45 protein-coding genes (1 of these 45 cut by a window edge) are annotated in these 57,671 nt (G+C 68.6%); 20 read left to right on the top strand and 25 right to left on the bottom strand.

Going from position 1 to position 57,671, the window contains the following annotated elements; all coding sequences use genetic code 11:
• Both ALI22I_RS08310 and ALI22I_RS08305 read right to left on the bottom strand, forming a co-directional pair.
• On the bottom strand, nucleotides 1–627 hold the 5' portion of the coding sequence (locus tag ALI22I_RS08310) for an aminoglycoside 3'-phosphotransferase (RefSeq protein ID WP_238598207.1). 144 nt of this gene lie to the left of the window's left edge; the window shows 627 of its 771 coding nt (coding positions 1–627); the start codon lies at nucleotides 625–627; its stop codon lies off the left edge, out of view.
• A 621-nt stretch (nucleotides 628–1,248) separates the two neighbouring features.
• Complete coding sequence (locus tag ALI22I_RS08305; protein ID WP_077004888.1) at nucleotides 1,249–1,908, bottom strand: response regulator transcription factor; 660 nt, start codon at nucleotides 1,906–1,908, stop codon at nucleotides 1,249–1,251.
• 191 nt (nucleotides 1,909–2,099) lie between these two features.
• On the opposite strand from ALI22I_RS08305, the gene ALI22I_RS08300 reads away from it, so the two are divergent.
• The gene (locus tag ALI22I_RS08300) at nucleotides 2,100–5,102 is read left to right on the top strand and encodes an AfsR/SARP family transcriptional regulator (RefSeq protein ID WP_077004887.1); all 3,003 of its coding nucleotides are present in this window, start codon (nucleotides 2,100–2,102) and stop codon (nucleotides 5,100–5,102) included.
• A gap of 370 nt (nucleotides 5,103–5,472) precedes the next feature.
• Here ALI22I_RS08300 and ALI22I_RS08295 read toward each other — a convergent pair whose 3' ends face one another.
• The 11 genes from ALI22I_RS08295 to ALI22I_RS08245 all read right to left on the bottom strand — a co-directional run bounded on the left by ALI22I_RS08295 (nucleotide 5,473) and on the right by ALI22I_RS08245 (nucleotide 27,261).
• A complete protein-coding gene (locus ALI22I_RS08295; RefSeq protein WP_238598206.1) occupies nucleotides 5,473–5,751 on the bottom strand; it encodes a hypothetical protein in 279 nt (92 codons plus the stop codon).
• 221 nt (nucleotides 5,752–5,972) lie between these two features.
• Complete coding sequence (locus tag ALI22I_RS08290) at nucleotides 5,973–7,400, bottom strand: ATP-grasp domain-containing protein (RefSeq protein ID WP_143532062.1); 1,428 nt, start codon at nucleotides 7,398–7,400, stop codon at nucleotides 5,973–5,975.
• Entirely contained in the window at nucleotides 7,358–9,301 is a 1,944-nt protein-coding gene (locus ALI22I_RS08285) for an alpha-ketoacid dehydrogenase subunit alpha/beta (RefSeq protein WP_077004885.1), read from the bottom strand. The genes ALI22I_RS08290 and ALI22I_RS08285 overlap by 43 nt, the downstream gene beginning before the upstream one ends.
• 7 nt (nucleotides 9,302–9,308) lie before the next feature.
• Nucleotides 9,309–11,492 carry a lantibiotic dehydratase gene (locus ALI22I_RS08280; RefSeq protein ID WP_077004884.1) on the bottom strand — a complete coding sequence of 728 codons (2,184 nt, stop codon included), beginning with the start codon at nucleotides 11,490–11,492 and terminating at the stop codon, nucleotides 9,309–9,311.
• An 83-nt stretch (nucleotides 11,493–11,575) separates the two neighbouring features.
• On the bottom strand, nucleotides 11,576–16,972 hold the full coding sequence (locus ALI22I_RS08275; RefSeq protein ID WP_143532061.1) for a type I polyketide synthase: 5,397 nt from the start codon (nucleotides 16,970–16,972) through the stop codon (nucleotides 11,576–11,578).
• Nucleotides 16,969–21,885 carry a non-ribosomal peptide synthetase gene (locus ALI22I_RS08270; protein WP_077004882.1) on the bottom strand — a complete coding sequence of 1,639 codons (4,917 nt, stop codon included), beginning with the start codon at nucleotides 21,883–21,885 and terminating at the stop codon, nucleotides 16,969–16,971. The genes ALI22I_RS08275 and ALI22I_RS08270 overlap by 4 nt, the downstream gene beginning before the upstream one ends.
• Before the next feature lie 5 nt (nucleotides 21,886–21,890).
• Entirely contained in the window at nucleotides 21,891–23,468 is a 1,578-nt protein-coding gene (locus ALI22I_RS08265) for a condensation domain-containing protein (protein WP_179118151.1), read from the bottom strand.
• A gap of 19 nt (nucleotides 23,469–23,487) precedes the next feature.
• Complete coding sequence (locus ALI22I_RS08260; protein ID WP_083751548.1) at nucleotides 23,488–24,627, bottom strand: 2-oxo acid dehydrogenase subunit E2; 1,140 nt, start codon at nucleotides 24,625–24,627, stop codon at nucleotides 23,488–23,490.
• Nucleotides 24,628–24,669: 42 nt separating this feature from the next.
• Nucleotides 24,670–25,584, bottom strand: coding sequence for a hypothetical protein (locus ALI22I_RS08255; protein WP_077004880.1), 915 nt, complete (start codon nucleotides 25,582–25,584; stop codon nucleotides 24,670–24,672).
• Nucleotides 25,565–25,897 carry a hypothetical protein gene (locus ALI22I_RS08250; RefSeq protein ID WP_143532060.1) on the bottom strand — a complete coding sequence of 111 codons (333 nt, stop codon included), beginning with the start codon at nucleotides 25,895–25,897 and terminating at the stop codon, nucleotides 25,565–25,567. Before ALI22I_RS08250 ends, ALI22I_RS08255 begins: the two co-directional genes overlap by 20 nt.
• 2 nt (nucleotides 25,898–25,899) lie before the next feature.
• Nucleotides 25,900–27,261 (bottom strand): hypothetical protein, encoded by a 1,362-nt coding sequence (locus tag ALI22I_RS08245; RefSeq protein ID WP_077004878.1) that lies wholly within the window; start codon nucleotides 27,259–27,261, stop codon nucleotides 25,900–25,902.
• 407 nt (nucleotides 27,262–27,668) lie between these two features.
• Here ALI22I_RS08245 and ALI22I_RS08240 point away from each other — a divergent pair, with 407 nt between their 5' ends.
• Nucleotides 27,669–27,932 (top strand): acyl carrier protein, encoded by a 264-nt coding sequence (locus tag ALI22I_RS08240; RefSeq protein ID WP_077004877.1) that lies wholly within the window; start codon nucleotides 27,669–27,671, stop codon nucleotides 27,930–27,932.
• A gap of 55 nt (nucleotides 27,933–27,987) precedes the next feature.
• Here the strand turns inward: ALI22I_RS08240 and ALI22I_RS08235 are convergent, their stop codons facing one another.
• The gene (locus ALI22I_RS08235) at nucleotides 27,988–28,803 is read right to left on the bottom strand and encodes a hypothetical protein (protein WP_143532059.1); all 816 of its coding nucleotides are present in this window, start codon (nucleotides 28,801–28,803) and stop codon (nucleotides 27,988–27,990) included.
• 57 nt (nucleotides 28,804–28,860) lie between these two features.
• Nucleotides 28,861–30,105, bottom strand: coding sequence for an MFS transporter (locus ALI22I_RS08230; RefSeq protein WP_143532058.1), 1,245 nt, complete (start codon nucleotides 30,103–30,105; stop codon nucleotides 28,861–28,863).
• A gap of 291 nt (nucleotides 30,106–30,396) precedes the next feature.
• Here ALI22I_RS08230 and ALI22I_RS50570 point away from each other — a divergent pair, with 291 nt between their 5' ends.
• From ALI22I_RS50570 to ALI22I_RS08175, 12 genes are all read left to right on the top strand, one after another.
• Nucleotides 30,397–30,546, top strand: coding sequence for a hypothetical protein (locus ALI22I_RS50570; protein ID WP_179118150.1), 150 nt, complete (start codon nucleotides 30,397–30,399; stop codon nucleotides 30,544–30,546).
• An 86-nt stretch (nucleotides 30,547–30,632) separates the two neighbouring features.
• The gene (locus ALI22I_RS08225) at nucleotides 30,633–32,201 is read left to right on the top strand and encodes a condensation domain-containing protein (protein ID WP_077004874.1); all 1,569 of its coding nucleotides are present in this window, start codon (nucleotides 30,633–30,635) and stop codon (nucleotides 32,199–32,201) included.
• A gap of 114 nt (nucleotides 32,202–32,315) precedes the next feature.
• Nucleotides 32,316–33,740 (top strand): NDP-hexose 2,3-dehydratase family protein, encoded by a 1,425-nt coding sequence (locus ALI22I_RS08220; protein ID WP_083751556.1) that lies wholly within the window; start codon nucleotides 32,316–32,318, stop codon nucleotides 33,738–33,740.
• 11 nt (nucleotides 33,741–33,751) lie between these two features.
• On the top strand, nucleotides 33,752–34,723 hold the full coding sequence (locus ALI22I_RS08215; RefSeq protein ID WP_143532056.1) for a Gfo/Idh/MocA family protein: 972 nt from the start codon (nucleotides 33,752–33,754) through the stop codon (nucleotides 34,721–34,723).
• On the top strand, nucleotides 34,714–36,219 hold the full coding sequence (locus ALI22I_RS08210; protein WP_077004872.1) for a condensation domain-containing protein: 1,506 nt from the start codon (nucleotides 34,714–34,716) through the stop codon (nucleotides 36,217–36,219). The genes ALI22I_RS08215 and ALI22I_RS08210 overlap by 10 nt, the downstream gene beginning before the upstream one ends.
• The gene (locus ALI22I_RS08205) at nucleotides 36,216–37,094 is read left to right on the top strand and encodes a formylglycine-generating enzyme family protein (RefSeq protein ID WP_077004871.1); all 879 of its coding nucleotides are present in this window, start codon (nucleotides 36,216–36,218) and stop codon (nucleotides 37,092–37,094) included. The genes ALI22I_RS08210 and ALI22I_RS08205 overlap by 4 nt, the downstream gene beginning before the upstream one ends.
• Nucleotides 37,078–38,607: an amino acid adenylation domain-containing protein gene (locus ALI22I_RS08200; protein WP_077004870.1), complete on the top strand. Its 1,530-nt coding sequence runs from the start codon at nucleotides 37,078–37,080 to the stop codon at nucleotides 38,605–38,607. The genes ALI22I_RS08205 and ALI22I_RS08200 overlap by 17 nt, the downstream gene beginning before the upstream one ends.
• A 23-nt stretch (nucleotides 38,608–38,630) precedes the next feature.
• A complete protein-coding gene (locus ALI22I_RS08195) occupies nucleotides 38,631–38,903 on the top strand; it encodes a MoaD/ThiS family protein (RefSeq protein WP_077004907.1) in 273 nt (90 codons plus the stop codon).
• 6 nt (nucleotides 38,904–38,909) lie between these two features.
• Entirely contained in the window at nucleotides 38,910–40,313 is a 1,404-nt protein-coding gene (locus tag ALI22I_RS08190) for an FAD-dependent oxidoreductase (RefSeq protein WP_077004869.1), read from the top strand.
• Entirely contained in the window at nucleotides 40,310–41,152 is an 843-nt protein-coding gene (gene rfbD / locus ALI22I_RS08185) for a dTDP-4-dehydrorhamnose reductase (protein ID WP_077004868.1), read from the top strand. Before ALI22I_RS08190 ends, rfbD begins: the two co-directional genes overlap by 4 nt.
• Before the next feature lie 33 nt (nucleotides 41,153–41,185).
• Entirely contained in the window at nucleotides 41,186–41,944 is a 759-nt protein-coding gene (locus ALI22I_RS08180; protein WP_077004867.1) for a glycosyltransferase family 2 protein, read from the top strand.
• A 9-nt stretch (nucleotides 41,945–41,953) separates the two neighbouring features.
• Nucleotides 41,954–42,550, top strand: coding sequence for a dTDP-4-dehydrorhamnose 3,5-epimerase family protein (locus ALI22I_RS08175; RefSeq protein ID WP_077004866.1), 597 nt, complete (start codon nucleotides 41,954–41,956; stop codon nucleotides 42,548–42,550).
• 273 nt (nucleotides 42,551–42,823) lie between these two features.
• On the opposite strand, the gene ALI22I_RS53270 is transcribed toward ALI22I_RS08175, so the two are convergent.
• The gene (locus ALI22I_RS53270) at nucleotides 42,824–43,456 is read right to left on the bottom strand and encodes a transposase (protein WP_238598205.1); all 633 of its coding nucleotides are present in this window, start codon (nucleotides 43,454–43,456) and stop codon (nucleotides 42,824–42,826) included.
• 566 nt (nucleotides 43,457–44,022) lie between these two features.
• Nucleotides 44,023–46,476: an SdrD B-like domain-containing protein gene (locus ALI22I_RS08165; protein WP_238598204.1), complete on the bottom strand. Its 2,454-nt coding sequence runs from the start codon at nucleotides 46,474–46,476 to the stop codon at nucleotides 44,023–44,025.
• A gap of 344 nt (nucleotides 46,477–46,820) precedes the next feature.
• On the opposite strand from ALI22I_RS08165, the gene ALI22I_RS08160 reads away from it, so the two are divergent.
• On the top strand, nucleotides 46,821–47,423 hold the full coding sequence (locus tag ALI22I_RS08160; RefSeq protein WP_238598203.1) for a hypothetical protein: 603 nt from the start codon (nucleotides 46,821–46,823) through the stop codon (nucleotides 47,421–47,423).
• 7 nt (nucleotides 47,424–47,430) lie between these two features.
• On the opposite strand, the gene ALI22I_RS08155 is transcribed toward ALI22I_RS08160, so the two are convergent.
• Entirely contained in the window at nucleotides 47,431–48,747 is a 1,317-nt protein-coding gene (locus tag ALI22I_RS08155; RefSeq protein ID WP_202970859.1) for a right-handed parallel beta-helix repeat-containing protein, read from the bottom strand.
• Here ALI22I_RS08155 and ALI22I_RS08150 point away from each other — a divergent pair.
• Nucleotides 48,698–49,987, top strand: a complete 1,290-nt coding sequence (locus tag ALI22I_RS08150; RefSeq protein ID WP_238598202.1) for a Dyp-type peroxidase — start codon at nucleotides 48,698–48,700, stop codon at nucleotides 49,985–49,987. The two genes, ALI22I_RS08155 and ALI22I_RS08150, sit on opposite strands and share 50 nt — an antisense overlap.
• 210 nt (nucleotides 49,988–50,197) lie before the next feature.
• On the opposite strand, the gene ALI22I_RS50565 is transcribed toward ALI22I_RS08150, so the two are convergent.
• Nucleotides 50,198–50,341, bottom strand: coding sequence for a hypothetical protein (locus tag ALI22I_RS50565; RefSeq protein ID WP_179118148.1), 144 nt, complete (start codon nucleotides 50,339–50,341; stop codon nucleotides 50,198–50,200).
• 209 nt (nucleotides 50,342–50,550) lie between these two features.
• Here ALI22I_RS50565 and ALI22I_RS08140 point away from each other — a divergent pair, with 209 nt between their 5' ends.
• A complete protein-coding gene (locus tag ALI22I_RS08140; RefSeq protein WP_077004863.1) occupies nucleotides 50,551–50,976 on the top strand; it encodes a tetratricopeptide repeat protein in 426 nt (141 codons plus the stop codon).
• Between the two features lie 144 nt (nucleotides 50,977–51,120).
• Here the strand turns inward: ALI22I_RS08140 and ALI22I_RS08135 are convergent, their stop codons facing one another.
• From ALI22I_RS08135 to ALI22I_RS08115, 4 genes are all read right to left on the bottom strand, one after another.
• The gene (locus tag ALI22I_RS08135) at nucleotides 51,121–51,654 is read right to left on the bottom strand and encodes a hypothetical protein (RefSeq protein ID WP_077004862.1); all 534 of its coding nucleotides are present in this window, start codon (nucleotides 51,652–51,654) and stop codon (nucleotides 51,121–51,123) included.
• A 328-nt stretch (nucleotides 51,655–51,982) separates the two neighbouring features.
• A complete protein-coding gene (locus tag ALI22I_RS08130; protein WP_077004861.1) occupies nucleotides 51,983–52,501 on the bottom strand; it encodes an SPFH domain-containing protein in 519 nt (172 codons plus the stop codon).
• A gap of 239 nt (nucleotides 52,502–52,740) precedes the next feature.
• Complete coding sequence (locus ALI22I_RS08125; protein WP_143532054.1) at nucleotides 52,741–53,073, bottom strand: hypothetical protein; 333 nt, start codon at nucleotides 53,071–53,073, stop codon at nucleotides 52,741–52,743.
• A 247-nt stretch (nucleotides 53,074–53,320) separates the two neighbouring features.
• Nucleotides 53,321–53,887, bottom strand: a complete 567-nt coding sequence (locus tag ALI22I_RS08115) for a hypothetical protein (protein ID WP_077004859.1) — start codon at nucleotides 53,885–53,887, stop codon at nucleotides 53,321–53,323.
• An 87-nt stretch (nucleotides 53,888–53,974) separates the two neighbouring features.
• Between ALI22I_RS08115 and ALI22I_RS08110 the strand changes: the two genes are divergently transcribed.
• Nucleotides 53,975–54,988: an AraC family transcriptional regulator gene (locus ALI22I_RS08110; RefSeq protein WP_077004858.1), complete on the top strand. Its 1,014-nt coding sequence runs from the start codon at nucleotides 53,975–53,977 to the stop codon at nucleotides 54,986–54,988.
• A gap of 122 nt (nucleotides 54,989–55,110) precedes the next feature.
• Here ALI22I_RS08110 and ALI22I_RS08105 read toward each other — a convergent pair whose 3' ends face one another.
• Both ALI22I_RS08105 and ALI22I_RS08100 read right to left on the bottom strand, forming a co-directional pair.
• Nucleotides 55,111–55,569 carry a transposase gene (locus ALI22I_RS08105; protein ID WP_077004857.1) on the bottom strand — a complete coding sequence of 153 codons (459 nt, stop codon included), beginning with the start codon at nucleotides 55,567–55,569 and terminating at the stop codon, nucleotides 55,111–55,113.
• 40 nt (nucleotides 55,570–55,609) lie between these two features.
• Nucleotides 55,610–55,993, bottom strand: coding sequence for an Ig-like domain-containing protein (locus tag ALI22I_RS08100; RefSeq protein ID WP_179118147.1), 384 nt, complete (start codon nucleotides 55,991–55,993; stop codon nucleotides 55,610–55,612).
• Between the two features lie 352 nt (nucleotides 55,994–56,345).
• Here ALI22I_RS08100 and ALI22I_RS08095 point away from each other — a divergent pair, with 352 nt between their 5' ends.
• Nucleotides 56,346–56,714: a hypothetical protein gene (locus ALI22I_RS08095; RefSeq protein WP_077004856.1), complete on the top strand. Its 369-nt coding sequence runs from the start codon at nucleotides 56,346–56,348 to the stop codon at nucleotides 56,712–56,714.
• Between the two features lie 509 nt (nucleotides 56,715–57,223).
• Nucleotides 57,224–57,388, top strand: coding sequence for a hypothetical protein (locus ALI22I_RS50560; RefSeq protein WP_179118146.1), 165 nt, complete (start codon nucleotides 57,224–57,226; stop codon nucleotides 57,386–57,388).
• Nucleotides 57,389–57,671: the final 283 nt, after the last annotated feature.

Genomic DNA, 57,671 nt, shown 5'->3' with positions numbered 1-57,671 from the left:
GTCAGCCACCCCGAGCGAACCCAAGTCGACGTGCGCGGCGAAGGTGCCGTCGTCGTGCAGCAGGGTATTCGGGGTGCAGGCGTCTCCATGGCAGACCACGAGACCGTCGATCGCGGGCGGTTCACCGAGCCGAGCCCTGGCCTCGGTCAACCCGAGATGCCGGTGCTCGGGGGACCAGTCGGCCACGCCCTCGCCGTCGGCGATGCGCTCGTCGGCGCGTACGAGCCGCCGCTCGACGCTCCAGTCGAACGGGCACCGGTCCGCCGGCAGGGTGTCGTGGAGCAGGCGCAGTCCGCGGCCGATCGCGGCCGCCGCAATACCAGGCTCGGCCTTCCACCGGGGCTCCACCGCCGACCGGCCGGGGACGGCCGCCGTGATCAGCCACGCGCCCTCGGCATCGATGCCGTGGTCGAGGACCGGTGGGACACGCGCCCAGCGCTGCGCCCAGGCCAGGCGCTCGGCTTCGCCGCGCAGGTCGATCTCAGGGGTCCCGGCGGCGACCCACTTGACATACCTGGCGCCATCGCCCACGTCCAAGCGGAAGGTCAGGCCGCCGAGCTCGTTGCGCCACACGGGGGTGATGGCGGCGTCACCGGCGAGCGCTGTGACGATGTCGGGGACCGGCACCGGTCCAGTCGGAACCTCGGAAATGACGGGGCGACTGCTCACAAAATCATGATCCTGACAGGGGTCGGGCCCCACCGGCCAATCGATTTCCAGAGCGCTGATCGTAGGTGTCGGCGGCGGACGAGCCAGTGCTGACGGCATGACGGTTGAGCAGCCGGGCGACAGTGGCAGATCAAACGCAGACGGACCACTACAGCGCGGTATGCAGGCGACGCTCGGTGACCATGCGCGGCCAGATACCTCCCCGCTAACTGGCCGCCACTGGGGAATCCCAACTGGCCATTGACACGGCCCGGCGCGCGGCTGGCGAGAGGTTTGGTTGTGCCGGCCGCCCTGGGATCGGCCCGAGCAGCCACTCACCGCTGCCGATGGAGATGCCGAGCGCGATGGGGCTCGGTCCGATCACGAACTGGATGATCTGTCGGCGAACCTTGCGGACTTGTTCTGGTTCCGGCAGGTCAGCGATCCCAAGGGGCGGCTGGCTGACGCCGAGTGGGTATTCGGTGGACTGAGGAGCGCGTGCATCGACTCATCGGTCATGACGGACCTCTTCGATCTGATCTGGTGCATGCGCTTTGATCCCGTCGACCGCTCGGTTCAGTACTCCGTTTCGAACCAGCCTCACAGCGCGGCCTGGTTGAGCTCAGTCAGTGTGATGACGCCGTCGTCGAGCGCCCGGGTGACGAGGTCGCTCTTGGTGCGGGCGGCACGGCCGACGTTGGCGTACTTCACCCGTGCCCTGGTGATGTACGTGTCGACGGTCTTCACGGTGATGTGGAGCTTCGCGGCGACGAGTTCCTTGGACATCGAGGCGAACCAGGCACGCAGCACCTCCACCTCGCGCGGGGACAGGCGCGGCTTGCCGGGCGCGTCGTCCGTGCCGGGCAGTGGCGGGGTGGGGTAGGGCATGTCCCGCGCGGCCGCGCGGATGGCCGGTATCAGGTGCTCCGGGCCTTCGCGCTTGGTGAGGTACGCGAGCGCCCCGAGGTCGAGGCACTTGATCGCGGTGGCGTAGTCGGCGTGGTGCGAGTACACGACCACCCGGCGTCCGCTGTCCACCAGCCCGCGGAGTTCGCCGAAGTCCGGCTTCCCGGGCACCAGCTCCAGGTCGAAGATGACCACGTCGGCGGCGGCGCCCGGCCCCGTCCAGATGTCGGCGAGCCGTGCCCCGGCGTCGACGAGCGCGATCGGCGGGTCGGCCTGCTCGCACCAGTACCGCACGCCTGCCGCGATCGCCGCGTGATCGTCCACGATCACCGCCGTGATCAACTCGGCTGCCATTGGGTCTCCTTCCGGGGAGATACGTGCGACGGTGAGCCGTGTCATGTGTTGGTCCTCCGAGCCAACCGACCACTGGCAACTGGTCGCCGGCCGACGGGACCAGGATCGTGGCGGTGCTTTCGTCGCACTTTCACGCCGGGGAAAGCCCGGGTGCGCGAGACTGGGTGGCTGGTCGGAGGGGGCGGGGGCTCATGGAGTTTCGGGTGTTGGGGCCGGTGGAGGTCCGGCACGGCGAGCGGGTGGGGGTGCTGTCCGGGCGGCTGCGGCGGACTCTGCTCGGTGTGCTGTTGGCTCGGGCCAACCAGCCGGTGTCGGTGGACGTGCTGACAGACGCGCTGTGGGGTGACCGGCCGGACTCGCGGGCCGGGCAGAAGCTGCAGCTGCACGTGCACCGGCTGCGTGGTGTGCTCGACGATCCGGCTCGGCTGTCGTTCGGCGCGGCGGGCTATCGGCTGCGGGCTCGGGCTGAGGAGGTCGACGCGGAGCGGTTCGAGGCGCTGGTCGGGGCGGGGGTGGCGGCCGCGGAGCGGGAGCCGCAGCGGGCGATCGAGTCGCTGCGGGCGGGGCTGGCGCTGTGGCGTGGCACTCCGTTCGCGGACGTGGAGGTGCCGGTGCTCGCCGACTGGGCACGGCGGCTGACCGAACGCCGCCTCACCGCCGTCGAATCGCTCTACCGGGCCCAGCTGGCCTGTGGCCTGCACGAGGCGGTCATCGGTGAGCTCTCCGAGCTGGTGGCCGAGCACCCGTTGCGGGAGCGGCTGCACGGGCTGCTGATGACCGCGTTGTACCGGGCCGGGCGCCGGTCGGAGGCGTTGGAGGTCTATTGCCGGGCACGGGAGGCGTTGGTGTCCGAGCTGGGGCTGGAGCCGGGGCCGGAGCTGCGTGAGCTGCAGTGCCACGTCCTCGCCGACGATTCGGCCGAGCCGGCGCCGGACGACCGGGCGGCCCGCCGCGAGGTGCCCGCCCAGCTTCCGGTGGACGTGCGGGGGTTCGTCGGTCGGGAGGCCGAACTCGTGGAGCTGGACGGGTTGCTGTCCGCCGAGGCGCCGGTGGTGATCTCGGCGGTGGCCGGCACCGCGGGGGTGGGCAAGACCGCTCTCGCCGTGCGTTGGGCACACCGGGTGCGCGACAGGTTCCCGGACGGGCAGCTCTACGTGGACCTGCGCGGCTACGGCCCGGACGAGCCGGTCCCGGCCGCCGACGCGCTGGCCGGCTTCCTGCGCGCGCTCGGTCTGGACGGCGCGGCGATCCCCGAGGACCTCGCCGAGCGTGCCGCGCGCTTCCGCACGCTGGTCGATCAGCGCAGGATGCTGGTCCTGCTGGACAACGCCCGCACCGTCGAGCAGGTGCGCCCGCTGTTGCCGGCCAGCCCGTCCTGCTTCACGCTGGTGACCAGCCGCGACTCGCTGGCCGGGCTCGTCGTCCGGCACGGCGCGCACCGGCTCGTGCTGGACCGGCTGTCCCCGACCGACGCGGTCGGCCTGTTGCGTGAACTGCTCGGCGCGCGTGCCGACGCCGAGCCCGCAGCGGTCGGGAGTCTGGTCGAACGATGCGTGCGGTTGCCGCTGGCGCTGCGGATCACCGCGGAGCTGGTCCGGTCACGGCCGGGACGCGCCGTCGGCGAGCTGGCCGGTGAGCTCGCCGAGGCGCAGGACGCGCTGGACCTGCTGGACGTCGACGGCGACCCGCACACCGCAGTGCGCGCGGTGTTCTCCTGGTCGTACCGGCACCTCGACCCCGCCGTGGCCAGGGTCTTCCGGCTGCTCGGCCTGCACCCCGGGCACGACATCGACGCCCACGCGGTGGCCGCCGCGGCCGGGACCGGGCTGCGGGAAACCCGCCGGGCACTCGACGTGCTGGTACGCGCCCACCTCGTCGACCAGACCCTCGGCGGGCGCTACCAACCGCACGACCTGCTGCGCGCCTACGCCGCCGAACTGGCCGAGACCACCGACTCCGCGGCCGACCGCGATGCGGCGCTCACCCGGCTGTTCGGCTACTACCTCGCCACGGCCTCTGCCGCGATGAACGTCATCGCCCCGCACGAGGCCGAGCGCAGGCCGAAGGTCGCCGCGCCGGACGCCGAGTCACCGGTGTTCGACAGCTACGACTCGGCGTTCGGTTGGCTGGACCGCGAGCGGGCCAACCTGCTCGCCACCACCCAACACGGCGAGCCCGACAACGTCGTCAACATGTCGAACACGGTGTGGCGCTACCTCAGCATCGGCAGATACCACGACGACGCCATCACGCTGCACACCAGTGCGCTGCACGCCGCCCAGGCACTCGGCGATACCGCCGCGGAGGCCGACGCGGAGCGGGTGCTCGGCGCCTCGAAGCTCCGGATCGGGCTCCTCCCGCAGGCCGCCCAACACCTGGAGCAGGCGCTGGCCCTGTACCGGCAGGTCGGCGACCGGTTCCTGCAAGGCTCATCGCTGAACAACCTCGGCATCGTGCACTGGCGACGAGGGGACCTCGCCGCAGCGGCGGACTGCTTCCGCCAGGCTCTGGCGCTCTTCAACGACGCCGGCGTCGAACACCTGGGAAGTCCGGCGATGAACAACCTCGCGCGAGTCCTGTGCATCGTGGGCCAGTACGACGAGGCGTTGGACCTGCACGAGCGTGGGCTGGTCATCGCGCGGGACGCCGGGAACCCGAGCCATGAGGCCAACGCGTTGTGCGGCAAGGCGGAGGTCAACACCGCGATCGGTCGCTACCAGCAGGCGCTGGACGACGCGCGGCAGGCCGTGACCGTCGCGCAGAACGCCGGTCACCGCGTCCTTGCAAGCGCCGCCCTGTGCGCACTCGGTACCGCACACCGACAGCTGGGAGACCATGGGCTGGCGGTGCACCACCTCGAGTCGGCGTTGCGGATCGCCCGTGCCGTGGGCGACCTCTATGACCTCATCGCCGCGCTGAGCGGACTGGCTGCGGCGCACGCGTCCGCCGGGAACCCGACCGAGGCGCTCCAGCTCTACCGGGAGGTCCTGACCACCGAGAACGGGCAGGCGCACCCGGACGAGTTCGCGCACGCCCTCGCGGGCATCGGTGACGTCCACGCCGGACTCGGTGAGCACGACCAAGCCCGCGAGTACTGGCAGCGGGCGCTGGCGGTCTACCGCGAGCTGGGCATGCCGCAGGCCGAGGCCGTCGCGGCCAGGCTCGACAGGCTCGGCACGCCGGTCGAGCCGTGACGGCCCGCGCACGACATGCCGGTCGCGCCCAGTTCCGCCCGCCGATGGACTCGACGATGGTCCCCACCAGTTCGACGTCCGTCGGCTGTGGCTCGGTGAGCGTTCCGACGCCGGCTCCGTAGACAGCCGATACCGAGACGACACGCCCACCGAGGTTGACTCTGGCGTCTAGGGAGCGGGCGTCCGTGACGAGTAGCCAGCGTCGGTGGCTGCGGTGAGGTCGAGCTCCGCGCACGGCCCTCCGGCGTCCCGTCCGGGATCGTCACCTCGTCGGGCAGTCGTTCCACTGCCTTCACCGTGATCCGTGCGGCCACCTGTCCCTCGAACTCGTGCGGGGTGCCGAAAGTCGGCGCTGTGGTTCTGACCTGCGTCAAGCCGCTGTAGGTTTGTATTCGTTGATCAAGCCGCCGAGAACGGATCCGCCGACGAACCTTTCGGCGTGGCAGTGGCCCGGGGCAGCGTGGTGGGATTTCACGACCTCGATGCCGGCGTCGGCGAGGACCGTGTCGAACGAGGTGGTGAACTGGTCAGCCCGGTCGTGGATCGGAAACCGGAAGTCGCCGGCCCGGTCGCCCAGGTCCATGAGCAGGTTGCGCGCTTGTTGGGTGGTCCACGCTCCGTCGGGGTTGGTGGTGCCGAGGATGCGCAAGGCATTCGAGCCCGCCCACCCTCTTGCCCGCTATCTCGCAGCACACGACATCCTCGTGCAGGTGTTCGGGCTGCACGAGCTGTTCGCACCAACCGGCAGGGCACCGACGGCGACCTCCCCGCCTCGACGGATCCGCAGCGTGCTGAAAAACGGTCCGGTAGCGGGAGGAGTTGACACAGCTCCAACCCGTGTCACGACTCGGCTCCCCGGCAGAGCCGGACTCAGCGGCATTCGGGGTCGACCACCACTTCGACGATCTCCGTGAACTCCTGCTGGAGCACCACAAGATCTTCAAGAGTGCCGAAACCACTTACGACGGCGTTGACGGCGTACGTGGCGTGATAGGGCGCGACCACATCACCAGGCGTCACGTGCGGTGCCACGTCAACGACCTTCGGATGAGCGCGGAGTGCGTCGAGCCCGCGGATCTCCACGACCGTTCCCGCCGTCTCGGCCAACACCGTCACCGCGGCGACAGGGCCGTCTTCCGGATCGGCCTGATCGCCGAGTCTCGGTGTCAGTCCCAGTGCGACCTCGAGGTTCTGCAGACGCAGGTCGACCCCCGCGAGTGTCCAGACCAGCGTGGGGATCATCGACCCGCCGAACCTGCCGGCGTTCATCTCCACCAACGTCGGGCCGAGCTCGACGTCGTCGATGACCGTCACGTTCGCAGTGGTGTTGTCCAGGCCCAACACGTCCACCGCTCGCTGCACCTCCGAAAGGATCAGGCATCGCCGATCAGCGAGCAGGTCCAGCGGTGGACTCGCCATGCCGATGATGTAGTGGGTGACCGGATCGACGATGATCTGCATCAGCAGCGTCGGGTGAACCACGCCGTCGACGACAACGATCTCGGCGTCGTACTCGGGCCCGCGCAGGACCGCTTCGACCAGGAACTGCGTGGTCGGGTCGAGCGAGCTTCCATCGGGATCGTGAAGCGGCGGAAGGAGAATACCGTTCGCTGCCGCCGGTGCCGCGTCCACCGCCCGTTCGTACGCCTCGCGAAGCTCGCTGACCGACTCCACCCGGCTGATCAACGCACTGGCGGTGCCGTTGAGCGGCTTCAGGATCGCGGGCAACCCCACGGCCGCCGCGACTTCCTCCGCCTGCGCAGCGTCACTCATGAGCGAGTACGCGAGCGAAGGGCGCCCGGTGGACGCCAGGGCTCGTCGCATCGACAGCTTGTTCCGCGCCCTGGCGATGCCCGCCGCCGGCGTCCTCGTGTGGCCGAGGATCTCCGCCGCTCGAGCAGCCACGACGGTCTTGCTGTCGAACCAGGACACCAGCACCACCGAGCTCACGTCCTCGGTGGCGTTGCGAACGGACGCGGCGATTTCCTGCGCCGACTGGATGTCCTCGACGAGGACGACGCTGTCGAACAGCTCCTCCAAGTCGTCCGTCAGCGACGCGGCCTCCGCGTACGAGATGACCAGGCCAGTTTGGGCGTCGAGTTGCCAGACCGCGCTCGCGAAAGCCTCAAGCACCTGCGGCAGCGCCGACGCGCAAACCATGTAGACAGTTGGGTTCACCGGTAGTTCCATCGGCACCTCCTGGGCGCGGCGAACCAGGAGGTCGCCGGATCGGGCATGGTCATGGGCGGCACCGGTCAGGCCCGCCGCCCGGCGGCTACGAGCTCGGCCGCCACGCACACGACGTCGTCCACCGAGGGAAGGACCTGTCGCTCGGCGGCACGGCTCGCGGGCAAGGAGGACACCGCGGGCGACAACCTGCGCGCCCGCACACCGTCCAGGCCCAGCTCGGCGAGCTGAGCCAGCACCTCGGCACCGAAGCCCCCGAAGCCCTGTCCTTCTTCGACGACGACCAGACAGGGGGCCGCCGCAACGACTTCGGCGTGGTCGGCAAGCCGGAAAGGCTGGATCTCGGTCGGGCACAACACCTGCGCGAACAGGTCGTGGTCGAAGAACAAGCGGTGACAGGCTGACGCCAGGTCGTCGCAAAGTCCTCCGTAGCCGAGCAGCGTGACGTCGGGTGCTCTGCGCGGCCGCACGAGTGCGCTGGGAAACCGCTCGTCGGAGATCAGCAGCTCGAAACCTCGGGGCAGGGAGTCGCCCACCCGCCGGCCGTAGAGGAGCTTGTTCTCCACCAGCAGGGTCGGGCCCGCGCCGCCGTTGCCGAGCTCTTCCACGACGGCTCGCGGACCGACGAAGCCGTTGAACGCCAGGATGCGCAGACCTGGCACCCCGAAGAACATCTTCTCGAGAGTCTGGCTGTGCGTAGGTCCGTACCCTCGGCCACCCCCCATCGGTGTACGCACGACGACATCGACCGGAGGTGCCTCATCTCCGGCGAGGAAGGAGAGCTTGGCCGCGTGGTTAACGATCTGATCCGCCGCGAGGGTGACGAAGTCACCGAACATGATCTCGGCGAACGTCGGGAACCCGTTCAGCGCCAGCCCCGTGGCCACGCCGACCAGCGCTGCTTCCGAGATCGGCGTGTTGCGCACCCGGCCGGGGTGGTCGAACGACAGCCCCCTGGTCACCTTGAACGCGCCGCCGTAGGGCGACTCGACGTCCTCACCCAACAGGTGAACATCGGCCCGCCGGTTCAACAACGATCCGAGTGACGTGCGCAGCTCGTCCACGAAACGAACGCCGGACGCGCTCGTCTCGGTCCAGCGGGGCGTGCTGCTCCCTTCCGCCGCCTCGTCGGCTGGCACAGCGTCCGGGCTGGACTCCAACGCCTCCGCGACGGCTTCGTCCACCAACGAGCGGATCTCTTCATCAAGGCGACGCAAGTCCTCTGCGCCTTCGCGCAACATGGTGTTCAGCGGATCAATGGCTGCACGATCAGCCAGTTCCTCCGGGGAGCGGTCATCGTCCCCTTTGGAATGTGCGCTCAGTCGGTACGTCTGCACCTCCAGGAGGAACGGCCCGTCCCCCGACCTGACGTGGTCGAAGGCCTTGCCCGAGGTAGCCCACAGCTCCTCCCAGTTCCAGGTGTCACAACGAGCGGCCTCCACCCCGAACGCGCTCGCCCTGGCCGCGATCGTGCCCGCGACGCCGGTGTTCTTCGGGGTGGACTGGGCGTAGCTGTTGTCCTCGACCACCAGCACGAGGGGGAGGCGCCACAGGGACGCCAGGTTCAGCACCTCGTAGACGATGCCTTCCCCCAGGGTCCCGTCCCCGATGAAGCAAACGGCGACGCCACCGTCCTGCCTGGTCTTCCTCGCCAGCGCGGCACCCGCGGCGATCGGTACGCACCCACCCTGCACGCCGGTGGACAGGAAGTTCTCGCGGTGGAGGTGTTGGCTGCCACCACGGCCGCCGCACACACCTGCTCGTCTGCCCATCACCTCGGCCACCAGCCCCACCACGTCACCGGTGGCAGCGAGGTAGTGACCGTGGCAGCGGTGGTTCGAGAAGACGGCGTCCTCGTCTCGCAGGTGGTCGCTGATCACCGCGGCGGAGAACTCCTGTCCGATGCAGGTGTGCACCGTGCCCGCGAGCTCCCCTGAGGTGAACAGCTCCAGCAGGCGCTCCTCGACCCTCCTGGTGAGCAGAGCCTTGCGCACGATTTCCTGGCGGTCCATGTCGTGCCTACTCCTGTCCTCGGGTGGGGTCGACCGCCACCGCTCCCGGCGCCGACAGGTCGTGCACCGCGATCACGCGGAACTCGCTGGTGTACCGCTGTGCTGCGTCGTCGGTGAGCCAGAGCTCGTCCGGAGCCGGCGACATCTCCACGATGTCGACGTGGCCCCGCTCGGGTGGGAGTTCTCGCGCCAGGCGCAGCACCCGTGAGAGGTTCCGCAACAACAGCGGAGCGTCCAGGTCCACGTAGAAAGGCTTGTTCTCAACGGCCGTGCGCACGAACGCGTGCCGAGGTACCCCCAGCGCGCGCAGCACGTCTGCCAGCACGGCGACCTTGGTCGCGTCGCACGGCAGGTCCCCGGCCGGCACCCGCCAACTTCGCCGCGACACCACGACGTCGTCTATGACCACCCGGGGTCGGCGCGGCGCCGGCGGCAGCAGCTGGAACCTGTCGACGACAAGAGCCGAGAGGAACTCCCCCAGCACCTCCAGCACCGGCGCGGTCCACGTTCCGCAAGGCGGCCCGACCACGAGCCCGCCCGCGCGCTGCGAGACGAGAAGTCCCGCCGCGGGCCAGGTCCTCGACTGCTCCGGGGCGCCGCTGTCCTCACCGAACGACCAGTACAGGTACTGATCCGAGACGTGCACGGCGAGCGGCGGATAGGTCCTGGGACTGACCTCGGGCGAGTCGTTGGGCTGCAAAGCGATCACCCGCACCGCCATCGACATGTCCGCCGCGACCGCGGCGTTCAGCTCTGTCCGGTCGTCCGCCTGCGTGTGGAACAGGCGGCTCTCCAACGTGTTCATCGCTACGTGCAGCTCTCCAAGGACCCATCTGTACCCGTCTCCGGTACGTGCGAGCATCAGGTCAGGGCTGTGGTACCTGGCGGCCGTCCATGCGGGTTCACCCGCGGGGAACAACGCGGGCGCCAGCCGTGCCACGTCCTCCGTGGAGAGTCTGATCTCGTCGAGATCGCCGTCCCGCCTGCCGTGCCGCAGGAGCTCGGCCCACCTGGCCCGGAAGTCGTCGACGACCTCGTGCACCACCGTGCCCTCGGCTCCCGCCAACACGTCGGCCGCGCTGAAGTACAGCTCGCTCAGCCGAACCTCTCGCGACCCGCGCGACAGCGAGCGGTAACACCCGGCCAGCACTTCGCCGACCGCTGAGCCTGTCTCACTTGCGAGCCAGGAGGCGGAGTCGAGCAGGAGCCCCAGCGGTGCCCGCAGGCCGTCGAGCAGATCCGGCCCCACCATGACGTCGAGATCGCGACGGGAGTCCTGGTACACCACGGTCCGGCCACGCGGACTCTCCTGCTTGGTCCGACCCGCCGCGACGGCGGCCGCGGCGGTGAACGTGCCACCAAGCCGCTCCAGCGCCGCGTGCACGGCGAGCGGATCACCGGCCGCTTCCGCCACGTCGCCGCGCAGCGAGTCGAGGTCGTCCAGCACGCCGAGCAGCCGTGAGCGCACAGCGTCGTCCGCGATCCGCGAGACCTGGTGGCGCAATGCGATCTCCGGCTGTTCGTCCAGCGGGACGACGAACCCCGCGAGCACGAGCCCGGCCTCGACAAGTGCTCCCAACTCGCGCTCGGCCTCCGCCTCGGTGCATCCCGTCCTGGCCGCGGCGACCTTCGACGTCTCACCCAACCCGAACTGCGCGCGGGCCGCGTCGATCAACGCCCGTTGCCGGGTGGTCAGTTCCACATCCCCGCGCCACGGCCGGCGCGCCCGCCTCTCCTCGAAGGACACCGCCGGGTTGAGCCTGATCGGCACGTGCGCGGCCACCTCCGGATCTGCCTGCCAGGCAGCCGCAAGAGCCTCCACCGCCCACGTCTCGAAGTGGACGCTGCGGCGTCGGATACGACCGCTCCCGCTGGCGCGCAGTCCGTTCACCGACTCGTCGAACCTCGCCCAGGCCACCGGGCCGAAGAATCCAATCGTGTCGTTCTTCGCACAGTAACGCTGGGCGTAGCGTCCGATCACCGCCTGCCGGTAGCCGCTGCGCCGCAGGGGACTTCCGCTTTCGGCGGCCTTGACGTGCTTGGCGAGCCAGCTCCGCACCACGGCAGGGTTCTGCCACGCCAGCGCCTCGACGAACCGGGGTTCGGACATGACCCGGCCCGCCGCGACACTCTGTCCCTCGGCGTCGACATCCGTGTCGCTGGAGAGTCCCGCCAGCCAGTCGAACGGCATGCCGGCACTTCTCAGGACGCTGAGCCGCCAGAGCGACCAGCCGGAAGCCAGACCTGTGAGGTGGTCGCTCGAACCAGCGCCTTTCACGGCTTGGCACCCAACGCACTCAGCTCACCCGCGAGGCCTGCGAGCGTGGGATGCTCGAAGAGCGAGGCGATGCTCAGATCGATCGCGAACCGCCTGCGCACCGACGTCATCACCTCCACCGCCGTGAGCGAGTTCCCGCCGAGGTCGAAGAAGTCGTCGCCTGGGTCGATCTGCGGCATGCCCAGCGCCTCGGTCCACATCTCCCGCAGTGCGTCCAGGACGGAAACCGGTGCCGCGGCGATGATCACAGGCTGGCCGGACGGCGCGACGGCCTCGCGAGCAGCGGGCGCTGGCGCAACGCGGTGTTCGCCGGGCTCCGTGCGCACCGCGGCGGCAGCAACGGTCACGACCGTTCGGGTCGCGGCTCGGGGCAACGGCTTGCCGTCGCGGAACGGTGCGACGACGACCTGGCGTGGCGTGCGCGCCTCCAGCAGCCGGATGAGCAATCCGGCCCCCACCTCCGGATCGATCCCGGTCTGCGGTGCCGGGGCCTCTCGGTCGTCCGCCGCGGCCGCGTCCTGGGAGATGCCCCACTCTGCCGTGACGTCGAAACCTTCTTCGACACGACGCATCGCGAAGCCGGTCACCTCGACGACGACCATGCCGTCCTCGTTGATGAGGTCGACGTCCGCCGTGATCAGCCGCTCAGCACTGGGACGCCTGCGGATGTGGCTGTAGAGCTTCGTGGGGATGTTCTGGTGCACCACCAAGGTCCGGTAGGTGAACGGGATGTGGAAGTCGTCGCGTTCCGGATCACGCACGAACGACGTGGCGGTGTCGAGCAGGGTCGGATGCAACTCGTGCTCGACGGCCTCTGCCGCGTAGACGTCCGGCAGGTCGAGCCACAACAGCTTCTCGTCCGCGACCTCAGGGGCGAACCCGATGGTTGTGATGTTGTTCCACCTCGGCCCCAGCGCGAACAACCGGCGTGCGGTCCGCGGCGCCGGAGGGCGTCGCCGGTCGGACATCCGGGTCAGCAGCGCCTCCACGTCGACCTCGCGGCACGGCCGGTCAACCGCGGCAGCCGTGCCGACGACGTGCACCCGCACGTCGTCGGCGCGCTTATCGTCCCGGGAGCCCGCCACGAATCGCCAGCGGTCACCGTCGCGCTCGAACGCGATCTCCAGAGTGCGCGGCTCGGTCACCACGAGCGGCCGCTGGAAGACGACGTTGCCGAGCTCCACCGAACCCGCGGCACCCGAGAGCACCTCCGAGCGGAAAGCGCGGACCACGAAGTCGAGATACGCCGTTCCCGGCAGCACCGCCCGGCCGTTGATCCGGTGCTCGTCGAGGATCGGGAAGTCCCGCGGGCTGAGCCGCACGGACCACACGTGTTCAGCCGCACCGGCGGCCTTGCGCAGTCCGGGCACCGCCATGCCCACGGTGTTCCACGCGGGCCAGTTGATGCTCAGCACCCGGCCTCGCGGCGCCCCCGGGGACTCCGCGTACGCGTCCAGGAACGCGTTGCCCGCAGCGTAGTCACCGCTGCCCAACAGCCCGTCGACAGCGGCGGTGCTCGAGAACGACACGAAGAAGTCGAGATCCGCCCTGCCCTGCAGCGCCTCACCGAGTGCCAGCGTGCCGAGGACCTTCGGTGCCAGTACGGCCTCGGCGTCGTCGTGGTTCCTCAGGTGCAGCATGCCGCCACCAGGGACACCCGCGAGGTGCAGAACTCCGTGCAGGGCGCCGAACTCGGCGATCACGATGTCCACCGCCCGGCGTACCGCACGCGCGCTGGTCACGTCAGCGGCCACCACACGGCACCGTGCGCCGAGCTCCTCAAGCTCCTGAACAGCGCCGTGCACTCGCACAGTGTCCTCGTCATCAACGCGCAACAGCCCTTCGAGCTCTTCGCCCTCGGCTAGTCCACGACGGCTCAACAGCACCAGGTCAGGCCGCAGACCGGTACGAGCCAGCCCCTTCGCCACCTCGAGCCCGAGCCCGCCGGTACCCCCTGTGATGAGGTAGACACCGTTGCGCCGCAAGGTTGTCCGCCCATCGGGCACCGGGCGGTACTCGTCGAACGCTCTCGTCCACCGGCGTCGTCCGCGCAGCGCGACGATCTCCGTGCGGTTCCATTCGCCGAGTTCCGCGACGAGGTCGTCCTCGTCGACACCGGTTCCAACGTCGACCACCTTGCAGGTGATGCGCGACTCTTCGAGCGGAAGCGTGCGAGCCAGACCATGCAACACGGCCTTGACCGGATCCACCGGCTCGCCGCCCGACACGTCAACCGAACGATCGGTCAGCACGAGGACGTGCGGCAGGCCGGCCGAACCGGCCTTGCGGGCGCCTTGCTGCACGAGCCGCAGCAAGGTGTGGAAGGAGTCTTCGAGTTGCCCGGACACCGTTGCCACGGCTGGCAGCTCCCACTCCCCCAGGGTGAGGGCGTGCACCACCACGCCGGGGTACGAGCCGCGTTCTGCCAGCGTGGCGAACATCCGCTCGTGGTCGTGCGCGACGTGCGGCCGGATGTGGAAGCCACCACCGGCCGTCTCGCGGTAGTTCTCCGCTCGATGGACCGCGATGACCCTCATCCCCGCCTGCTGCAACGCGGCGACCACGTCCAGCGCCCTGGAACGCTCGTCCGGCAGCAACGCGAGCGCGGTCACCTCGCCAACCGCACCTGCGCTCTCGGCCAGCGGCGTCTGCTGCCACATCACGGTGGAGAACGGCGAGGGATCAGCCGCCCACTCGTCTTCGGCGTCCGGTGCGGTGGCCGGTGCCGAGGGCACCGGTTCCGCCGCGGCGACGGTTTCCTCGGACTCGATCCAGCACCGCTGACGTTCGTAGGGGTAGCCGGGCAGCTCGACCCGTCGCACCGGTTCCGGGTCGACCGCCGACCAGTCGATCGCATGACCTTCGACCCACAGCTGCCCGACCGCGGTGAGCACCGACTTCCGCTCGCTCACACCGGCTCCCCGGCGTGGCAAGGTCATCGCCACCGCACTCTCGCCCGCGAGCACGCGGGGATGCTGCTTGGCCACTCCGGACAGGCTGTGTCCCGGGCCGACCTCGACCAGGATCTGCGGGGCGTCGTCCAGCAGCGCCGACAGCGCATCGCCGAACAGCACGGGCGCGTTGAGCTGGCCTGCCCAGAACGCCGGATCGGTCGCCTGGTCGGTGGTGAGCCGCGCGCCAGTCGCCGCCGAGAACACGTCGATCTTCGGTGCGTGCAGCCCGACGCCCGCGAACGCCGCTTCAAACTCGGCGGCGGCTTCCGCCATGAAAGGACTGTGGAACGCGTGGGACGTGCGCACGCGCTGACCGGACAACCCGTTCTCCGCCAGCAACCGCGCGAACCGGTCGATCTCGTCCCCTGCCCCTGCCACCACAATCTGCCGGGGTGCGTTCACCGCGGCGACGGTCAGCTCGGCGGGCAACAACGCGCGTACCTGGTCCTCAGGCGCTGAGACCGCCAGCATCGCGCCCGCCGGCGTGGCCGCCATCGCACGCGCCCTCGCCGCCACGAGACGCGCCGCGTCGTGCAGCGAGAACACCTCGGCCACAGCGGCGGCAGTCAGTTCGCCGATGCTGTGGCCGAGCAGGCGGGCAGGTTCGACGCCCCACGAGCGCCACATCCGGCTGAGCGCGTACTCGACGGCGAAGAGCAGAGGCTGCGCGAACGACGTGTGCTGGATCTCGTCGTCGGAGACCGCCGAACGCCACCGTTCGCGCGCCGGAACACCCTCCTGCTCCAGCAGGTCCAGGCATTCGTCGAACGCCGCGGCGAACACCGGTTCGGTCGCGTGCAGATCAGCCGCCATCGCGGCGTGCTGTGCACCCTGGCCGGGGAACAGAAAGGTCACCGGACGACGCTTGCCGTCGGTGCCGGACACCACGGCGGACGATGCCGAATCGGTCAACACGGCACCGACGTCCACGGCGCTCGTGACGACGGCCGCGGCCCTGATCGGATGTGCCGTGCGGCCGTGTTGCAGCGTGGCGACGGCGTCGGCGAGGAACAGGTCATCCCGTGACCCGACGGCCGCGGCGAGCTCCTCGCGCAGAGCATCGCGTGCCTGCTCGGACCGCGCGGACCACACGATGAGCCGAGGCCGTTCGACCGGTGTGGCAGGCGGCCGGACCGGTGCTTCCTCGATGATCGCGTGGACGTTCGTGCCACCGATGCCGAGCGAGTTGATCGCGGCGACGCGCGGCACGCCATCGGTCCGGGGCCAGGCCCGGGTCGTGTCGTTGACGTAGAACGGTGACTCCTCGAGCCCGAGCTTCGGGTTGGGGTCGGTGAAGTTGATGCTCGCCGGGAGGATCTCGCTCTCCAGCGCCAACACGGTCTTGATCAGCGACGCGGCACCCGCCGCGTGGCCAAGATGACCGATGTTGCCCTTGACCGAACCGAGTGCGACGCTCCCGGTCTCGATGTCGGGAGCGAGCCTGCGGTACGCGCTCGTCAGCGCGGCCACCTCGATCGGGTCACCGAGCGGGGTACCGGTGGCGTGGGCCTCCACATAGGACACCTGGTCAGGGCTCACCCCGGCCATGACCATCGCCTCGACCACCGCGGCGGACTGGCCCGACAAGCTCGGTGCGCTGAACCCGACCTTGTCCGATCCGTCGTTGTTGATCGCGGTACCGCGGATCACCGCGCGAATGTTGTCGCCGTCGGCGATCGCGTCGCACAACCGCTTGAGCACGACCACGCCTACACCGCTGCCGAAAATGGTGCCGTTGGCGTCGCGGTCGAACGGACGGCAGTGACCGTCCCGGCTCAGCGGGCTGCCCGGCGCCCACCAGTGTCCGTGGCCCACGGGGAACTCGACGTCGGCACCACCGGCGACCGCCGTGGAGCACTCGCCGTTGCGCAGCGCCTGGATCGCCAGGTGGATGGCGACCAAAGAGCTCGAGCACGCGGTTTGCACAGTCATGCTCGGCCCTCGGAAGTCGTACTTGTACGACACGAGAGTCGCGATGTAGTCCGAGTTGTTCAGCACTCCGAGCGACATGCCGGAGGCACTGCGGACGGCACCGCCCGCAGAACCGTGGAGCTCCGCGTACCGGTTGACGCCGGCCGAGCCGAACACGCCGACGTCGGTGATCCGGTGCGGGTCGTAGCCTGCGTTCTCGACAGCGGCGTGCGCGGTCTCGAGATATAGCCGGAGCTGTGGATCGGCGAGGTTGGCCTCCTTCGGGGTGAACCCGAAGAAGCCAGGGTCGAACTCGTCGATGCCGGGGGCGAGCGCGACGGCCTTGACGTAGTCCGGGTCGGTCAGCGCCGCACGGGGCACTCCGATCGCGGCGAGCTCGTCGTCGCCGGGAAAAGCAATGCTCTCGTCACCGCGCTCGAGGTTCCGCCAGTACCGCGCGACATTACTCGCGCCGGGAAAGCGACCTGCCAGGCCGATGATCGCCATTGGCTCTGCGACGTCGTTCACTTCTTCCCCCAGACTTCTTGGTACAGCTCTTCACGGACTTGCCTGCGGCGCCGCGCCGCCTCCAACAAGTGTGGTGCCGCCGATCTCCTGGTCGGCATCGCCCAGTCGCCGTCCTTACCGTCGCCCAGGTGGGCGGCCAGCGACCGGACGGTGGTGTGGGTGAACAACGCGAGCGCCGGTAACTCCCGCTCCAGCGCCTCCTGCAGTCGCGTGTGCACGCGCAGCAGGGCGATGGAGTTGATTCCCGCTTCGAAGAAGTTCTCGTCCGGGCCGACCGCCCTGCCCGCGATGTCGTGCAGCACCTCGCTGATCACAGCCTCGGACGGCCGCAGACCTGGCTCGGGTAGGCCGGTGAGCACAGGTTCGGCAACGATCACCTTGTGGTTGACCGTGGTGGCCAGCTCCGCCACGACGTGCACGACAGAGGGCACCGCCGCGGCCGCCAACCTGCTGCGGAGATACCCGCGCAGCTCGTCGACCCGTACCGGGTTCCCATCCTCCGGCACGACCTGGAGTGTGAGCAGATCATCTCGCAGCGCCGCGACCGCCTGCCGGACACCGGGGTGGCTCAACGCGACGTGCTCGACCTCGGCCGGCTCGACCCTCGTGCCGTTCACGAGGACCTGCCGGTCTGAGCGACCTGCGACGTGCACGAGCCCGGAAGGGTCGACGCGGCCGAGATCACCTGTGTGGAACAGGCGCACACCGGTAACACCGAGAGGATCCGGACGGAATCGCTCCCGCGGTCCGGTACCGGTGAGATATCGGCGCGCGAGGTTGTGGCCGCGGACGACGATCTCACCACGCTGACCGATGCCCGCAGGCCTGCCCGAAGCATCGAGCACGACCACGTCGGTCCTCGGTGCGGGCACGCCGATCGGTGCCGTGCCCGTCACTTCCGCCGTAACCGCATGAGCCGCAGCGATCTGCGGTGTCTCGGTGGTGCCGTAGGCGTTGACGAGCAGTGCACTGGTGCACTCGCGCAACCGACGCACCAGACCTCCGGCGAGCGGCGCTCCACCGGAGACAACGAGGCGCATCGACGGCAGGCGCACATTGGCGTGTGCCGCGCCCGCCAGCAGCAGCTCCAGTAGTGCGGGCGTCGCATGCAGAATCGTGATGCCGTCGTCGCGGACGAACTCGACCAGCTTCAAGGGCGTGGCGAAGACGTCCTGCGGCGGTATGACGAGCACACCACCGCTCAGCAGCGGCACGAGGACGTCGCGGAGCACGGGGTCGTGCCCGAGTCCGCTCAGCAACGCGACACGATCACCCGGTCCGGGCCGATGGGTGTCCACGTACCAGGTGAGGCCGGCGGCCAGAGGGCCGCTCTCAACCACGACCGCGGCAGGGCGTCCCGCGGTTCCGGAGGTGAACAGCACATGGCTCGCACCCGGGAGCACTCGCGGTTCAGCGGCGCCTGGCCGGTGGTCGGTACCGTTCGCCAGATCGACGACGCATGTGGGGCGCAGGACCTCATGGCACTCCTGCTGACGCGACTCGGGCAGAGTCGAGTCGACCAGCGCGGCAACGGCACCGGCCGACCAGGCGCCGAGCAACGCGACCGGAAGTCGTGCGTTGCGAGCGCTTCTGAGCTCGACCACCGTGCCCGACGACAACCCGGCGGCGAAGTCGGCGATCTGGTCGCGCAAGGACCGGTAGGTGATCACGTCGCCGCCCGGAACGACAATCGCCGGCGACTCGGCGTTCGCGGCGGCGACCGCGTGGAAACGCTCCACGACGTCGAACGCGGCCGGCCCGTCGATGAGGTCGGCGGTACTGCGCCAGTCCGGTGCGCGAGAGGTGCGCAGGCTCAGCTCCGCGACCGGCACGTCCGGTCGCTCGAGCGCCTGGTCGAACACGAGGAGGCATTGGTCGGCGAGTTCCTCCGCGACATCGCCCGCTATGCGGTCGATGTTGTGCACGAGGTCGAACACCAGACCGTCGTCACCGCGACGGAGGTACACATTCAGGTCGAACAAGGCGGGAACCGCGACCTGCTCCACCTGTTCCAAGGTCAAACCGGGCAGGGACGGCGGCTCCGCCGCCTGGCTCAGGTCGTTCACCCAGACCTGGAACACCGGTGACAACACTGGCGTCGAAGGCAGGCGCAGCGCCTCCACCAGCGCGTCGAAGGTCGGTGTGTGGTGCTCCATGGCCTCGATCTGCCTCTGTCGCACCTGCTTCATGAGTTCGGCGAACGGAGCCGTGGCCGGGAGGTCCACCCGCATCGGCAACGTGTCGACCATGAAACCGACGAGTTCCTGGTCTCGCACCGTACGGCGTCGAGATGCCGGCGTCCCGAGGATGATCGTTTCCTGGCCGGTCCAGGACGACAACACGACCGACACGCACGAGAGGATCATCGTCGCGACGGTGACGCCCTGGCGTTGAGCGAGTTCCCGGATCCGTGCGGTGCGTTCAGGACCGAACCTGCGACGTTGCCGCTGCCCTCGGAAGGACGGGGTTCGCGGGGCGGGCAGCCGGAAAGGCAGGCCGAGCTCGGCGGGACAGCCCTCGAGCACCCCCGTCCAGTGAGCCAGATCCGCCTGCCAGCGCGCGTCGCCGACACGCGCTACCGCAGCGGCCACGTGGTCGCGCAGGTCTGGTGCGCGACTGAGCTCGCGGGCGTGCCCGGTCACCCGAGCGCGGTACGCGTCAGCGAGATCGCGGAGCACGAGCTCAAGGGCCTGCTGGTCGGAAATGATGTGGTGCAGCGAGAGCACGAGCACCGCGTCCTGAGCCGATTCGCACCGGAGCAGGCCCGCGTGCATCAACGGCGCCCGGCCGAGCCCGATGACCAGACCGGCGACCTCGTCGGCGAATGCGGACGCCGTGTCCTCGTCCACCGCTGTCGCCGCCTCCCGCACCAGCAGTTCCAACCGCACGTCCTGGGCGTAGCGGAGCACCGGCGCGGCACCGGAGTCGTCGACACGGACCCGCAACGCGCTGTGCCGGTGCACCACGTCCGTGAGAGCAGCCGAAAGGGCGGCCACGTCCAGCGCACCTGTCAGCCTCAGCGCGGTCACCACGTTGTAAGCGGCGGAACCGGGGTACAGGCGGCTCCAGGTCCACATCCGGAGCTGCTCCGGGGCGAGTGGCGAGCTGTCCTTGTCGGTGGGCCCGGCCTGGTCAGGTGGCCGGACCGCGGGCGTGGCGGTGCCGACCAGCCGTTGCAGTCCTTCCAGCGAAAGATCCGTGTCCAGCAACGCGGACAGCGGCACCTCGACGCCGAGGTGCTCGCGGCACCACGCGATCAACCGGATTGCCGTCAGCGAGTGTCCGCCGAGCCTCAGGAAACCGACGGTCTCCGGCCGCTCACAGCCGGGCGTGCCCAGGGCGGACCACCACGCACCCGCCAGCTCGTCGCCGATGACATCACCGGGACGGCCCTCGAACAGTTCGGCGAGCGCCTTCCGGTCCGCCTTGCCGCTGCGGGTGAGCGGCAAGCGGTCGACCCAGCGCAGCACCGTCGGCACGTACGCCCACGGCAGCCGTTCCGCGAGGTGGCTCCGGACCGTCTCGTCGTCAGGCCGCTCCTCACCGGCGCGCACCAGCACCGCGACGAGTTCCGCGCTTCCCTCCAGGGGCGTGACCGTCAGCGCGACCGCGCGGCTGACCGACGGGAGCGATCCGAGCGCCTCCTCGACCTCCCCCAGCTCGATGCGCACACCGCGGATCTTGACCTGGTCGTCCACGCGGCCCGCGAACTCCAGCACGTCACCCACGACGCGGACAAGGTCACCGGTCCGGTAGCAGCGGTCGCCACCGAGCACACGGAAGGCCGCCGCGGTCAGCTCAGGCTGGTCGACGTACCCCGCCGCGACGGCGACGCCGCCGATCCACAACTCTCCCAGCTCACCCGGCGCCACCTCGCGCTGCGCGCCGTCGAGGACGTACAACCGGACGTTGTCGATGGGAGCCCCGATGGGCACCGCGTCGTCAGGCCTCAGGGAAGCGGGCACCCGCCAGCTCGTCACGTCGATCGCGGCCTCGGTCGGCCCGTAGAGATTGTGCAGCTCCGCACCGAGCACCTGGTGGAAACGCACCGCGAGTCCTGCTCCCAACGCCTCACCGCTGCAGAACACAGCACGCAGGCTCACGCACTCCTCGGCCTGCGAGGTGCCCAGGAACTCCGCGAGCATCGACGGCACGAAGTGGCACATCGTCACGCCGTGCTGGACGATCAGTTCCGCCACACGAGCGGAATCTCGGTGGTCGCCCTCCGCGGGATAGACGCAACTCGCTCCGGCGACCAGCGGGAGGAAGAACTCCCACCCGGCCACGTCGAACGTGCTCGCCGTCTTCTGCAGGAAAACGTCGTCGGCGCTCACACCGTACTCACGACACATCCACAGGATCCGGTTGCACAGTGCCGCGTTGCCCAGCAGGACGCCCTTGGGCGAGCCCGTCGACCCCGACGTGAACAAGACGTACACGGGGTCGTCCGGCGCGGCCGGTCGCAGCGGGCTCAGCTCCGCGGTTCCGTTCCACGCGGAGGCCACCGCGATCCGCGGCAGGTCCGCGAAGGGCTCGACACCGATCACGGCCACCGCCTGTGCGGCACGAACCATCGCGGTGGCACGCCGCAGCGGTTCGTCCAGCGCTATCGGCAGATACCAGCAGCCGGCCTTGAGGACACCCAGGATCGCCACGATGAGGTCTACGCCGCGCGGCATCCGCAGCACGACCGCGCCGCGGACACTCCCGGTCAGCTCCAGCAGACGCCGGGCGACGTCGTCGCTCGCGGTCTCCAGCTCCAGATAGCTCAGCCGGCGATCACCATCCGCGCAAGCGACGGCGTGAGGGGTCTCCATCGTCCGCGCACGGATGAGGCCAGGTATCCCGTACTCGCACCCGATCGCCACCTCGGAGCCGGCGAGCGCAGGAGCGGGGTGAGTCGCCTCGACCATCTCGGCTACCCCGCCGACTCGGTGCGGGCGACGATGATGTGTGCGGCGAGCCCGCGCGGAGTCGGCGCCGCGAACAGGCGGTTCAGCTTCACCTTCACACCGGCGATGCGGCCGGCCTCCTGAACCAGTCGCGCGGCCAGCAGCGATCTGCCACCTTCGGTGAAGAAGTGGGAGTCGGGTGTGAGGTCGGACCGCTTGAGCAGGCGCTCCCACAGCGCGACCAGTTGGGACACCAGCTCCTCGTCCACCTCACCGGCGTGCGGCGAAGCGCCGGCCGGTGCGTCCGCCACGACCGCACTGGCCGGAGTCCGGTTCGGCGACGGTGGCAGCACCTCGTCCAGTGACCGGTCCGGATCGGCGGCGACGGCCGTCAGCAACGCGTCGTACTCCGCGGCCAGCTTCTCCAGCTCGGCCCGGTCGTGCACCTCCTTGCTGTAGGTGATGCGCAGACCGGTCCCGTCGGCTCCCGGCATGACCAGGAACTCGAAGTCGAACCGACTGGAGCCGTTGTGCAGACGGAAGGTGCGCACCCGCCCCTCATCGAGCGTCAGATCGTCGGTCATCGCGACGGGCAGGTAGTTGAACATGTGCCGGAACGGCGTCGTGCGCCATTCGGCGGGATCTCCCCGGAGGTGCTCGAGGAAATCGTCCGCCGGCATGGCGCGATTCCTCATCACATCCACGAGCAGGTCGCGGGTTCGGCGAGCGAGCTCCGCGAAGCTCCAGTCACGGCTCACCAGCAACCGCAAAGCGAACGTGTTGGCATGATTGCCGATCGAGTCGGTGCGGCGGGCACCGTGCACGTCGATGGGCACACCGACCACCAGATCCTCCGCCGCGCCGTTACGGAGCAACAACAGGTAGAACGCAGCGAGGTACACGGCGTTCTCCGTCGTCTTCGCCCGCTTGCTGAGCGAGCGCGTTGTCAAGACCGTCGCGGCCGGAAGGTCGAGCCGCAGCACCTCTCCCGCCAACGTGGGACTGGCCGGTTCCGACCGTCCGATGCGGAGCTTCATACCGCCCGGTCGCGCACCGGCCAGCAGCTCCGACCAGAACGACCTGGTCTCCGGAGACGACGAGAGCTCACCGGGGCCGGGTACCTCGTCGGTCCAACCGGGCGGAAGCGGGACGTCGTTCGAGAAGTGCGCATACGCGGTGAGCAGATCGTGGATCAGCACACGGACCGACGCGGCGTCGAAGACCAGGTGGTGTGCGACCACGCAGAAGACGTCACCTTTTGAGGAAGGGAACAGCCCTGCCCGAACCAGTGGGACCCCGTCGAGAACGAAGGGACGCGCCGCGAACTCCGCTAGGACGTCGTCAAGCCCGATCTCGGAAACGGGAACCGTCTCGATCCCGACCTCCACATCGGACACGTGCTTGTGCAGCACGTCGCCGTCCGCGCGGTAGACCGTGCGCAACGCCGGATGCCGGGCGACCACGAGGTTCATCGCCTGCTGCATCGGCCACCACCTCACGTGCCCCTCGATGCGCAAGCCGACCGGGATGTTGCTGACCCCGCTCGCCGGCACCAACTGCTGCAGCAGCCAGAGCGACCGCTCCTTCTCGGTTACCTGGTCCACCGCGACCTCACCTGTCACATCAAGCACCACAGACCCCCAGCGCTCGCCTACACGCGGTCAGAAACTGGCTGACCTCGCGTCCACTCGTCACCCGGTGGTCGAAGGTAGCCGTGATGGTGAACGGCTGGCCGGGCAGCGACGGGTCGCCACCCGTTCCGATCGCGAGCGCTTGCCGGTGGTTCAACAGTGGCTGGAACGACAGCACACCCTCCACCGACAGATCGCTCACCGTGACAGTCGCGCCGGTGACGTCAGCCAGTGCGAGGTCCGCGTCGACATAGCGCGCCATCAGTTCCCCGACCCGCTCCTCGACCTCGTCAGCGGCCATCTGGTCCGCACCGTGCACGACGCCGACCTGCAGCCCGTCGCCGAGGTCGATCGCGACCCCAACGTTGATCGAGTCGTAGTGACGGACCCCGTTGTCGAAGAAAGCGTTGAGAGCGGGGAAATCGCGCAGGGCGACAGCCACCGCTCGCACGAAAAGGGCAAGCTGCCGCAACGACGGCAGATCCGCATCCGCGCACGAAGCACGCAGCGCGGTTCCGTCGAACTGGACCGACAACGCCGCGTTGAGGACGTTGGCCCCCAACAGCCGTTCGACCTCCACGGTCTTGGCCCGGCTGAGCGGCACCACACCGGCGGGGCGGTCGGCATCGGCCGAGACGGACTGGTGAACCCGTTCCACGTCCTGCAACGTCACGAGGTCGAACCCGTCGAAAGCGGACAAGTCGATCCCGTGCTCCTGCACGTACCTCAGCGCCGACTTCGAGAAGCGGTCGGTCGAGGTGCTCCCTTCATCGGCGATGATCCGCTTCTCGCTCCGCAACGACTCCGCCTCTGCGGCGGAGGAACAGATTCGCGCGAGCACACCGCCAACCGCGACGACATCCCCCACCGCGGCGACCCGTACCAGGTACCCGTCGCGGGGACTCACCACCTCAACGGCGACCTTCGAGGTCTCCACCTCGACGAGTGGTGCACCGGCACGCACCTCACCGCCGTCGCCGGCCAGCCAGCTCACCACCTGAACGGCGTCGTCGCTCACGCCTTCCTGCGCGACGAGCACTTCCGTCGTCATCACCCGCTCACCGGGCGTGTCGATGACCGAGCCATCACCAGCCACGGAAGCGGAGTCGAGATCACGGGCGAGGTCGGACATCGTCTGAACTTTCTGCTGTGGCGGGAATGTGCGGGAACGAGCTCACTGAGCCGTCAACGGTGATGCGAACAACAGGTAGGTGCCGACCGAGGCGAGCCCGAACGACGTCAGGCGTGCCGGTAGCAGGAAGCCGAAGCCCAGGTGCATGGCCAGGCCGGCCACCGCCGCGTACGGCCAGGTGCTCGGGAAGTACAACCCCGGGGGGACGAGGATCTCAAGGGAGATCGTGGCGATCGCCGCGCGCCGCCAGCGCGCGCTGAGCCGGTCGTGGTCGCCGAGCGCGAAGCGTCGAACGAACCACTGCGGGAACCAGCTCTGACGCTGGGGCAGTTCGTCTGAGACCAGAGTGAGGTGCTCTGCGACGCGGTGCAGCAGCCGGCCACTGCGGAAGTCCACCGAGCGGATCTTCCGCAGCGCGGTTGCCAGATACATCTGCGTCACCAGGATCATGATCAGAAGCTGAGCGAACGGGTCCGTCACCGATACCTGCTCCCTCTCGATCACGACCGCGAAACCCTCGCGCATCCCGTCGAGCACCGTCCGCCAGGTGAGGCAGTCGTCGACACCGGGGCTGAACGAGAGGAGCAACGCGCAGGTCGCCAGCAGAGAGGTGTGGTTCTCGGGGTCGAACGTCAGCTCGAAGAACAACCACAGGGCAACCGCCGCCCCAGCGATCTGCGGCACGACGCCGAGCAGGAGGCAGCCCGCCGCGACGAACTTCCCGACGTAGAGCACGCGGTACACGGCCGTGGACGGCGTCAGCTTGGGATGAACGCGCCGGTGCCGATGGCCGACGAAACCATCTACCCGCAGGAAGGTCCACGCCCCGTTGCGGTGGTCAGCGGTGAATTTGGCCAGCACGGCGACGGCCAGCACCACGCGGAACGCGGACACGGCCATGGACGGAACGGTGCTGCTCAGCCCGCCGAACAGGTAGTCAGAGATCCAGCTCGCCATCGCACACCTCCAGTGCATGCACGCCATCGGTGTCCACATAGGTCACGATGCCTTCGGCGTAGATCCCGTGGACGTCCCTGAGGTAACCGAGAAACTCATCGACGGTGCCGATGTCGTGGTAGGAGTCGAACGTGACGAGGTGCCGCCAGTGGTCGATCGGTTCGCCGTCGGCTCCGTTGGAGAGCTGGAAACGCGTGAACGTGATCCTGGTGAACATGGGCCACGACAGGAACCGCGGCCGCGCACAGACAGCCGCGTACCCGAGATAGCCGATGAACGCTGCCAGCAACGCGGCTTTCGCGACGAACGCCAACGTCATGACGCCACTGCCTCGGGTGCGGCTCCAGTCCTCCGCTCCTCGAAAGAACATCCGAGCAGAGCACCGCTCTCATAACTGATGATTCCAGCGCGGCCGGCGAGCGCTCCACGAGCCATGACGCCGGCATAGCGCCCACCGATGACGTACACGCCCCAGTTGACCGTGCGCTCGGCGACCGTCCGCGGCCAGCCCTCGACAAAGGGCTCAGGCGGCGCCTCCACGAGTTGCTGCACCACCGATCGCCGGCGAAGACCGTCGGAGACCGCGGCTCGCCACTGCGCATCGGTCAGGTCGCGGCCCATCACGATGTCGTGCCCGGCCTGCGACATTCCGCCCTTGAGCACGAGGCGGGGGCGTTCGGCCACGCAGTGCTCCAGCGCGTCGACCAGCACTCCATCCGCAGTGGAGATACGGTCTCGCAGCACGTGCGACCAGGGCGTGAGCCGGGCGACGAGCTCACGCTCCTCAGCGGTGAAGTCGCCGGCGAACTCACTGTGCCAAGGAAGTGCGAAAGCGCGCTTGCCTCCGACGAGATCGGCGGAGAAAGGTGCTAGCAGCACGACCTGCTCCCGCCTGCAGGCGTCGAGCAGCGGGGCGATGAGGCTGTCCTCGCCCTGGCCGCCGACGCGGTCGAGGAAGAAGAACCGCAGCACGAGGTCGACCCGTGCGCCGTTGGCACGTACCTCCGCACCCTGGTACGACAGCTCGTCGAGGCTGCAGGCGACCGCAGTGTAGCCGTCTTCTTCCAGCAGCAACGCGAGCAGTTCGAACACAGCACGTGTGCGCGGTGGATCCTCGGGAGCGCACACGACCGCGATCCCCGCCTCGGTTCCTCGACCGATGCGATCTGCCTCCGCCCGCAACACCTCGCGGAAGGCGATGCCGGGATCGGTGAAGGTCAGATCGCGGGCGGCGACGAACTCCCCGATCTCGGGGATCGCCGTCATCGCCCGGCACAGCTCACCCGTCTCAGTACCACCCACGGCCGCCAGGTTCGTCTCGATCGCGACGAACCTGTCATCCGTGTGCAACAGGTCGGCACGCGCGAGCGGCCACCCCGTCGGATGAGAGGTCGCCAGCACCGCGTCGACCTGCGCGGGGGTAGCGCCGCACAACCGCGCGAACGACGCGAGGTCGCCGTCGCACAACCGGGCGGGAAGGTCGTTCAGCAGGCGGTGCAACGCGGGCAGGTCCCGGTCGAGCTCCGCGATCTGCTCCCGGTCCAGGTAGACCGGCCGGGCGAGGTGTTCGACACCGAAAAGCGCACGCAGGCGCTGCGCGGCTCGCCACGACGCTTCCGCGCGTTCCGGCCCGCCGTTCGACTGGAACGCAAGGTAGTCCTCGGTCAACTGGTTCATCGCACTGTTCCGGTTCGATCAGCCACTGCCCGCCGCCTCACCTGAGGTCGAAGGAGCGTGCAGGCGGCGACCGCCGCCGCGCACCGGAATTGTCGCCTCAAATTCGGCGCACGGTTGGTTCGCGCGCGAGAAAACCCCACTCAATCCCCCCGGGAAATGCCGACGACCACCAGGCCGGCCGGACACGATCAAGACACTCTCTCCTGCACCCACAGGACCCTCAGGGCTATTGCAGCACACTAGCACGACAACACGGCACGAGGAAGAACTTCCAACTCGACTCAATCCTCGGCCAAGAGACGAAGAACTCCCCCGAAGCTTGAGGCAGCACTAGCCGTGCAGTACCGTGAGATTACCCGGAAACAACGCGCCCTGGGGGCTATCGAATGACAGGATCAACTCAGAAGATGTCTCCGACAACCGACCTCGCAGAAACCACGAAGATCATCGTCGAAATATTTCGCGAACTACTGAAGAGGGAGGACATCGATCACAACAGCAGCCTTGCGGATCTCGGCGCGACGTCACTGACGGCAGTCCGGATCCGCTCTCGGATCCGATCGCGCCTCGGCAAGTCGATCGAACTGATGGACATCATGGACAATTTGCGTCCGCGCGAACTGGCAGTCGTGACCGCCGGAGCACCCGAATGGCAGGGCAAGCGCCGCTGAGCGACAGGCGTCCGGGCCCGCGGAGATCGCGGGCCCGGACCCGCGATCAACGAGCCTACGTCGACACCGAGCTCCTGGCCTGCCCGAACAAGGCAGAGCAAACGTCTGCCACACCTGCGCTGTCGAGCAGATGACCGTCGCCGACATCGACGCGAACACACCTCTCCGCGAACTCGGGCGCCACCTCGTAGGCCGTGTCGTACATGACCACGGGCCGAGTGCGGCGGCCCACCAGCGGAACAGTGCTCGCGGCCATCAGGTAGTCCAGGTACGACGCGAAGCGCGACGAAAGCTCGTCGGCCACGTCGTCCTCCAGCTCCAGCCGATCGACCACGACGTCAACGGAAGACCGGTACCGGTTCAACAGCTTCTTCCCCAGGGCGACAACGTCGGCGTCATCACCTGAAGACAGGTCGCGCACCCACCGGCGCTCATCCTCGATCTCCGGCTCCGACAACCCTTCGCCCAGTCCGCGGACAGCATCCACGAACTCGCCGCGCATGATTCTCGGAGTCGCGGCCATTGGATTGAGAAGAATCAGCTTGGACTCGACCGAGAAATTCTCAGCCAGCCGATCGGCCAGCGCAGAGGCGAACGCGGCGCCAGCGCAATAGCCTATTACTCCGACAACTGACTCCGCGTGCGCCGACACACCGTTCAGCCAGGTCTCGACATATCGTTCAGGGTCGACCGGCAGCCCAGCCCAACGGGCCGAACCGACCACCTGGGTCTCCAGGAAGGCCGCATCCACCTCGAGCCGGTCGGAAAGGTCGGCGAATGACCCACCTGGCCGTCCCTGGGTGAAATCGACTGCCAACACGATGCCACCACCGTCGTACGGCGCCAAAGATTTCCAGCCGTCGAAGTTCACGAATCCCCCAATACGCGAAGAGTTCTCAGGGCGCGACCGCCCGGAAACCGGAAGTGTTCAGGAACCAGCGGACGACGCCGGCTCAGCCTCGCGGCCCGCCCCCGCCGCCGTGCGATCGCGCAACCAGATGATCGCCGCAACGCCGGACAGCACGATCAGCACCGCCTGGAAGTTGAGAAGGAGAACCGGGGACAGGACGTCAATCAACAGACCACCGAGCAACAGCCCGACGCCCTGCGCACCGCTGTTCGCCGAAACCAGCAGTCCGAAGACCTTGCCTCGATCTTCTTTGGCCATGCCGGCCTGCAGCACCGAGATCACGCCCACGAACGCCCCGACCCCCGGAAGCCCGGACAGACCGAGCACGACCGCGTAGACGGGCACAGCAGTGGTGAAGGCCGGCCCGTTCCACGCGACAAGGTTCAGCACGCCAACCGCGACGAGGCTCAAGCCCGCCAACCGGTGCGGGGCGAGCCATCCACCGACCGCCGACAGCAGAAACCCGCCGATGAGCGTCCCGATGCCCACGACTCCACGCAACACACCGACGTCCGCCGCGTCGCCGTGCAACAGGTCCAGCACGAACACGATCAGCAGCAACTGCGAAATGCCTTGCGCGAAAGTCACGATCGACGTCACGACCACCGCGCCCCACAGCCGGCGGTCCTCGCGAACCTGGAGCACACCCTCACGCCAAGCTCGTACCGACAGCCCTTCTCGCACCCTAGTCGACCTGTCCTCACCGGACGGCACCGCCCGCACGACGAAGATCAACCATGCCAAGGCGAACGACACCGCGTCCGCCACGACGACGCCGGAGATCCCTCCCCAGGACAGGGCCAGTCCGCCCGCCATCGCACCGGCGAGCCGCGCCACGTCGCCCGCCACGCCGAACATCCCGTTGGCCGCGACGAGATCGTCCTCGTCGACCACGTCCGGCAGCATCGCGCCGAGCGTTACGGACATGAGGACACCGAGCGCCGCCTCGACCGCGGCGACGACCATCACGACCCAGATCTGGTCGACCGAGTGCACGGCGAGCAGAGGCAGCAGGAACAACCCCTGAAGAACGGGTCCCACCCGCAGAACGAGCCACCGGTCGACCGCGTCCGCCAAGAGCCCGGCGAACTGACCGAAGAAGAAGCGGACCAGGAGCTCGATTACCAGAACGGTGGCCGTAGCCACTCCAGAACCGGTCAGATGCAGCAAGAAGATCGGCATGGCGATCAGCAGCAGCCAGTCGCCGGTTTTGGAGACAAGGCCCGCGAACCACAGCCGCGCGAAGTCCGGGGAGCGCAGCATCAAACGAACACCGTTCACGAACACCCCCCGCCTACGCGTCCCAACGTTGTCGACGAATCTGCATCTGCCCTGCTCGGCGACCTTTCCGACGGCCTGAAACGCGCCGAAAGGCCGTCCGCACCTACGGGGCGGTTCGCCTCCTCGTCCAGGGATCTCGTCGCCGTGAAACTCACGTCACCGTGACAACCGTCCACACGTACATCGCACGAACGTGGACGAGACACGGCAACACCGGGCGGTCGCCGCACCAAGTGCGGGCTCGTCACCCAGGCGCTCGACGACGACGTCATCATGCTCGACGAACTGAACCATATCCAGTCGGTGTCCGCCTGGCTGTCGGGTGTTCGCCTGACACCGGCAGCGTCATCGTTCTCGTACCTTGATGATCGGCTGCGGCACCGCGGCACGGGTATTCACCGGCACCCGCAGTCGCTCCAGTGAGGCCGACCGGAGGGCGGAGACGTCATCTGGCGCGGGGCCGCCGAGAAAGCGCTGCGATCCAGGTTGATCGTTGGAGGGACAGACCAATGGCCGGAGGGATCGAACACGCCGCCGCACGGGCCGCGGTGCTCCAGGTGTGGAGCGATGTCCTGGGCACGGCGGTAGTACCAGACGACAACTTCTTCCGGCTGGGCGGCACATCGCTGCAAGCCGCTCGGGTGACGGCGGCGCTTCGAGCCGCGACCGGCCATCGCGTCGACATGAGCGCGATGTTCTCGAACCCCGTGGCAGCCGACCTGGCAGAGCTCATCCCTCATCTACCACGCCTCAAACGTGATGGTCGGCGTGCGCGGACCACCAGGTCCTCGGTGTCCTACCAGATGGATCAACGGCTGCGCCGCGACGCCATCGAGGCCACGAGGCGAACCAGACGGGTGGTGCTCGCTTGGGACCTCACGGGTCCCCTCGACACCGACAGGCTGCGTGCGGCGATCACCCTGGTGCTCAAGCGCCACGAGGTGCTCCGCACCAAGTTCACCGTGGACGAGGGCGGAGTACCCCGACAGGATGTGGCTGCCACGGCGGACCTCGACTTCCGGGTGCTCGACTTGCGGTCCGCGGAGGCCGATCTCGATGCCGTGCTCGCCGACTTCGTGGCAGAGCCTTTCAACCGGGTCGAGGCAAGACTGTTCCGCGCCTCGCTCATCCGGAAGAACGACGAGGAGTGGACCTTCGCCCTGGCGTTCGACCACATCGTCTTCGACGCGTGGTCTCATCGCGTGCTCGTCGAAGAGCTCTCAGCCCACTACGAGAGTGTGACCCTGCCCCTTCCCGCTCAATGGCGGGACTTCGTCGCGGCGCAACGGCAGGTGGTCGAAGGAGAAGAGGGGCAGTCGCTGCGGGCGTACTGGCGGGACACCTTCGCGAACTCCTCACCGATCAGCGACTACCCGTTGCGGCACAGCGGTTCTGACGAACCGACCGCGATCATGCGGTCCCACGAGCTGACCGGAGCGGAGTCGGACCGGGCCTGGGAGCTGATCCGGCGCTCGAGTACGACGAGCTTCGTGCTCGCGGCCACCGCGCTCAACCTCCTGCTGGACGCGGCGACCGGCGGCGGTGACCACGTGATCGGCACCTCCGTCGCGAACCGCGAATCCCCCGCGTTCCACGGAACGATCGGGTGGTTCGCGCACGGCATGCCGGTGCGGACGCGTTGGACGGACGGCGCAACGGTGGACCAGGTGCTCGACACAACCCACAAGGCCGTCGCCGACGCGCTGAGCCACTCCGCGCTCCCGTGGACGGAGATCATCCGCGACTGCGACCCGTCCGAATACCTGCAGCCGCCGCGCAAGTTGACGCCGTATCTCAACGTGCAGGACGACGGCGCAGCGCCTTTGGTGCCACGATTCTCCGGCGTCGCGGTCAGTCCTCGCGCCGTCGTTCCGACAACATCCGACCCGACGTTCTCGGTCTGGGTCAGGACCGGTCCCCGGTGGACCGTCACCGTCCTCGCCGATGGCGCCGTGTTCCACGAGCACGCCGTGTCCGGTCTGCTCACCGCCTACTTGGCCTGTCTCGGCGAAGTCATCGACCCCCGCGCTCGGTCGGCCGACATCCGCGCGCTGCTCGTCCTTCATGAGCTGATCTAGCCGAGGTGCTGCCGTGAGCGGACAGCAACACGAAGACTGACCGAACTATCTGGGGGGATAGCAATGGTGAGCGCGATTCCAGTGCCGCCGGCGAACACGTTGTGGCACGCCAAGATGCGCAGCTACGATCAACTCGACCACGCCGCGTTCGCCTCGGCCGCTGACGACAGCACCGGGCTGGATGACGTTCTCGCGTGGCTGGAAGCCGAACGGGCCGAGGTCTCGTGCGAACTGGAACCGGTCCCGCTCGACGAGATCGCGCGGTGGCGAACCGACACGGCCACCGGCGACCTCGTGCACGACAGCGGGCGGTTCTTCGCCATCCGCGGCCTCGACGTCACCACGAACTACGGTCCTGTCGAGCGGTGGTCGCAGCCGATCATCGACCAGCCGGAGGTCGGTGTGCTAGGGCTCCTGGTGCGCGAGGTGCGCGGCGTGACGCAAGTGTTGATCCAGGCCAAGATGGAACCAGGCAACATCAACCTCGTCCAGCTGTCTCCGACCGTGCAGGCGACGCACAGCAACTACGACCGCGTCCACGGCGGCGCCGCTCCCCGGTACCTGGAGCACTTCCTGGCCGGCACCCGTGATCGGGTGAGAGTCGATGTCCTGCAAAGCGAGCAGGGCGCGCGGTTCCTGCGCAAGCGCAACCGCAACATGATCGTCGAGGTGATCGGCGACGTGCCGGTGCACGAGGGATTTCGCTGGCTGACCCTTCGACAGCTGCACCGTCTGCTCCGCCTGGACAACGTCGTCAACATGGACTTGCGGTCCGTGCTCTCCTGTCTGCAGTTCTCACGCTGGAGCGCGGGGATGCCCACCCGGTCCGACTTGCTGGCAGGACAGCACTCGCCGCTCGCACACTCCGTGCTCGCACCGGACGACGCGCTGCACACGTCCGGCGAACTGCTCGCGTGGAGCACCGATGCGCGCATGCGCTATCGGTTGAACACCCGGATCGTGCCCCTGTCAGAGGTGAGTCGCTGGCAGCGGGACAAGTGGCACATCGCGCACGAGGACGGGTTGTACTTCACCGTCGGCGGGGTGGCCGTGCGAATGGCGTCACGTGAAGTATCCGGGTGGATGCAGCCGGTGATCGCGCCGACCCACGAGGGCTTGGCCGCCATGGTGCTTACCAGCATCAACGGAGTACCTCACGCCCTGATGCAGGCGAAGCTCGAAGCGGGCAACCGCGACGTCGTCGAGATCGCGCCAACGGTTCAGTGCATCACGCGCAACTACCAGCACCTGCTGCCGGAGGAGCGCCCCGAACACCTGTCACTGGTCACGGACGTCGCACCGGAGCACGTCCTGTTCGACGCGTACCAGTCGGAGGAAGGCGGCCGGTTCTTCAGGCAGCAGAACAAGTACGTCATCGTCGAGTACCACGGCGACCTGCACGCGGTGGAGTCACCGAACCACCGGTGGATGAGCATCGGACAGCTGAAGAACCTCGTCCTCTACAGCAACTACGTCAACGTCGAGGCGCGCAGCCTTCTCGCCTGCGCGTGCGCGGTGATCGAGGGCGGCAACGCGTGACGGGGACACGGTTGAGGGTCGGTGTTCTCGGCACCGCCGACATCGCACGCAGGAAGATGGCGACAGCCCTCCGCGACACCGAAGGCATCGAGCTCACCGCCGTGGCGAGCCGGCGCCAGCACGACGCTGAACGGTTCGCGGCCGAGTTCCGTTGTGCCGCCGTCGAGGGTTACGAAGCGCTTCTGCACCGGGATGACATCGACGCAGTCTACATCCCGCTGCCGGTGGCCATGATCGCGCGGTGGGTCGATCTGGCGCTCCGCCGCGGTAAGCACGTGCTCGCCGAAAAGACCGTGACCGCGTCGTCACGGGTCGCCCGCGGGCTGTCCCGCGTCGCCGACGAACACGGCCGCACCCTGGTGGCCAACTTCGCGTTCCTGCACCACCGAAGGCAGCGGGTGGTCGAGGAACTGCTGGCGTCCGGCGCACTCGGCGAGATCCGGTTGTTCCGGGCGGATTTCGCGTTCCCGCCGAGGGACCAGGAGGACATCCGGTACCGCCCCGACCTGGGTGGTGGCGCCTTGCTCGACGCCGGGACCTACGTGCTGAGGGCGGCCCGATGGGCGCTCGGCCCCGTGCCTGAGGTCGAAGCCGCGTCGCTCGCGACGAGTGGTCCGCTCGGCGTCGACGTCGCGGGCGCCGTTCAGCTGCGTTCGGTGACAGGTGTCCCGGCTCAGCTCTCCTTCGGTTTCGACCACGACTACCGGTGTGAGTACGAGATCTGGGGTTCGCGGGGACGACTACGTGTCGAGCGCGCGTTCACGATGCCGGCCGGACAGGAGTCGACGGTGTGGTTCACCGGGGCCGGGCAGGTGGAGGAGCTGCCTGCGGCGGCCGACGACCAGTACGCGCGAATGACGGAGCGATTCCTCGCGGCAGTGGAGTGCGCGGAGATCCGAGGTGCGGAGCTCAGAACCGTGGAGGAGCACGCCCAGCTCCTGGAAGCGGTGACCGCGGCAGCGGGGCGGCAGCCGTGCCGGTAGCCGGGATCGAAGCGGCCGTGAAGGTGCTCGCCGCGGTGTGGCGGGAAGTGCTGGACCGGGAGGTCGACGTCGCGGGCCGGGGTTTTGTGTCCTCCGGGGGCACATCACTGCTGGCCGCGCGGTCAGTGCTGGAAGCGCGGCGCAACGGCGTGCACATCTCGGTGCACGAGATGCTCAGCGACCACTCGATCGTCGAGCTGGCGCGGCGAGCGCAGGGGCGGTCCGAGGACGACCAGCCGATCACGAGCCCTGGTGACGGTGCGCTGCTGTCGGTCGGGCAGGAGGCGATGCTCTCCCGGCGCAGGCGCAGCTTCGTGGCGTTCACCGCGCGCGTGGACGGCGAGATCGACGTGGACGCGCTGAGACGGGCTGTGCGGAACACGGCTCTGGTCCACGACGTGCTGAGGATGCGGGTTTCGAGCACGGGCAGAGCGCGCATCGACGGAACCACACGCGCGTTTCCCCACCTGCACGTCACGTCGTGTCCCGCGACGCGGGCCGACGCCGACAGCGTGGTGTCGGCCTGGCTGTCGGAGTTCACCGGATCCGACGAGAACTCCAGTGCGTTGTACTGCCGGGCAGGCGGGTTCTCGACATTCGCCTTCGTCGCGGACCACCTGGTCTTCGACGGCGAGTCGGTGCGCCCGTTCCTCGCCGACCTAGCTGAGCGGTACGGGAACCCAAGTGCGGCGGGGGTGCCGAACGGCGTGTTCGCCGCGTACGCCCGCGCCCAGCGATCGGCGTTCGCCGATCTGCCCGAGACCGCTGCCCACTGGCGGCGTGTGTTCGCGGAACTGGGGCCCTTCCCCGCGGCGGCGCTCCCGGGGCTCTCGCCCCGTGCTGCCGCAGAGGCACCCCAGGCGCTCCACGTCGCCAAGACTGTCGACCGCGAGGTGGTCGAACGGTTCGAGCAGTCAGCGGCGATGCGTGGATGCACGCCGTTCGTCGCCCACACCGCGGCGTTCTCGTGCGCGACACACCGGCTCGTGGGCGAGCCGACCCGCATCGGGGTGAACACCGCGACCGCTGGACGCAGCCGGCCGGGCACCGAACAGGCGATCGGCCCGTTCGCCGACGTGATCACAGTCGACCTGGGCACGTCCACCTCTGACTTCGAGGTCGCGCTGACCGCCGTCCGCCGCGGAGTCTTCGACGCCTTGGCGCACGACCGCGTCGCGCGCGCGGAGCTGCTGCGGAGACTGTGGCCGGAGGGCAGCCGGGCTCGTGAGCCGTTCGTCTGGATCACCCCTCCGCTGGACATCGCCAAGACAGCGGTGCGACTGGGCGAACGGGTCGTGCTCCTCGACGTCCGGCTGCACCTGGGCGTCAAGCCCACGCGACGCCACTACCCAGGGCTGAGCCTGGAGATCGAGTACGGCGACGAGACGCGACTTGTGTGTGAGTACGGCGAAAGCGAGTACACGGCGACAGACGCCGGACGGTTGCTGGACGAGTGGACCGCTGTGATCGTCGACAACGGGGGGACGGGCAAATGACGATCACCGACGAAGAGGTGCGGGAGATTCCCGGCGGGACGTTCCTGATGGGGTCCCCTCAGTGGGTGCTGGACTGGCTTCAGGAGGAGGGGCAGGCGTTCGACACGGAGTGGTTCGCCGACGAGGGACCGCAGGTGCGGGTGGAGGTGAAGCCGTTCGCCATCGACCGGTACCCGGTGACGGTGCGCAGGTTCCAGCGGTTCACCGACGAGACGGGTTACCGGACGGACGCCGAGACGCGCGGCTGGGGCGTCCTCTACACGAACCGCTACTGGGAACAGGTGGGGGGCGCGTACTGGCGGCAGCCGGGAGGTGCCGGCACCACCGTCGACGGCAGGCTGGACCACCCGGTCGTGCACATCTCGTGGAACGACGCGACCGCGTACGCGAGGTGGGCGGGCCTGCGACTGCCGACCGAGGCCGAGTGGGAGCTCGCCGCGCGTGGCGTCGAGTACCGGTTGTGGCCGTGGGGCGACGAGTGGGAGCCGGACCGGGCCAACTGCGCCGACTACCACGTCGGTGCGCACCTGCTGAAGCTGTCGTCGTGGCGTGACTGGTGGCTCCAGGTGTGCGCAAAGGAAGGACCGATGCCGCAGACCACACCGGTCGGTGCCTTTCCCGGTGGTGACAGTACCTTCGGTGTTTCGGACCTGACGGGCAATGTCTACGAGTGGACGAGTTCGCTGTGCGCGTTGTTCGGCGACCCCGCGGACTACGATCCGATGTACCGGATGGCGAACGGCCGGTTCCGCGCGGTACGCGGTGGCTCCTGGATGAACTTCCGCTATCAGCTCCGCTGCAGCGAACGGATCTACGCAGACCCGGACGGCTGGTCGAACTTCGCGATGGGCTTCCGCTGTGCGCGCGACCTCTGAGGCGACGACCGCGGTCCGAGTGGTGGCCGCGAGAGTGCGGGCACATCCGTTCCGGATCGCGGTCGAGGACCAGAACGAACTCGTGACATACGCCGAACTGTGGCACCGGGCTCTCGCCGTCTCGACCGCGTTGGCCGATGCCGGGGTACCAGCCGGCTCGGTGGTGGCGCTGCCCGCCACGCGATCGGTCGACGTGGTGGCGGCACTGCTCGGCACGCTGGCCGCGGGCCTCGCCTACCTTCCGGTGGATCCTCGATCCCCGGACACGCGCACACGGCTCGTGCTGGACCTCGCCGACGCACGCGCCGTGGCCGGCACCGGTGAGTGGGCGCGAGAAGCCGCTCGGGCACGCGGAATCCACTGGGTCGACACCTCGGCGTTGCCCGTCCCGACGGCGCAGCAGGACAGGTCGAGCGCGGACAGCCCGTGCTACGTGCTGTTCACGTCCGGATCGACGGGCGAACCGAAAGGCGTCGTCCACCACCACCGCTCGCTGGCCAACCTGATCCGCTGGCAGGTGGCCGATTCCCGCTGCGGCGAGCGTGCGCGGACCCTTCAGTTCGCGCCGCTGACGTTCGACGTGTCCTTCCAGGAGATCTTCGCCACCCTGTGCTCCGGCGGAACCCTGGTCTTGCCACCGGAGGGTGTTCGCGAGGACCCGGAACGCCTGTGGAACATGCTGGTTGGGTCGGAGATCGAGCGGCTGTTCCTGCCTTCGGTCGCCCTGCAGACGCTGGCCGCGTTCACGAACAACGACGACCTGCGCGAAGCCCGTCTGCGCGAGGTCGTCTCCGCGGGCGAACAACTGCGATGCGGTCACGCCGTGCGGCAGCTGTTCGACGGACTGGCGGACTGCGACCTGGTCAACCAGTACGGGCCGACCGAGACGCATGTCGTCACCAGTCATCGGCTCGACCGGCGGCCGTGGGAGTGGCCCGCGTTGCCACCGATCGGACTCGCCATCGACAACGTCCGGTTGCGCGTGCTGGACGCCGACGGCCGCGAAGTGCCGCACGGCAGCCGCGGAGACCTGCACGTGTCGGGGGCAGCGGTCGCGGTCGGCTACGCCAACCGTCCCGAACTGACGGCGGAGCGGTTCACCGCACCCGGTACCGACGACGCCGAGTACCGCACCGGTGACCTCGTCCACGCCGACGAGGACGGCGTGCTGTGGTTCTCCGGACGCGCGGACGACCAGATGAAGATCGCGGGCTTCCGGGTCGAGCCAGCCGAGGTGGAGGCAGCGGTTCTCGACCTGCCTGGGGTCGTGACGTGTGTCGTGACCGGCCTGAACGGACACGCCGTCTCCGCGGCGGTCGAGGCTCAGGTAGTGGTGAGCACCGAGAACCCGACGACGGAAGCAGCCGTGGTCGACGCGTTGCGCCTCGTGCTCCCCGCGCACCTGGTTCCCGCAAGGGTGCGCTTCGCCGACGCCCTTCCGCTCACCGCGAGCGGGAAGGTCGACCGCGCCGCCGCAGCCGAGCGCCTGAGGTCTTCGGCTTCACGTATCTGACCGATCGACGATGGGGAGTGGGCATGGTTGTGTTGAGGGTGTCGCCCGCCTGGAAGCGCCAGACCGGCGGAAGCGCGCGATTCGACGTCGAAGAGGGAACACTGCTGCGGATCATCACCGACTTCGCGCATCGTTATCCGGACAACAAGTTCCGCGTGCTTGATGCCAACGGCGCGATCTACAGCTATTTCAAGGTGTTCATCGACGACGAGATGGTCCCGTTCGCCAGCTTCGCCGACACCCACGTGTCGCCGGGCAGCACGGTCGACATCGTTCCTCCGATGGCCGGCGGCTGACGACCCGTGTTGCGCGTCGTGGTGTGTGGTTCCGGGATCGTGGGGCTGGCATCCGCCTACGCGGCCGCTGCCGCCGGGCACCGGGTCGTGCTCGTCGAACGGGACGGCGCGGAGCTGCCCGCGGACGTCACGGCAGCGTGGCGAACCTGGCACCGTCCCGGCGTCCCCCACGCCCGTCAAGTCCACTCCTACGCCGTCGGAGTGGTCGACCTGTTGATGCGGCTGGTGCCCGGCACGGCACCAGAACTCCGCGGTGCCGGTGCGGAGTGGCTGCCGTGGACGGGGCCGGTAACGTTTCCTTTGGCACGACACGAGGTTCTGCGAGCCCGGCGGACGACACTGGAGCTGTGCCTCGCCCGCGTAGTGCGGCGGTCCACCGTCGAGTGGCACAGAGGCGTGCGGGTGACGTCCCTGCGGGTGGCCCGCGGACCGGGCGGGACGGACAGAGTGGCCGGGGTCGCCACGCCGGCGGGCGACCTCGACGCCGACCTGGTGGTGGACTGCACCGGGCACGCGTCACGGCTGCAGGACCACCCCGCGATTGGCGCGGACAAGTTGTTCCGCCCGAGCGGAATCCAGTACGTGACGACCTGGTTCACGACCGGCAGCACCGGTGATCCCGTGCTGCGCGGCGTGCGCTCGGACGAGGGCCATGTCTATTGCGCCGCGACCGGCGCGGACCACGGAATGGTCTCCGCGACTGCGGTGCTGGCGGAGAACGATCCGCTGTTCCGCACGGTGATGACTCGGCCGGGCATGATCGCTCTGCTAAGCTCTTTGCCCGCGGTCGACGACTACCTCCGTGCCGCCAGGGCTGTTCCGACCGGGAGGCCGTCCGCCAGTCGACGGGTCGGCAATTCCCGCGGTGCCCTCCTAGCGGAGAACGCCGGACGGATCGACGGGTTGGTGGCTGTCGGAGATGCGGCTGTCTCGACCAATCCCGTTCTCGCTCGTGGGATCGTGCTGGGGCTGCGCCAGGTCGCTCACCTCGTGGACGCGCTCACGGGGGCTGGATCCGTGTCCGAGATAACCGCCGGTTACCTGGCACGGCTTCGCGACGGGGTGCTCCCGTGGTTCGAGGAGTCGACCCGTTACGACAGAGCACTGTCCGCCCGCCTCGCTCGACATGCGGGCACGGGTCGCGACGAGCCGTTCGACCCCGTGTTCGAGCCGTACGACGCGGTGGCTGAAGCGTCCCGGCACGACCCGGCCGTCGCGTCCGCGGCGATTGCCTACGGCCAGACCATCGGCGAGCCGGGAGATCTCGTCCGCCAGGTCTCCCGCTGGTTGGCGCGTCGGGGCCCGTCCCCTACCAGTGACAGAGCTACGACCACGACGAACCGCTCGGTGGTCGCGGCAGCCGTGCGGCTCGCCGCACCGACGAACTCGGAAAGGGGACAGACATCATGAAATGGCTTGTGACAGGAGTTCGAGGTCTGCTGGGCAGCGCGATCGTCGCGACGCTGGGAGACGAGGAGATCCACGCGCTCAGCCGGGACCAGCTCGACATCACGGATCCGGTCGCGGTCGGTGAGGCCATCAGCTCGCTGCGCCCCGACGTGGTCATCAACGCCGCGGCCGACAAGAACGCCGACAGTGCGGAGAAGGACGACACAGCGGCGCGAGCGGTGAACGCGGTGGCGCCGGGCCACCTGGCCGACGCATGTGCGCAGAACAACGCGCTACTGGTGCACATCTCCGCCGACTACGTCTTCGATGGAAGATCGCGGACTCCGTACACGGAAGAGGACTCGACCTCGCCGTTGTCCGCCTACGGAAAGTCGAAACTGCTGGGCGAGCAAGCGGTGCTGGACCGCGACTCGAACGCACTGGTCGTACGAACCTCGTGGCTGTACAGCGGCTTTGGCCGCAACTTCGTCACCGGCATCCTCAAAGCCGAGCAGAGCCGGGAGTTTCTCACCGTCGTGGACGACCAGACGTCGTCACCGACCTCGGCTCGATCCTTCGCGGACGCTCTGCTGACCTTGGCACGCGCACGCCCGCCTGGTGGCGTGTACCACTGCACCGGTGCGGGCTCGACCACCTGGTTCGGCCTGGCGAGCGCGGTGTTCGAGCAGATCGGCGCTGATCCCGCACGCCTGCGCGCGGTGTCCACGGAGTCTCTCGGGCTACTCGCGCCCAGGCCCGCGTACAGCGTGCTGGCGAACGACAAGTGGGTCGCGACCGGTCTGCCACAGCTGCCACCGTGGCAGGACGACCTGGCGGCGACGCTGCGGCTGACCGGCTGAAACCCGACACGAACACGACCAGAGGATCTCCCGATGCCACGCCTCTCCGTCATCACCGCCGCCTACGCACCGCAGGCTCAACACCTGACAGCGACCGCGGACTCCATGCGCGCTCAACGCCTTCCAGAAGGATGGGACCTCGAATGGCTCGTCCAAGAGGACGGCCCGAACCCCGCCCTCGCGGAACCGCTCGCGGACCTGCCCTTCGTCCGGTACGCCGCCAACGGCGTCTCCTGCGGCACCGCGGCGACCCGCAACATCGCACTGACCCGAGCAACCGGTGCCCTGGTGCAGGTGCTCGACCACGACGACGTCCTGCTGCCGGGGGCGCTGACCGACCTGATCACCGTCTTCACGAAGGAACCGACCGTGCGCTGGGCGTTCGCGCGAGCTGGTGAGATCGACGAAAGCGGGCCACGAGAACCGCATCGCGCCGGCATCCCGGTCGGCCTTGTCCCAAAAGGAACGGTCGGAGTGCTCGACGACGCCTCCGGCGTCTGGTCGATCTGCTGCGCCGGTCTCATGGCCGGCATCGACGTCGTGCGAGCGTTGGGCGGCTGGGTGGCGACACCACGCTCGGAGGATGTCGGTCTGCTCGTAGCCCTCGCGGAAGTCGCCGACGGGTACAGCCTCGACCAGGTGACGTGGTACTACCGGCGCCATGCCAACCAGACACATCTGACTGACTCGTGGCGCGCCAAGGAGCAGCTCGGGCGAACACTTGTCGAACAGCGGTTGGACGCGGTCCGGAAATCCGGGTTGCGACTCTCCGCCGACACACCTCTGTGGTAATTTGCCGACATGAAGATCCGCGAATTGAGCATCGAAGGCGCATGGGAATTTACCCCGGCACAGTTCCCCGACATTCGTGGAACTTTTTCCGTGTGGTTCGATGAAAAATTCTTCACAGAGGCCACGGGTCATTCATTGCGCCTGGGGCAGACGAACCACGCCGTTTCCCGCAAGGGCACGATTCGAGGGGTGCACTACGCCCAGGTCCCACCGGGCCAGGCGAAGTACGTCTACTGCCCGCGCGGGGCCGTGGTGGACGTGATCGTCGACATTCGGGTCGGCTCTCCGACCTTCGGCCAGTGGGAGGCGATGAGCCTGAACCAGGAGAACCTGACAGGCGTCTACCTGGCAGAAGGGCTCGGCCACTCTTACGTGGCCCTGGAGGAGGACAGCGTTCTGGTGTACCTCTGCTCCGAGCGCTACCGCCCGGAGGCGGAGTTCGGAATCAACCCGCTCGACCCAGACCTGGACCTCCCGTGGCCCACCGACGTCCAACACATCCTGTCCGACCGCGACAAGAACGCCCCCGGCCTCCGCAAAGCCGAGGAAATGGGCATTCTCCCCGACTATCAGGCCTGCCTCGACTTCGTCCGGAACACCCAGTAGCCCTTCCACCGAACAACTCCTGAAACTCGCCGCTAAAACAAGCCAACACCACACCCGGCCGGGGTTCTCCTCTGACAGGAATTCCGCCCGACGAAAAACGACGTACATCCAGGCGAACGACAAGCACCTCAGCATCGAGCTCATCCCTCGCTACACGCGCCCGGATGAGCTCGATGCTCGTTCGCCCACATGAGGTAGCCGACGACCTCGCCGCAATGGACACCTCAACGCCAACTCAAGACCCTGTGCCGCTCGAAAAGCCATCGCTGCTGGTCAAGCGGCATGTCTGTACTCGTTGATGAGCCCGCCCGGGATCCGGGCGCGGAGGAGTCTGTGGGTCTCGAGGTCGTGCGCTGCGGTGGGCCCCTCTTGGACCTCGGGTGGTAGCTGGTCGCGGGCTTGGTGGGACCGGTGCCGGTTGTAGTGGCTCTCGTAGGTCTTGAGGACCTGACGTGCGTGGGCCTCTCCCATGATGAGGACGTGGTCGAGGGCCTCGCGTCGGAGGCTGCCGACGACCCGTTCGCAATGGGCGTTCATCCGGGGCGTGCGCGGTGCGCTCGTGATCACTCGCATGTCGTCGGCTTGGAAGACGGCGTCGAAGGCCTGGGCGTACTTGTCGTCGCGGTCGCGCAGCAGGAAGCGCAGGGACTCCATCCGGTGTTCGAGGTCGGCGGCGAGGTTCCTGGCCTGCTGTGCTGTCCATTCCCGGGTCGGGTGGGTGGTGACGTCGGTGATGTGCGGGCGCCTGGTGCCGTGTTCGAGGAAGGCCGACGCGTACAGGCGCTTGCCGAGTGCGGTGTCGAGGTGGAGGAAGTCCGCCGCGATGATGCCCCTCGGCCTGGGCAGTGAGGAACTCCCGCCAGGTCGGGCCGCAGCGGCGTGGCGCCGGGTCGACGCCTGCGGCATGCAGAATCCGCCAGACCGTCGAGGCGGCGATTCGGTGGCCGGGCCGGACGAGTTCTCCTTGGATCCGCAGATGCCCCCACCGTGGATTTTCGTCGGCGAGCCGCAGCACGAGTGCCGTGATCGCCGCTGGGGTTGATGGACGTCCGGTGCGTCGACGCTCGGTGTGGTCCCACTTCCCGGCGATGAACCTGCGGTGCCAGGCGAGCAGGGTGCCGGGAGTGACCGGGAAGACCTCCCGCCACCGTGAGCGATGTACCAGCCTGGACAGGGCGGCGAACCAGAACCGGTCCGCGGGCTCATAGCGGACCGGGCCTGCGAGCTGCCGGCGAACGACCGCGTTCTCGTGTCGCAGCACGAGCAGTCGGCGCCCTTCGCCACCTCGCCGCGCGGCAACACCGACGGGACTGACAGCAGCTTCCGGGTCACCTGGCACAGCAGGGACACGATCACCAGAGCGTGCTCTCAAGCCGGTGCCCCGCTGCTCTACCAGCGACGATGACCTTTCGAGCGGCACAAGGTCGTCTGCCCGCCCGCGCGACTCGGGATCGCGGGCGGGCAGACTTGTGTCAGCCCTGCTTGGTGCGGCGTTTGCGGCTCACGAACGCGAGTGCCGCGCCCGCGCCGAGGACCAGGACACCGAGGAGGATCACCCACGGCAGACCGGAAACACCGGTGTCGGCCAGCGAACCCGTGTTCTTGCCGGCCGGGGCCGTCGTGGTCGGGGCCGGGGTCGTCGGCGGTTCGGACGTCGTCGGCGGCGTCGTGGTCGGCTGCGGCTGTGGGACGTACACGCCGGCGTCGATCGTGTGATCGACTTCGCCGGGGTTGGCCGGCGCCGTGACAGGCGCGTATCCGTTGCACAGCTGCCCGGTGGTCGGCGGGACCACATTGGAGTCGTGCACCCGGTCGTCACCGGTCAGCCCGAGCGTGAACCGCAGCTCGGTAGCGGGCGGCTGACCCGTCACCTTGCCGGTATTCGCGGTGCAGACGTTGAACTGCACCGTGTACTTCGCGCCCGGTGTGAGCTCGTAGGCGGCACCGACACCGCCGAAGTAGTACTCGCCAGCGGCATCGGTCCTGGTCGTGGCGACCTGCTTGCCGTCGGCGTCCAACAGGTTGATCGTCGCGTCCGGCAGCCGCACGTCCGCCGGGTCCTGGACGCCGTTGTGGTCGCCGTCGAACCACACCAGGTTGCCGATCTGGATCGGCGCGTTCGCCGCCTGGTACGCGATGGCCCCTAGCCCACCGGCCTTGCCGAACCCGTTCCCGTTCCGGCCCCGACCGACGAACTCGTACGCGTTGGACGGAGGGTTGTTACCAGGCCCCGCGCCGGTCGTGATGTCGTAGTAACCGGTCCCGGCCGTGGCGGCGTTGACGGTCGGGTCCATCTGCGTGCTGACGACCCATTGCAGCTGCGGAATGTAGGCAACCGACCCTAGCGCGGCTTCCTGGTGCGCCGCGCGCCCTGCGGGGCCCTGCAGAGAAAAGTAGTCACCCGGGAAGTACTCGACCACGCCGCCGGCCTGATCGCCGTCGTTGATGTCGTTCGCGTGGTCGGGGCAGTTTGCGGTGCCTTCCCAGGAGTATCCACCGGTGGGATTGACGCAGGCCATGTTGATGTCGCCACCGGAAAAGCCGCGCTGGTTGGCGTTGTTGCCCGGCCGCGGGTCCAGCGCATCCCAGCCCACCACGTCCATGAACCGGTCGCGGAAGCCGAGGATCATCGACCCGTCACGCGCGAAAGCCAGGCTGGCCAGTTGCGGCTGCGGGTCGACCATCGTGCCGTCACCGGTCACGTCGTGTTCTTCCCAGGTCGACAGGTCGGTGTTCCACGGGTTCCAGTGGTTGGTCTGGGGAGGGTCAGATCGGCCGGTGAGGACATCGCCGCGCTCGAAGTCAAGCGACTGGGTCAGCACCGTGGTGAATCGCGTGCCGTCGTAGGTGTAGACGACAGCCTTCAGGTCCGCGCGGTTCTGCGTGCTTTCCGCGCTGCACACACCACCGACGTACAGGGTGGCATCGTGTGCGGCGACAGCAAACGGCCGCCAGTCGGTGGGCGCCGCGCAGCCCGGGTCCGGGACCGGCACCGTGGCCGCGGGCGCCGAGGCGGTGGCCCCGGTGGCGTCGAAGCTGACCAGGGTTCGGGTCAGCAGGTTCACCGCGTACAGCGTGGAGCCGTCCTCCGACAGCGCAATGCCGCCGATGCTCTCCTTGGTCGGCGCGTCGGTGAACCCGCCGTCCTTGATCAGGTTTGTGGTGTCGTGGGGTGTCACCGCGGCGCCCGGCACCTTCGCGAACAGGGTCGGTGCGCCGCCGCCGTCGACCGGGACGGTGTAGATCGCGTCCCCACCTTCCGGCCCGTACAGGGCGTGCCGCCGGGCGAACGCGCTCTGGAACAGCCGGCGCCGGTCCTTGTCGTAGGCCAGCCCGAACGTCGTGCCCACCTGGGCCTGGGTGGCGAGCGTGGTCGGACACGCGACATCGTCGGGACACGTACCGCGGGCGTTCACCCCGAACGCCACCAATGCCCGGGTGTCGTGCCCATTGGCAGCGTTCTGGATCGGCACGAAATACCGGGAATCCGGCAGGGCATAGTGGACGGGGTTCCAGACCGCGGTGATCACCGAGTCGTTCTTGCCGTCCGACACGTCCACGAACGTGGTGAAGCTGTCGAAGTGGTTGGTCGCCGTCGAGGCCGGCGCAGCCTGCAGATAATCGCTGTAGGGCTCAGGGATAGTGACATCGACGCGGTAATGACCGCCGGTCAGCACGGTGGACGGCGGCACCACGACCTTTCCGGTCGCATCCGTGATTCCGTTGACGTGACGGCCTTGTGGGTCGGAGATGTCGACGTGCATGCCTTGCTGCGGCACGTCCATCGTCGTGTTGATCACGCCGGTGCCGAAGAAGTCCCGCAACACCTGGACCGTCAGCGTGCCGTCCGTCGCCGACGCGGCAGCCGTCCCGGCAGTCGCCCCGGTGATACCGCTGCTCGCCAGCAGCAGGCCGGCCAGCCCCACCCGCGCCAGTCCACCCCTACGCGTCCGGGTTCTCCGGCCCATCGCTATCCCCCTGTGTAAGTCGTCGTGCACCGTCACATACAACCAGAACCGGCGTCTCGCCATGTGCCATACGATTGGGTGAATCAGGGTGTGAATCAGCGCACCTGTTAGCATCCTGCCGCGTGCGGAGCATGCGAGCCCAGCAACGCCTCCCCCGGCGCCGATCGCTACGGCCGCGCTGGGCGGTAGTCGTCATCGGCATTGCGGCTGCCGTGGCGGTCGGGGTGGCCGCATTTCTGATCATCGATCCTTATTCAGGGCCTACTGGTCCACGTGCGTTGACCTCGGACGAGGTGAACCGGTTGGCGATCGCGCGGTTCCGCAATTACGAGGCGGGAGGCCGCGCGGTGACGATCACCGTGCCGACCACCGCCGGTGGGCTGGTCATCACCGGATCCATCGATTACCGAGCAAAGCTCGGTTATGGGGTGGTGCGCGGCACAGGGCGCGATACGTCCAGCGACGGGCTGATTCAATGGAACTCCACCACTGTGTTCGTCCATCCGATGACGAATACCCCGGCGGAGGCGCCGGCGTCGCCGCCCGGATCTGATTGGCATCGTCGTCCGCTGCAGACGTCCGGCAGTTCGCTGGACAGTTCGTTGCTCATCGCGCTCAGTCTCGGTAGCGACCGGCCGGACAACGCCGAACTGCTGCCGCAGAACGGCGCCGCCTGGGTCGGCCAGGACCAGGTGGGCGGCCGTCAGGTGGACGTCATGTCCGGGCCGGCCGCGCGCGGCAAGCCCGGTACCGCGGGGAACGTCCGCTACTGGATCGGCTCGGACGGCACCATGTACCGGGTTCAGGCCGACGTGGCGTCCGAGCCGCAGCCGGTGATCATCGATTTCGACACCCAGGCCTACGTTCCGGTCCAGCCGGCGCCCGGAGTCACCCCGACGCGGTAGCCGCCGCTCAGGATGTCCGCACCAGCGCGCCGTCGGCCAGCAGTGACGCCGACGGCAGCGGGATCGTCGCGATGTCCGGTAGCGCGGGAACGGCCGGAACAGCGGTGGCGCCCGTGGTGGTGGCATTCGGGAACTGCGGCTGCGGGGCGGGCGCGGCCACGTCGGTGAACGGGATACCGCGAGGTGGCCTCGGGCTCTCCCACGTGCCGGACGGCGTCGGCGACTGGTCGGCGACCGGGCAGGACGCGGTCGTCGCGAGCTGAGCGGGCACCGTCGTCGCGAGATCGTTGCCGCGCAGGCAGTTGCCCCGTCCTTGGGTGGCGGTGGGGAACGTCCAGCCGACGTCGACACCGTTGGAGGTGAAGGTGTTGTCCACGATCTGGTTGCCGTTCGGCGGTATGTCGGCGGTCGCGGTGATCACCAGCCCGGCGTTGACATTGCCGTCGACCCGGTTGCGGAGCACCTGGTTGTCGCTGCCGCCGTCGATGCCGATGCCGATGCCCCACCCGCCGTCGGCCTGTTCGGGGGTCGAGTCCTGCTGGTTGGCCGCGACCAGGTTGCCGGCGACGTGGGAACCCTGCTGCGGGAGCAGCTTCTCCTGGTGGTCGGAGTTGGTGGTGAGCCCGACCCGGTTACCGACGAAGCGGTTGCCGACCACGTACATGTCCCCACTGGCGTTGGTGCCTTCGTAACCGACCGCGTTGAGCTCGGCGATGTTGTCCCGCACCACGATGCGACAGGGCTTGCACTGCCCGACGTAGATCCCGGAGTCGGCCGAACCCGACGCGTACGAGTGCTCGATGACACCGTCCTGGGCGGAGAACGCATAGATGCCGTACAACCCGTTGCGGGTGGCCGTCACATGGGAGACCAGGAACGACTTCAGGAAGGTGACCGGCTCGTCGCCGGTGTCGTAGCCGCCCTGCCCCGGAGTTCCGGCAGCCGCCGCCGCCGAACCGGTGACCAGGACCCCGTTCTGCGTGTTGTTCTTCACGGTCAGGTTCTCCACGGCCACCCCGGGCGCGGTGACGACGATCCCGTTCGGTCGCTGCAACTGCCCGTCGATGACGACCGTGTCCCGGGACTCGCCGCGAACAGTGACCTGGGCCGTGTCGACCTTGACCGACTCGTGGTAGACGCCCGGCGCGACCAGGACGAGGTCACCGGGCTGGGCGAGGGACACCGCATCGGAGATCGTCGGGGCGTCAGCCGGCACCCGGATCGTCACCTGCTCACCGGCCGGTCGACTGCCCTTGCCCGATCCGTCATCGCCGGTGCCGCAGCCGGCCAGTACGAGGGTTGACGTGCCCAGCACCGCGGCCATCCCGCGAAGACGGAAACGAGGCATGATCCCAGTCTGGCATGACCGCCGGGTTCGCCTGCCGCAGGGCGGCTATGGCACTCTCCACACCGTGCGCCGAGCCGACCATCACCCGTCACGCCGCGCGTTTCTCGGTGCCGGCGCCACCGTCCTGGCCGCCGGCCTCACCGCCGGGTGCGAACCGCGTTCCACTGAGTCGGGTCAGCTCGATGCCCCTGCGTCAACCACGCCGGTGCCACCAACGGGTCCTCATCAGGCGGGTATCACGCTCCCGCGACCAGCCCAGCCCAACCTGCTGGCCGTAGTGACCGACCTCGACGACGGTGTGGCTGTCGGCCCGTTATTGGCCGAACTCGGCCAGGCCGTCCTCACGCTCACCGCGGGGACCGACGCACGACTGCTGGGCCTGCCGCCGGGCGATCTCACCGTGACGATCGGGGTCGGCCCCCGACTGGTGCGCATGGTCGATCCTTCCCTACCCGGCGCAGCGGACCTCCCCCAGTTCTCCCGCGAGCAGATCGCCCCGCAAGCACGCGGCGGGGACCTGCTGATACAGATCTGCGCCGGCGACGCCCTGGTGGTACCGATCGTCGCGGCCGCGCTGCTGGACCAGGCCGGCGACCGGGTACGCGAACGCTGGCGGCAGTCCGGGCGCCGCGGTTCGAACGTTCCCGTAGATCAAAGCCTTACCGCGCCACGAAACCCGCTCGGTTTCATCGACGGCATCGTAGGCCCGCACACCACCGCCCAAGAACAACGAGACCTGTGGCTGGCCGGACCGGCTCCGGTCGCCGGCGGCACCATCGCCGTGCTCCGCCGCATGGAACTCGATCTGCCGCGGTTCGCCACGCTGTCCGTCGCCGACCAGGAGGCAGTCTTCGGTCGACGCCGGGACACCGGCATCCCCCTCTCCGGCGGCACCATCGCCTCCGACCCGGACCTCGGCGCCAAAACACCGGACGGGCGCTATCTCATCCCGGCGGACGCCCACCTTCGCAGAGCGCACTCCAGCGTGGTCGGCGTCGGCCTCATGCTGCGCCGCTCCTACGGCATCGACGAACCCGCGGCGGGCCTGCTCTTCATCAGCTTCCAGAACGACATACGAACATTCACCAACACCCTCACCCGTATGGACAACGGCGACGCACTGCTGCCGTTCACCACCACCACCGCCAGTGCGAGCTTCCTGATACTCCCCGGGTTCGACCAACAACACCCGCTTGGCGCCACGCTGTTCCACTGATCAAGCCGACCACAGTGGACAGTGGTGGAGGTTCGGTCGAGACGCCGGTGCCGTTGCGGTACCGGCGTGGCCGCACCTTCGGGCACGTACCAGCGCCAACCCGAGCGTCCGCAGTGCCCGTCAGCGCCCGTTTCCGAACTTCTGCGGTCGGGTGAGTCAGCGGTGGTGACCGCGGCCCCGGTCGGCTGGGTCGTCGACCGGTGTCCCGGGTCAGCGCAGTTGGACGTGTGCCGAGGTCGGGCCGTTGCCGGCGCTGTTGTGCGCCAGCACGGCGGCCTTGAGTGGCTGCTCGGTGGCGTAGGGGTCGGGCGCGATGGTGACGGTGGTGGAAGACGTGGTCTCGCTGGCACGCACTGGCCTCGCACGCCGAGGCGGCGCTGGAGCTGTACCGGGCGTACCTCGACCACGTCCCGCCGGACCTGGTCGAACAGGCGATCACCGCCGCTCGCGGGGCGACCCTCTTCCGCCGTCACGTCCATGATCTCGACCAGGCGGCGGTCGACCTCGACGCGATCCTCGACACCCAGCGGCGGACCCTGGGCGAGCACCACCCGGACACGCTCGTGACCAGGACGGACCTCGCCGTCGTCCGCGGCACGCCCACGCTGCCGGGGCAGCGGGATCAGACCGAGGCGGAGTTGTCGGAAGTGCTCGACGTCCAACGACACGTGCTCGGCGACCATCACCCCGTCACACTGCGCACCCGATACGCGCTGGCCGGCCGGCTGGGTGAGCGAGGTGACTGGCGCGCCGCCGAGCAGGTATACCGGCAGACGTTGGAGATCGCGCAGCGGGAACTGGTACCGGACCACGAGTGCACGCTGGCCAGCCGGGACGGACTCGCCTGGGCCCTCTACTCACTGGATCGGTTCGCCGAAGCCGAGACGGAGTTCCGTGCGGCGTTGGAGGTCCATCGCCGTGTCTTCGGCGAGGAACACGCCAACACGCTGGCCACCTGGCACGGCTACGCGAGCGTGCTGGCAGGATAGCCACCTGGCCCGGAACGATCACCGGCCCGCGCCGCATCCACGCGTCCAACAACCCGGCCCCGGGCTATCGGGAAGGATCAAGCCCTCCAAGCCATCGAAGGACGCGTGCTGAGCACTGGCAGCGCCACAGGGCGCGCCGGGCCGTCAGAGGCGCTGCTCCCGCTCGATCAGGCGCAGGTTCATGTTGACGGCCACCTGTTCCGCGCGTTGGCTGGCCTCCTGGCGGGTGGCGCACCGCAGGTCGAAATCGCTCGTGGTCATGACGACGAGCGACCGGCCGCGGCCGGTCAGGATGAGGGCGAACGCGTCGCGGTAGGAGCCGACACCGAACCAGCCGGTCACCGCCGCCACGAACAGCGGCAGCTCGGGCACGTTCGCCCGGTCCTCGAGCGGGACCAGGCCGAGCCATTCCTCGGCGTCCCCGAGGTTGTCCATCGCCAGGTCGGGCTCGGTGTCCCAGCGGATCTCGTCCCGTCGCACCGGTTCCCGGCACGACAGCCCTTCCTGGGTACAGGAGAGCGTGACGAACCCCGTGTCGGTCTCAAGGGCGAGCTCGCCCGGCAGGGGGATCGTGCCGTCGTCCGACACCGCGGCCAACTGCCAGAGCCCGGTCACGGTGGCGCCGAGCAACGAGCGGGTGAACGGGGTCAGCTCTCCGGTGGGTTGGGGTTGTACCACAGTGCACCTCCTGCGACGCGATCATCGGAATGGTCACCACGAAGATCCTCTCGACCGCCCACACGATCACCCCCGCCACGAGGTCCGCGCCAGTCGGGCAGGTCGCCGTCCAGCCGCGAGCTGAGTTCGGTGGTCATCGCGTGCAGTTCGGTGGCCATGTCGTTCCACGTCGCAGCGTGGGACCTGACCACGTCGGGCTTGCCGGTCAGCTCGTCCCAGCATCTCCCGCAGCAGCTCGAAGTACTCCACGGCCCAGCCCAGGCCGTTGACCGGCGGTGCGCTGACAAGGTCCATGACGGTGACCACGACCTCGACGCCCAGCCCGCACCTACAGCACGACCGCCCCGAAGATGCGCGAGTCGACGGTCAGTTCGACGGACTTGACCGCGATGCCCCACTGGCCGGCCCGCGTTCGCAGAAACGCGTGAATCGCCTCGTCGATCCCCCGGCGAGTACGCATCGCCTCCGGCCACGGCACCGTACCGATGTGGTTGTTGAACTCCACGCGGGCGGACAACTCGACGGCGGAGACCCAGCTGGCGTTCGCGTACACGACGGCCTCCACGTCGACGACCTGGACGGCGACCCGCATGGTCACCCAAGACATGAGATTGCCCGAGGCCACCGCGTCGGTCAGGGGTGTGGTGATCACATGCTCACGCAGGTCGACACGGGCTCGCTCCCGGTCGATCAGAGGAACGCGGACATTTACCCCTGCCTGGGCCACCTTCCGGAACCGGCCGAGCCGCTCGACCACCACCGCCTTGCCGTGCGGCACCACGAACACAGCGCGGAACGCGAGCACCGCCACCGCCACCGCACAAGCGGCGACCATCGCCATGGTCATCGCCCCAGCTTGGCAGAGCACAACCAACCCGCCGGCGACCTGTCCGCAACCGGACACCCGCCGCCGAAGGCCCACGCGGATCTTCCACGCCGCCCGACTCGCGGCGGGCACACCTGCCGCGCACGGTTCGCCCTCGCTGTGCTGTCGTGGTCGCCAGCGATTCCGACCATGACACTGCACCTGCTTGTAGAGCAACTGCGACCGGCGCTCGACACGGCCACGGACGACCCGGGCAAGAGTCAAGGCTGAACGCGGTGTTCACCCTGTCCGCCCGGTCGACGCCTGCCCGCTCCGCCCTCTTCCGCGGCGGGCGAGTGGACAATTGACTGCAACACGGTCAACAGCGCCGGAAAGTCCGGGCTGTCGACCGACACGAGACCACCGGCCTCCGGCATCCACACCTGAACCCCGCGGTCCCCGAACAACAAGACCAGCTCCTTGAACTCGGCGACGGTGCCGAATGCCCGCTCGTAGTCACCGACCACCACTGCGTCGAAACCTCGGTCCGACTCCCGGTACAGCCGGACAGCACGGGCCCTCAACTCGTCGGGGTACTTCTTCGGTGGTGCCACGGACGACTCCCTTCAGGCCCTATCGGACCATGTCTGGAAAGCCTCCGAGCTGTCGGGGGAACCTCAGGTCCACCGCTGGTCGGCGCCGAAGCCGTGCACCGCAGGGCCTATGTCCCGCGCGTCGGCCAGTCGTCGTAACCGCGACTCGTCCAGTCGGCATCGGGGAGCCGCCCGGCCCTGTCGAGGCCAAAGCCTGCTCGCCTCCGCGCCGCCATCGTTTCCGACAAGACATCGGTCAACCCAGTCTTCACGATCGATTTGTAGCGTTGCGCTTTGAGGTCCTACCGCCGCTTATCGCATCGATCGCCCAGGTGGCGAGGAGGACGGCGAGGCCACACCAGCCCGCGATGAAGAACACCGTCTTCCCGAGCGTGCAGGACGATTGCAGGAAGTTGAGCCAGTCCGGATGCCGGTCGCGGAAGGCGATCAGCGCGAGCATGGAGACGTTCTCGCTCGCGTCCATCGTGGGCGCCAGGACAAAGGCGGCAGTGGTGAGCCGGCCCAGCCGGCGTACCCAGGCTCCGGCGTTCTGGCGGCGGGCGGCGAGCAGTGTCACCGCGGTGAAAACCAGCAGTGTGCCGACGATGATGGTGACGTCAAGGGCTTGGACGAGGACGAACTGGTCGAGGGTCCCGTTGCGCTCCAGCGTATCGAGGGCGTCGTACTTGTGCTGGAGGTCGAAGCTGAGCGGCACACCACCGAACCCGGCACCCGGGTAGTGGACCCGGGCGAATACCTGTTCGGTGACTATGCCGCCGGGCACCATGATCAGCAGGCCAAGGACGAGGCCGGTGAGGGGCCTTCTCGATCTCATGTTCCGAAACTAGGAGCCTGCCGCGGTCAGTAGCATGTGCTCCGGTTACAGCATTCTGGCATCTGGTACCAGGACTGGACGGCGACGGTGACACACCCTGCGACGATCTGCGCGGCGCTGGTCGGCAACATGGTCGCATTGCTGTCCGGCGCCGGCGCCGACCCGGCGGCGATCGAGCGCACGCTCGGGTTCGGCCTCGACCGGCTGACCGACCCGGACGAGCAGCTACCGCTCCGCCACCTGGCCCGGTTGGAGCGGGAGTCGCCGCAGCTCACCGACGACCCCGCGATCGCGCTGCACCTGGCCGCGCAGTGCCGGGGAGATGGCGGCGACGTCGGGATCGTCGGGCACCTGGCCGCGCACAGCCGCACCGTCGGCGACGGCATCCACCAGGTTGTCCGGTACGCCAACCTGCTCGGGACGGGGATCAGTCTCACGCTGCGGCGACGGGATCCCACCGCGGAACTGGTCTACGGCAGGACCGACCCCGACCTGGCGACCGTCCAGGGCGTCGAGATGGCGTTGGCCGAGACGGTCATGACGCTCCGACAGCTGGCCGGCGGCGTATTCGACCCGGTGATCGCGCGGTTCCGCCACCCACCGCCGGCGTACGTCGCCGAATACCGGGTCGTCTTCGGCGATGCCGCGCGCTTCGGCCAGACGGAGGACAGCGTGACGTTTCCGTCGACCGTACTGGACCTGCCCTCGCCACGAGCGCAGCCGTACGTCGGCCGTGTCTTGACCGAGCACGCCAACGCGCTGCTGGAGCGGGCCGACGCCGCCGGGCCGTACCGTCGACGGGTCCAGGAGAGCATCCTGCACCAGCTCCCGCACGGCCCCGCCGGTGTCGATCGGACCGCGCGCGCCCTCGGAATGAGCCGCCAGACCTTGTACCGCCGGTTGAAGGACGAAGGCACCTCGTTCCAGGCGTTGCTCGACGACATCCGCCGCCGGTCAGCCGCTCGATACCTGGCCGAGCCCGGTCATGCGCTCAGTGACGTGGCGTTCCTGCTCGGCTTCAGCGACTACAGCGCCTTCCACCGTGCGGTGCGGCGTTGGTTCGGCGTGAGCCCGCACACCTACCGGCAGCAGTCACGCTGACCCCGGTCGCCGGCACACGACCAGGTCCGTACCACCGTCGGCGCTTGGTGAGATGACTGGTCTGACGGCGGAAATGCGAAGCTGGCTCTGGCGCAAAGTCCGTGATCCCACTGGGGAACCGGTCATTCGCTCAGTAGAACGCGGCGCCGGAGAAGGTCGAAGTTGGCGCGGCCGAACATTTGTCTCTTGATCGACTTGAGTTTACAGACGGCTCCCTCGACAGCGCCGCTGCTCCAGGTGAGGGTGAGTCCGTTGCGTACGGCGTCATAGTCCTTGAGCAGGCCGGCTGCGAATCCCTGGATCTGGGAGATGTCACTGGCCTTGGCGGTGGCGATCCAGGTGTCCAGGTGCTGGCCTTGGCGGTGGCGGAGCATGCCGGCGAAGTCGCTGACCAACTGATCGACGGCGCGCAGGGTCGTGCAGCGCTCGAGGATCCGGGCGAGGTCGGCATGTTCCTGCTCGGTCCGTTTCGCGGCGGGGCGGATGATCCATCCGGTGACCTGGCGCGGTTTGGGCGTCGATACCGGCGTGGCGCTGGGTGGGGTTGCATTGCTGCGCCAGCTTTGCAGCAGCCGTCGCACAGTGCGGTTGGTCCCGCGGTAGCCTGTGCCGCTCGAAAAGTCATCGCCCGCACGGGCAGACCCGTGCCGCGACCGACGTCTCCGCGGAAGCCTCGCCGACCACGTCCTCCGCCGCGTTGAGCGCGCGGACCCGCAACTGCGCGGTCCCCGAACCCGACGGCGTGAACGTGTGGCTCCACGCCGCTTGTCCGACCTGCCACGTGGCCGCCCGCCACGCCACGCCGCCGTCGGTGGACACTTCGACCTCGGCGACAGGGCTCTCGTCGGTGACGGTGCCGGAGAACGTGTAGGGCGTGCCGACCGTCGCTGTCGTCGGGACGTCGGTGAACGCGGTCGCCGCGACCGCCACCGACCCACGCCACGCGACGGGCGCGACCACCAGTGCCGCGGCGAACACGACGACCGCGAACAACCGTGCCGCCACCGTACCGGATCTGCACCGTGCCGGATCACTGGAAAACATCGAGCGCCCGTCCCATCTCGCGGAGCCTCGGTCGGCCCCGGTTCCACGCCGGAGATCGAAGCCCAGCACCGCGCCGTTACCGCGCTACGCCCAAATGCTGTGCGCGATAGTCCCTGTGGCGCAAGGGATTCCTCGACGCGTCCGCGATTGTGCGGAGACCGAGCCCTTCGGTCCGGGATCACTTGGCGGCTCCGCTGGTGATGCAGAAAGGATCTTCCGCTGCACGACCGCCGGCACGTCGACCAGCTGGCTCGTCGACCAGCTGGCTCGTCGACGACTTGCCGAGGCCGATCCGCGCACCGAGGACACCCTGGTGCAGCCCATCGACGCCGGGCCTTTGGTCGAGCGGCTGGTCCGGGCGTTCGTCGAACCCGGCCTGGAGCTGATCGACCACCACGGCGATCGAGGGCCGGCGGTGACGAAGTTCATCGGCCGGGTGTTGTTCGACCCGAGTCCGCGGATCCGGCAGTTGTTCGTCGACCAGGTGGACCCGGTCGAGGGTCGCTACCTCGACGCTCTGCGAGAGGCGTTGCCCGACCTGGACGACGACACGATCCTGTTCGGGTACACCAGCATGCTCACGTTGTTGGCGGTGCAGCAGGCGGCCACGTTCAACGAAGTCCGGTGGCACCTGTCAGCAGACCGGACCGCCGATTCACGCGATGGTGCGAGAAACTACTGATCGCGTTCCTCACCGCCGGGCTGACCCACGGTTTGACGCGGTAGATACGCCCGACGAAGCAGTTGCCTCCCCATACGACGCCGACGACGGCCAACACCAGCCAGCCCACCACCGTCGCGGTCGAACGGGGTGAGTCCAGGTCGAGGGTGGCGGCGAGGGCCATGGCCGGCAGCAGGCCAAGAGCGAAGTCGTCGTCGAATCGACATTCGACGACCTACCGGGTGATCCTTTTCGACCGGCGTCGCGCCCCGGCGATGCTCAACCGATGCGCAGATCAGCCCGTATATTCTTCCGTGTCGTGTCGACCAATTCGGTGGCGTCGCCCGCCTGGCTGGATCAAACGGGCGTCGATGCGGCCAGTCGAACGCAAAGGCTTCGTTCGACAGCCTCGTCGACCTCTTGCCGAAAGTGTTTTCGTCGTCCATGCTCGGCGGATACCTGACTTCGGCGTGGGATCCGCCATCATCTCGCGCCACTCCGTACGAGTCGACGAGAGGTGTTGTCGAACAATGACGTCCGACACGCGAGGCAAGCGATCGCGGAGCACCGGTGCGGTGCTCGCGGCGCTGTTCGTGGATGTGCCTGCAGCCGTGCTGGCACAACCGACCGCGACCGCGGTGGCGCAATCGGTCTACATCCCGGCCCGGTGGCAGCAGACCGGAGAAGTGCACTGAGTCCAGGGCCGCACCCGTGAATCCGCCAACTTTCCCACTCCCGTGGGGAGAGCGGTCGGGGACCGATTTCGCGTCCGCTCCCTCGCCGTACAACTTCGACCCGAACAACGTCTTGTCGCAGTGGGAGCACCCGTAGTCCTTCTACATCGGCACGACGCGGTTCGCGCCCGAGACCGGACCTGCTCGCCCAGCACAAGATCATCGTCAGAGCTCGCGACCGAATCCGTGACCGGGGCAGCGCCGCTCGTCCTTCCTGTGACCACGCCGTACTTCTTGTGACCGC

The organism is Saccharothrix sp. ALI-22-I (assembly GCF_001984175.1).
Classification (GTDB): Bacteria; Actinomycetota; Actinomycetes; order Mycobacteriales; family Pseudonocardiaceae; genus Actinosynnema.
This window is presented reverse-complemented; position numbering and strand designations above follow the sequence as displayed.

Excerpts from the sequence above, each read along its gene's own strand:
- ALI22I_RS08305 (WP_077004888.1), bottom strand. The coding sequence starts at position 1,908 with ATGGCAGCCGAGTTGATCACGGCGGTGATCGTGGACGATCACGCGGCG.
- ALI22I_RS08300 (WP_077004887.1), top strand. The coding sequence starts at position 2,100 with ATGGAGTTTCGGGTGTTGGGGCCGGTGGAGGTCCGGCACGGCGAGCGG.
- ALI22I_RS08285 (WP_077004885.1), bottom strand. The coding sequence starts at position 9,301 with ATGGACCGCCAGGAAATCGTGCGCAAGGCTCTGCTCACCAGGAGGGTC.
- ALI22I_RS08280 (WP_077004884.1), bottom strand. The coding sequence starts at position 11,492 with ATGCCGTTCGACTGGCTGGCGGGACTCTCCAGCGACACGGATGTCGAC.
- ALI22I_RS08270 (WP_077004882.1), bottom strand. The coding sequence starts at position 21,885 with ATGGTCGAGGCGACTCACCCCGCTCCTGCGCTCGCCGGCTCCGAGGTG.
- ALI22I_RS08260 (WP_083751548.1), bottom strand. The coding sequence starts at position 24,627 with ATGTCCGACCTCGCCCGTGATCTCGACTCCGCTTCCGTGGCTGGTGAT.
- ALI22I_RS08255 (WP_077004880.1), bottom strand. The coding sequence starts at position 25,584 with ATGGCGAGCTGGATCTCTGACTACCTGTTCGGCGGGCTGAGCAGCACC.
- ALI22I_RS08245 (WP_077004878.1), bottom strand. The coding sequence starts at position 27,261 with ATGAACCAGTTGACCGAGGACTACCTTGCGTTCCAGTCGAACGGCGGG.
- ALI22I_RS08240 (WP_077004877.1), top strand. The coding sequence starts at position 27,669 with ATGTCTCCGACAACCGACCTCGCAGAAACCACGAAGATCATCGTCGAA.
- ALI22I_RS08230 (WP_143532058.1), bottom strand. The coding sequence starts at position 30,105 with ATGCTGCGCTCCCCGGACTTCGCGCGGCTGTGGTTCGCGGGCCTTGTC.
- ALI22I_RS50570 (WP_179118150.1), top strand. The coding sequence starts at position 30,397 with ATGCTCGACGAACTGAACCATATCCAGTCGGTGTCCGCCTGGCTGTCG.
- ALI22I_RS08225 (WP_077004874.1), top strand. The coding sequence starts at position 30,633 with ATGGCCGGAGGGATCGAACACGCCGCCGCACGGGCCGCGGTGCTCCAG.
- ALI22I_RS08220 (WP_083751556.1), top strand. The coding sequence starts at position 32,316 with ATGCGCAGCTACGATCAACTCGACCACGCCGCGTTCGCCTCGGCCGCT.
- ALI22I_RS08205 (WP_077004871.1), top strand. The coding sequence starts at position 36,216 with ATGACGATCACCGACGAAGAGGTGCGGGAGATTCCCGGCGGGACGTTC.
- ALI22I_RS08195 (WP_077004907.1), top strand. The coding sequence starts at position 38,631 with ATGGTTGTGTTGAGGGTGTCGCCCGCCTGGAAGCGCCAGACCGGCGGA.
- rfbD (WP_077004868.1), top strand. The coding sequence starts at position 40,310 with ATGAAATGGCTTGTGACAGGAGTTCGAGGTCTGCTGGGCAGCGCGATC.
- ALI22I_RS08180 (WP_077004867.1), top strand. The coding sequence starts at position 41,186 with ATGCCACGCCTCTCCGTCATCACCGCCGCCTACGCACCGCAGGCTCAA.
- ALI22I_RS08175 (WP_077004866.1), top strand. The coding sequence starts at position 41,954 with ATGAAGATCCGCGAATTGAGCATCGAAGGCGCATGGGAATTTACCCCG.
- ALI22I_RS53270 (WP_238598205.1), bottom strand. The coding sequence starts at position 43,456 with ATGCCGCAGGCGTCGACCCGGCGCCACGCCGCTGCGGCCCGACCTGGC.
- ALI22I_RS08155 (WP_202970859.1), bottom strand. The coding sequence starts at position 48,747 with ATGGCCGCGGTGCTGGGCACGTCAACCCTCGTACTGGCCGGCTGCGGC.
- ALI22I_RS08130 (WP_077004861.1), bottom strand. The coding sequence starts at position 52,501 with ATGACCATGGCGATGGTCGCCGCTTGTGCGGTGGCGGTGGCGGTGCTC.
- ALI22I_RS08115 (WP_077004859.1), bottom strand. The coding sequence starts at position 53,887 with ATGAGATCGAGAAGGCCCCTCACCGGCCTCGTCCTTGGCCTGCTGATC.
- ALI22I_RS50560 (WP_179118146.1), top strand. The coding sequence starts at position 57,224 with ATGACGTCCGACACGCGAGGCAAGCGATCGCGGAGCACCGGTGCGGTG.